This is a genomic window from Nocardia sp. NPDC051052, from assembly GCF_044456045.1.
Taxonomy (GTDB): Bacteria; Actinomycetota; Actinomycetes; order Mycobacteriales; family Mycobacteriaceae; genus Nocardia.
The window spans coordinates 1,022,793-1,078,956 of the sequence record NZ_JBITFL010000001.1 but is presented as its reverse complement, the minus strand read 5'-3'; the positions used below and the strand labels follow the sequence as shown (position 1 = coordinate 1,078,956).

55 protein-coding genes and 2 pseudogenes (2 of these 57 only partly in view) are annotated in these 56,164 nt (G+C 67.4%); 24 read left to right on the top strand and 33 right to left on the bottom strand.

What is annotated here, in order from left to right; genetic code table 11:
- On the bottom strand, positions 1-996 hold the beginning of the coding sequence (locus tag ACIBCN_RS04860) for a BTAD domain-containing putative transcriptional regulator (RefSeq protein ID WP_396990106.1). It extends 2,169 nt beyond the left edge of the window; only the first 996 of its 3,165 coding nucleotides appear in the window; the start codon lies at positions 994-996; its stop codon lies off the left edge, out of view.
- Positions 997-1,133: 137 nt separating this feature from the next.
- Between ACIBCN_RS04860 and ACIBCN_RS04855 the strand changes: the two genes are divergently transcribed.
- Together ACIBCN_RS04855 and ACIBCN_RS04850 are read left to right on the top strand one after the other, a co-directional pair.
- On the top strand, positions 1,134-2,345 hold the full coding sequence (locus tag ACIBCN_RS04855; RefSeq protein WP_396990105.1) for a cytochrome P450: 1,212 nt from the start codon (positions 1,134-1,136) through the stop codon (positions 2,343-2,345).
- On the top strand, positions 2,342-2,551 hold the full coding sequence (locus ACIBCN_RS04850; protein ID WP_396990104.1) for a ferredoxin: 210 nt from the start codon (positions 2,342-2,344) through the stop codon (positions 2,549-2,551). The genes ACIBCN_RS04855 and ACIBCN_RS04850 overlap by 4 nt, the downstream gene beginning before the upstream one ends.
- 56 nt (positions 2,552-2,607) lie before the next feature.
- Here ACIBCN_RS04850 and ACIBCN_RS04845 read toward each other — a convergent pair whose 3' ends face one another.
- Positions 2,608-3,480 carry an LLM class F420-dependent oxidoreductase gene (locus tag ACIBCN_RS04845; protein ID WP_396990103.1) on the bottom strand — a complete coding sequence of 291 codons (873 nt, stop codon included), beginning with the start codon at positions 3,478-3,480 and terminating at the stop codon, positions 2,608-2,610.
- A gap of 259 nt (positions 3,481-3,739) precedes the next feature.
- Between ACIBCN_RS04845 and ACIBCN_RS04840 the strand changes: the two genes are divergently transcribed.
- Positions 3,740-4,594 (top strand): alpha/beta fold hydrolase, encoded by an 855-nt coding sequence (locus ACIBCN_RS04840; RefSeq protein WP_396990102.1) that lies wholly within the window; start codon positions 3,740-3,742, stop codon positions 4,592-4,594.
- Between the two features lie 12 nt (positions 4,595-4,606).
- Here ACIBCN_RS04840 and ACIBCN_RS04835 read toward each other — a convergent pair whose 3' ends face one another.
- The 3 genes from ACIBCN_RS04835 to ACIBCN_RS04825 form a co-directional block, all read right to left on the bottom strand.
- On the bottom strand, positions 4,607-5,245 hold the full coding sequence (locus ACIBCN_RS04835; protein WP_396990101.1) for a hypothetical protein: 639 nt from the start codon (positions 5,243-5,245) through the stop codon (positions 4,607-4,609).
- Positions 5,246-5,398: 153 nt separating this feature from the next.
- On the bottom strand, positions 5,399-6,520 hold the full coding sequence (locus ACIBCN_RS04830; protein ID WP_396990100.1) for an epoxide hydrolase family protein: 1,122 nt from the start codon (positions 6,518-6,520) through the stop codon (positions 5,399-5,401).
- A gap of 76 nt (positions 6,521-6,596) precedes the next feature.
- Entirely contained in the window at positions 6,597-8,015 is a 1,419-nt protein-coding gene (locus tag ACIBCN_RS04825) for an MFS transporter (protein ID WP_396990099.1), read from the bottom strand.
- 79 nt (positions 8,016-8,094) lie between these two features.
- Here ACIBCN_RS04825 and ACIBCN_RS04820 point away from each other — a divergent pair, with 79 nt between their 5' ends.
- The 3 genes from ACIBCN_RS04820 (at position 8,095) to aat (ending at position 9,897) form a co-directional block, all read left to right on the top strand.
- Positions 8,095-8,691, top strand: a complete 597-nt coding sequence (locus tag ACIBCN_RS04820) for a CGNR zinc finger domain-containing protein (protein WP_396990098.1) — start codon at positions 8,095-8,097, stop codon at positions 8,689-8,691.
- A gap of 83 nt (positions 8,692-8,774) precedes the next feature.
- Positions 8,775-9,092, top strand: coding sequence for a DUF222 domain-containing protein (locus ACIBCN_RS04815; RefSeq protein ID WP_396990097.1), 318 nt, complete (start codon positions 8,775-8,777; stop codon positions 9,090-9,092).
- Between the two features lie 58 nt (positions 9,093-9,150).
- Positions 9,151-9,897, top strand: a complete 747-nt coding sequence (gene aat, locus ACIBCN_RS04810) for a leucyl/phenylalanyl-tRNA--protein transferase (RefSeq protein WP_396990096.1) — start codon at positions 9,151-9,153, stop codon at positions 9,895-9,897.
- 80 nt (positions 9,898-9,977) lie between these two features.
- On the opposite strand, the gene ACIBCN_RS04805 is transcribed toward aat, so the two are convergent.
- Positions 9,978-11,015 carry a class I SAM-dependent methyltransferase gene (locus tag ACIBCN_RS04805; protein WP_396990095.1) on the bottom strand — a complete coding sequence of 346 codons (1,038 nt, stop codon included), beginning with the start codon at positions 11,013-11,015 and terminating at the stop codon, positions 9,978-9,980.
- 123 nt (positions 11,016-11,138) lie between these two features.
- Here ACIBCN_RS04805 and ACIBCN_RS04800 point away from each other — a divergent pair, with 123 nt between their 5' ends.
- Positions 11,139-11,978, top strand: coding sequence for a DUF4184 family protein (locus ACIBCN_RS04800; protein ID WP_396990094.1), 840 nt, complete (start codon positions 11,139-11,141; stop codon positions 11,976-11,978).
- A 288-nt stretch (positions 11,979-12,266) separates the two neighbouring features.
- Here the strand turns inward: ACIBCN_RS04800 and ACIBCN_RS04795 are convergent, their stop codons facing one another.
- From ACIBCN_RS04795 to ACIBCN_RS04785, 3 genes are read right to left on the bottom strand one after another with little or no spacing between them, the layout of a single operon-like run.
- Positions 12,267-12,905 (bottom strand): hypothetical protein, encoded by a 639-nt coding sequence (locus tag ACIBCN_RS04795; protein WP_396990093.1) that lies wholly within the window; start codon positions 12,903-12,905, stop codon positions 12,267-12,269.
- Entirely contained in the window at positions 12,902-13,294 is a 393-nt protein-coding gene (locus ACIBCN_RS04790; protein ID WP_396990197.1) for a PEP-utilizing enzyme, read from the bottom strand. The genes ACIBCN_RS04795 and ACIBCN_RS04790 overlap by 4 nt, the downstream gene beginning before the upstream one ends.
- The gene (locus ACIBCN_RS04785) at positions 13,294-13,575 is read right to left on the bottom strand and encodes a hypothetical protein (RefSeq protein ID WP_396990092.1); all 282 of its coding nucleotides are present in this window, start codon (positions 13,573-13,575) and stop codon (positions 13,294-13,296) included. The genes ACIBCN_RS04790 and ACIBCN_RS04785 overlap by 1 nt, the downstream gene beginning before the upstream one ends.
- Positions 13,576-13,811: 236 nt before the next feature.
- Between ACIBCN_RS04785 and ACIBCN_RS04780 the strand changes: the two genes are divergently transcribed.
- Positions 13,812-14,891, top strand: coding sequence for an FAD-dependent monooxygenase (locus ACIBCN_RS04780; RefSeq protein WP_396990091.1), 1,080 nt, complete (start codon positions 13,812-13,814; stop codon positions 14,889-14,891).
- Positions 14,892-15,156: 265 nt separating this feature from the next.
- Entirely contained in the window at positions 15,157-15,498 is a 342-nt protein-coding gene (locus ACIBCN_RS04775; protein ID WP_396990090.1) for an EthD family reductase, read from the top strand.
- Positions 15,499-15,573: 75 nt separating this feature from the next.
- Here the strand turns inward: ACIBCN_RS04775 and ACIBCN_RS04770 are convergent, their stop codons facing one another.
- Positions 15,574-16,668 (bottom strand): lipase family protein, encoded by a 1,095-nt coding sequence (locus ACIBCN_RS04770; protein WP_396990089.1) that lies wholly within the window; start codon positions 16,666-16,668, stop codon positions 15,574-15,576.
- A gap of 659 nt (positions 16,669-17,327) precedes the next feature.
- On the opposite strand from ACIBCN_RS04770, the gene ACIBCN_RS04765 reads away from it, so the two are divergent.
- Together ACIBCN_RS04765 and ACIBCN_RS04760 are read left to right on the top strand one after the other, a co-directional pair.
- Positions 17,328-17,864 (top strand): DinB family protein, encoded by a 537-nt coding sequence (locus ACIBCN_RS04765; protein ID WP_396990088.1) that lies wholly within the window; start codon positions 17,328-17,330, stop codon positions 17,862-17,864.
- A gap of 628 nt (positions 17,865-18,492) precedes the next feature.
- The gene (locus ACIBCN_RS04760; protein ID WP_396990087.1) at positions 18,493-18,693 is read left to right on the top strand and encodes a hypothetical protein; all 201 of its coding nucleotides are present in this window, start codon (positions 18,493-18,495) and stop codon (positions 18,691-18,693) included.
- On the opposite strand, the gene ACIBCN_RS04755 is transcribed toward ACIBCN_RS04760, so the two are convergent.
- Entirely contained in the window at positions 18,644-19,405 is a 762-nt protein-coding gene (locus ACIBCN_RS04755) for an ArsR/SmtB family transcription factor (protein WP_396990086.1), read from the bottom strand. The genes ACIBCN_RS04760 and ACIBCN_RS04755 overlap by 50 nt on opposite strands.
- A gap of 64 nt (positions 19,406-19,469) precedes the next feature.
- On the opposite strand from ACIBCN_RS04755, the gene ACIBCN_RS04750 reads away from it, so the two are divergent.
- The 6 genes from ACIBCN_RS04750 (at position 19,470) to ACIBCN_RS04725 (ending at position 23,991) form a co-directional block, all read left to right on the top strand.
- Complete coding sequence (locus ACIBCN_RS04750; protein ID WP_396990085.1) at positions 19,470-20,159, top strand: hypothetical protein; 690 nt, start codon at positions 19,470-19,472, stop codon at positions 20,157-20,159.
- On the top strand, positions 20,156-20,929 hold the full coding sequence (locus tag ACIBCN_RS04745; protein WP_396990084.1) for an isocitrate lyase/phosphoenolpyruvate mutase family protein: 774 nt from the start codon (positions 20,156-20,158) through the stop codon (positions 20,927-20,929). The genes ACIBCN_RS04750 and ACIBCN_RS04745 overlap by 4 nt, the downstream gene beginning before the upstream one ends.
- 124 nt (positions 20,930-21,053) lie before the next feature.
- On the top strand, positions 21,054-21,629 hold the full coding sequence (locus ACIBCN_RS04740; protein WP_396990083.1) for a dihydrofolate reductase family protein: 576 nt from the start codon (positions 21,054-21,056) through the stop codon (positions 21,627-21,629).
- A 13-nt stretch (positions 21,630-21,642) separates the two neighbouring features.
- Complete coding sequence (locus ACIBCN_RS04735) at positions 21,643-21,984, top strand: YciI family protein (protein ID WP_396990082.1); 342 nt, start codon at positions 21,643-21,645, stop codon at positions 21,982-21,984.
- The gene (locus ACIBCN_RS04730) at positions 21,985-23,217 is read left to right on the top strand and encodes an RNA polymerase sigma factor (RefSeq protein ID WP_396990081.1); all 1,233 of its coding nucleotides are present in this window, start codon (positions 21,985-21,987) and stop codon (positions 23,215-23,217) included. It abuts the gene before it with no gap.
- A gap of 87 nt (positions 23,218-23,304) precedes the next feature.
- Positions 23,305-23,991 carry a Clp protease N-terminal domain-containing protein gene (locus tag ACIBCN_RS04725; RefSeq protein ID WP_396990080.1) on the top strand — a complete coding sequence of 229 codons (687 nt, stop codon included), beginning with the start codon at positions 23,305-23,307 and terminating at the stop codon, positions 23,989-23,991.
- Between the two features lie 107 nt (positions 23,992-24,098).
- Here ACIBCN_RS04725 and ACIBCN_RS04720 read toward each other — a convergent pair whose 3' ends face one another.
- Positions 24,099-24,590, bottom strand: coding sequence for a pyridoxamine 5'-phosphate oxidase family protein (locus ACIBCN_RS04720; RefSeq protein WP_396990079.1), 492 nt, complete (start codon positions 24,588-24,590; stop codon positions 24,099-24,101).
- A gap of 62 nt (positions 24,591-24,652) precedes the next feature.
- Here ACIBCN_RS04720 and ACIBCN_RS04715 point away from each other — a divergent pair, with 62 nt between their 5' ends.
- A complete protein-coding gene (locus ACIBCN_RS04715; RefSeq protein WP_396990078.1) occupies positions 24,653-25,687 on the top strand; it encodes a helix-turn-helix transcriptional regulator in 1,035 nt (344 codons plus the stop codon).
- A 38-nt stretch (positions 25,688-25,725) separates the two neighbouring features.
- Entirely contained in the window at positions 25,726-26,706 is a 981-nt protein-coding gene (locus tag ACIBCN_RS04710) for a helix-turn-helix transcriptional regulator (protein ID WP_396990196.1), read from the top strand.
- On the opposite strand, the gene ACIBCN_RS04705 is transcribed toward ACIBCN_RS04710, so the two are convergent.
- The 6 genes from ACIBCN_RS04705 to ACIBCN_RS04680 form a co-directional block, all read right to left on the bottom strand.
- On the bottom strand, positions 26,679-27,014 hold the full coding sequence (locus ACIBCN_RS04705; protein WP_396990077.1) for an NIPSNAP family protein: 336 nt from the start codon (positions 27,012-27,014) through the stop codon (positions 26,679-26,681). The genes ACIBCN_RS04710 and ACIBCN_RS04705 overlap by 28 nt on opposite strands.
- Positions 27,015-27,036: 22 nt before the next feature.
- Positions 27,037-28,137, bottom strand: coding sequence for an FAD-dependent monooxygenase (locus ACIBCN_RS04700; RefSeq protein ID WP_396990076.1), 1,101 nt, complete (start codon positions 28,135-28,137; stop codon positions 27,037-27,039).
- Positions 28,138-28,619: 482 nt separating this feature from the next.
- Complete coding sequence (locus tag ACIBCN_RS04695; RefSeq protein WP_396990075.1) at positions 28,620-30,083, bottom strand: GntP family permease; 1,464 nt, start codon at positions 30,081-30,083, stop codon at positions 28,620-28,622.
- Between the two features lie 10 nt (positions 30,084-30,093).
- Positions 30,094-30,717 (bottom strand): bifunctional 4-hydroxy-2-oxoglutarate aldolase/2-dehydro-3-deoxy-phosphogluconate aldolase, encoded by a 624-nt coding sequence (locus ACIBCN_RS04690; RefSeq protein WP_396990074.1) that lies wholly within the window; start codon positions 30,715-30,717, stop codon positions 30,094-30,096.
- A complete protein-coding gene (locus ACIBCN_RS04685; RefSeq protein ID WP_396990073.1) occupies positions 30,714-32,327 on the bottom strand; it encodes an amidohydrolase family protein in 1,614 nt (537 codons plus the stop codon). Before ACIBCN_RS04685 ends, ACIBCN_RS04690 begins: the two co-directional genes overlap by 4 nt.
- Before the next feature lie 13 nt (positions 32,328-32,340).
- Positions 32,341-33,675 carry an amino acid deaminase gene (locus ACIBCN_RS04680; protein ID WP_396990072.1) on the bottom strand — a complete coding sequence of 445 codons (1,335 nt, stop codon included), beginning with the start codon at positions 33,673-33,675 and terminating at the stop codon, positions 32,341-32,343.
- 105 nt (positions 33,676-33,780) lie between these two features.
- On the opposite strand from ACIBCN_RS04680, the gene ACIBCN_RS04675 reads away from it, so the two are divergent.
- The 3 genes from ACIBCN_RS04675 (at position 33,781) to ACIBCN_RS04665 (ending at position 36,111) form a co-directional block, all read left to right on the top strand.
- Entirely contained in the window at positions 33,781-34,824 is a 1,044-nt protein-coding gene (locus ACIBCN_RS04675) for a sugar kinase (protein ID WP_396990071.1), read from the top strand.
- Between the two features lie 106 nt (positions 34,825-34,930).
- Positions 34,931-35,701 (top strand): IclR family transcriptional regulator, encoded by a 771-nt coding sequence (locus ACIBCN_RS04670; RefSeq protein ID WP_396990070.1) that lies wholly within the window; start codon positions 34,931-34,933, stop codon positions 35,699-35,701.
- 2 nt (positions 35,702-35,703) lie between these two features.
- The gene (locus ACIBCN_RS04665) at positions 35,704-36,111 is read left to right on the top strand and encodes a RidA family protein (protein ID WP_396990069.1); all 408 of its coding nucleotides are present in this window, start codon (positions 35,704-35,706) and stop codon (positions 36,109-36,111) included.
- Positions 36,112-36,203: 92 nt separating this feature from the next.
- On the opposite strand, the pseudogene ACIBCN_RS04660 reads toward ACIBCN_RS04665, so the two are convergent.
- The 7 genes and pseudogenes from ACIBCN_RS04660 to ACIBCN_RS04630 all read right to left on the bottom strand — a co-directional run.
- A pseudogene (locus ACIBCN_RS04660) lies at positions 36,204-37,055 on the bottom strand (ABC transporter ATP-binding protein); the annotation flags it as partial.
- Between the two features lie 603 nt (positions 37,056-37,658).
- Positions 37,659-38,531, bottom strand: a pseudogene (locus ACIBCN_RS04655) (ABC transporter ATP-binding protein); the annotation flags it as partial.
- A gap of 11 nt (positions 38,532-38,542) precedes the next feature.
- The gene (locus ACIBCN_RS04650) at positions 38,543-39,457 is read right to left on the bottom strand and encodes an ABC transporter permease (protein WP_396990068.1); all 915 of its coding nucleotides are present in this window, start codon (positions 39,455-39,457) and stop codon (positions 38,543-38,545) included.
- The gene (locus tag ACIBCN_RS04645; RefSeq protein ID WP_396990067.1) at positions 39,454-40,398 is read right to left on the bottom strand and encodes an ABC transporter permease; all 945 of its coding nucleotides are present in this window, start codon (positions 40,396-40,398) and stop codon (positions 39,454-39,456) included. Before ACIBCN_RS04645 ends, ACIBCN_RS04650 begins: the two co-directional genes overlap by 4 nt.
- Before the next feature lie 18 nt (positions 40,399-40,416).
- On the bottom strand, positions 40,417-42,048 hold the full coding sequence (locus ACIBCN_RS04640; protein ID WP_396990066.1) for an ABC transporter substrate-binding protein: 1,632 nt from the start codon (positions 42,046-42,048) through the stop codon (positions 40,417-40,419).
- Between the two features lie 184 nt (positions 42,049-42,232).
- Positions 42,233-43,864 (bottom strand): ABC transporter substrate-binding protein, encoded by a 1,632-nt coding sequence (locus ACIBCN_RS04635; RefSeq protein ID WP_396990065.1) that lies wholly within the window; start codon positions 43,862-43,864, stop codon positions 42,233-42,235.
- Positions 43,865-44,026: 162 nt separating this feature from the next.
- Positions 44,027-45,808, bottom strand: coding sequence for a gamma-glutamyltransferase family protein (locus tag ACIBCN_RS04630; RefSeq protein ID WP_396990064.1), 1,782 nt, complete (start codon positions 45,806-45,808; stop codon positions 44,027-44,029).
- A 71-nt stretch (positions 45,809-45,879) separates the two neighbouring features.
- Between ACIBCN_RS04630 and ACIBCN_RS04625 the strand changes: the two genes are divergently transcribed.
- The gene (locus ACIBCN_RS04625; RefSeq protein ID WP_396990063.1) at positions 45,880-46,779 is read left to right on the top strand and encodes a LysR family transcriptional regulator; all 900 of its coding nucleotides are present in this window, start codon (positions 45,880-45,882) and stop codon (positions 46,777-46,779) included.
- Positions 46,780-46,787: 8 nt separating this feature from the next.
- On the opposite strand, the gene ppc is transcribed toward ACIBCN_RS04625, so the two are convergent.
- Positions 46,788-49,559, bottom strand: a complete 2,772-nt coding sequence (ppc, locus tag ACIBCN_RS04620; RefSeq protein ID WP_396990062.1) for a phosphoenolpyruvate carboxylase — start codon at positions 49,557-49,559, stop codon at positions 46,788-46,790.
- 80 nt (positions 49,560-49,639) lie between these two features.
- On the opposite strand from ppc, the gene ACIBCN_RS04615 reads away from it, so the two are divergent.
- On the top strand, positions 49,640-50,128 hold the full coding sequence (locus ACIBCN_RS04615) for a nitroreductase/quinone reductase family protein (RefSeq protein ID WP_396990061.1): 489 nt from the start codon (positions 49,640-49,642) through the stop codon (positions 50,126-50,128).
- A 40-nt stretch (positions 50,129-50,168) separates the two neighbouring features.
- Here the strand turns inward: ACIBCN_RS04615 and ACIBCN_RS04610 are convergent, their stop codons facing one another.
- The 7 genes from ACIBCN_RS04610 to ACIBCN_RS04580 all read right to left on the bottom strand — a co-directional run.
- Entirely contained in the window at positions 50,169-50,588 is a 420-nt protein-coding gene (locus tag ACIBCN_RS04610; RefSeq protein WP_396990060.1) for a VOC family protein, read from the bottom strand.
- 134 nt (positions 50,589-50,722) lie between these two features.
- The gene (locus tag ACIBCN_RS04605; protein WP_396990195.1) at positions 50,723-51,259 is read right to left on the bottom strand and encodes a sugar O-acetyltransferase; all 537 of its coding nucleotides are present in this window, start codon (positions 51,257-51,259) and stop codon (positions 50,723-50,725) included.
- A 93-nt stretch (positions 51,260-51,352) separates the two neighbouring features.
- Positions 51,353-51,895 carry a GTP-binding protein gene (locus ACIBCN_RS04600; RefSeq protein WP_396990193.1) on the bottom strand — a complete coding sequence of 181 codons (543 nt, stop codon included), beginning with the start codon at positions 51,893-51,895 and terminating at the stop codon, positions 51,353-51,355.
- 46 nt (positions 51,896-51,941) lie between these two features.
- Positions 51,942-52,340, bottom strand: a complete 399-nt coding sequence (locus ACIBCN_RS04595) for a DUF742 domain-containing protein (protein WP_223885747.1) — start codon at positions 52,338-52,340, stop codon at positions 51,942-51,944.
- Between the two features lie 44 nt (positions 52,341-52,384).
- Complete coding sequence (locus ACIBCN_RS04590; RefSeq protein ID WP_150407654.1) at positions 52,385-52,768, bottom strand: roadblock/LC7 domain-containing protein; 384 nt, start codon at positions 52,766-52,768, stop codon at positions 52,385-52,387.
- Positions 52,769-52,809: 41 nt separating this feature from the next.
- Positions 52,810-55,506 carry a nitrate- and nitrite sensing domain-containing protein gene (locus ACIBCN_RS04585; protein ID WP_396990059.1) on the bottom strand — a complete coding sequence of 899 codons (2,697 nt, stop codon included), beginning with the start codon at positions 55,504-55,506 and terminating at the stop codon, positions 52,810-52,812.
- A gap of 491 nt (positions 55,507-55,997) precedes the next feature.
- On the bottom strand, positions 55,998-56,164 hold the 3' portion of the coding sequence (locus ACIBCN_RS04580) for a hypothetical protein (RefSeq protein ID WP_396990058.1). It continues 856 nt past the right edge of the window; the window shows 167 of its 1,023 coding nt (coding positions 857-1,023); its start codon lies off the right edge, out of view; its stop codon occupies positions 55,998-56,000.

The following is a 56,164-nucleotide window of genomic DNA, read 5'->3' as shown; positions in this document are numbered from 1 at the left end:
CGCCACATTGTTCCCGCCCCACTCGCCTTCCTTGCCGCTGTCCGCGCCGATGGCCGCGAGTTCGACCACCCAGACGCCGTCCGGCAGGTCGTCGACCAGCGTGCGCGCGGTTTCGGTGGAGAGCCGGGTCTTCCCGGAGCCGCCCGGCCCGATCAGCGTGGTGAGCCGATGGTCGGCGATGAGGTCGCGGACCGCGGCGACGTCGTTGTCCTTGCCGACGTAGCTGGCCAGTTCGGCACGCAGGTTGGTCTTGCGGTTCTCCTCCCGCCGACCCAGCTCGCCGCGCAGCAGCGCGACGTGCAACGCGGACAGCTCCGGCGACGGGTCGACGCCCAGTTCGTCGGCCAGGGTTTCGCGCATCCGCTCGTACGCGAGCAGCGCCTCGGTGTCGCGACCGCTCGCGACGAGGGCCCGCATCAACGCGGCGACCAGCCGTTCCCGCACCGGATGCGCGGCAACCAGGTCGGTGAGTTCGGTGACCAGCTCGGCACCGTGGCCGAGGCTGATCTCGCCATCGAACCGCTCCTCCAGCGCGGTCAGGCGTAAACCGTCGAGCCGGGTGACCGCCGCGTCGAACGCCGCGCTCTCCAGCAGCCCGATGTCCTGCATGGCCGCGCCGCGCCACAGCGCGAGGGCCTCGCGCAGCCGCCGCACCCCCTGGTCCTCGTCGTTGCGGGCCTTGGCGATGAGGCGTTCGAACCGCACGGCGTCGACGGCGTCGGGCTCCACCCGCAACCGGTAGCCGTCCGGCTGCCCCTCGACCACCCCGTCCGGCAGCGCCTTGCGCAGCCGGGAAACCAAGCGTTGCAAGGCATTCGCCGCATCGGCGGGCGGCTGCTCACCCCAGATCCAGTCGATGAGCGTCGCCTTCGGGACCGCGTGACCTGGTTCGAGCGCCAGCGCGACCAACAGCCCGCGCAGCCGCGCGCCCGGCACGTCGGCGAAAGCGCCGTCGTCCGTGCGAATTTCGAATGGTCCAAGTATCCCGATCTGCACCTACCTGATCCTGCCATGGGCGATCGAGCGCCTGCCGGGCGCTGACGGGACGCAACACGTCACCGGTGTCAGGGCCGTGACAGCCGCGTGTCAGGGCGGTCGGCGAATGTTTTCGCAACAGCCACGAAAGGAATTTGATGACGCATACAGTGCCCATCCCGCACGGACTGCCCACCGAACGTGACGCCAGTCCGTTCGACCCGCCCAGCCAGCTCACCCGGCTGCGCGAGGCTCGCCCGGTCAGCCCGATCGTCTTCCCCGACGGTCACCAGGGCTGGATCGTCACCGGCTACGACGCGGTCCGCCAGCTCATGGCCGACACCCGGTTCAGCTCCCGCCAAGACATCGGCATCCTGCACACCCTGGAGGACATCTCCGACATGCCGCCCGTCACCGAGCCGTCACCGCAGATCCCCGGCTTGTTCATCGCCATGGACCCGCCGGACCACACCCGGCTGCGGCGCCTGCTCACCGGCACCTTCACCGTCCGGCGCATGCGGCAGCTCGAAGAACACATCATCGAGGTCACCGAGCGGCAACTGGACGAGATGGCGCGCCTGACCCCGCCGGTCGACCTGGTCAAGGAGTTCACGCTGCCGGTGCCCTCGCTGGTGATCTGCGAAATGCTCGGCGTGCCCTACGCGGACCGGGCGACCTTCCAGGTCAATTCCGCCCAGTTCCTGGTCAGGGAGCAGTCGCTCGACGAGAAGATGGCCGCCTACGGCGCGATGACCGGCTACCTCGCCGAACTCGTCACCCGCAAACGCGCCGAACCCGGCGACGACATCCTCTCCGACCTGGCCCGCAACGACGACCTCAGCATCGAAGAACTCGTCGGCATAGCCTTCCTGCTGCTGCTCGCGGGCCACGAGACCACCGCGAACATGTTGGCGCTCGGCACCTTCGCGCTGCTGGAACACCCCGAGCAGCTGGCCGAACTGCGCGCCGACCTCGCGCTGATGCCCGACGCCGTCGAGGAGCTCCTGCGCTACCTGTCGGTGGCCGACATCTTTTATCGCTATGCCACCGAAGATCTCGAACTCGGCGGCGAAACCATCGCCGAGGGATCAACCGTCGTCGTCTCCCTGCTGGCCGCCAACCACGACCCGCAGCGCTTCGACCACCCCGACACCCTGGACCTGCACCGCAAGGCCCGCGGTCACCTGTCCTTCGGCCACGGCATCCACACCTGCCTCGGCCAGCAGCTGGCCCGCATCGAAATGCGCGCCGGTTTCGCCGGACTCGTGCGTCGCTTCCCGACCCTCGCACTCGCCATCCCCGCCGACGACGTGAAGCTCCGCACCGACATGAACATCTACGGCGTCCACGAACTACCCGTCACCTGGTGACCATCGAAGGAGACAACGAGATGCGAATCTCCGCGGATCGCGAACGGTGCGTCGGCTCGGGCATGTGCGCCCTCATCGCGCCGGACATCTTCGATCAAGACGACGACGGCACAGTGCTGTTGCTCGACCCGCAACCGCGGCGGCAGCACTCGGCCGTGCGCGAGGCACTGGATTCTTGCCCGGCCAGAGCACTCGACATCGACTAGCGGTTGGCTCGACCTCGCCGGAGTCGTTCCGGCGCAGTCGAGCTCGGGATGGGCCGCTACTTCAGTAGTTCGATGACTGGCGCGAATCTCTCCAGATCCGGTTCCAGCACCGTGAAATACGTGATGCCGTAACGCTCTCGGCAGGCACGCACGTTGTCGGCGATCTCCTGTGTCGTGCCCACCATGACCGCGGGCGCGGCGCCGATCTGGTCGTCGGTGAATCCGGGCAGGGAATGGCGCACCCGGTCGCCCAGGGTGTCACGCTCTTCCGGGGTGGCCACCGCCCATATCAAGAGGTTGAGTTCGACCCGATCGCGCCGCTCACCGAGCAAGCCGCGCACGTACTCGGCGCGTTCGGCGACCTCGTCTGCGCTCGCGGCGGTCAGCAGACCGGATTTCGTTACGGCGGCTCCGGGCAGGCCCACCACATCGGCGTGCTGAGTGGCCATGCGCAGCAACCGGTTCCCCGTTCCGGCGATCAGCACCGGCGGCCCCTCCGGCCGTGCCGGCGCCGGCTGGTACTCCGGGTCGGAGTAGAGCTTGCGCAAGGTGAGCACGGTCTGCTCGACGTGATCGATGCGGGCCCCCGCGCTGGGGAACGGTATACCGGCGGCGTCGAATTCGTCCTTGACGTAACCCGCTCCCAGCCCCAGCTCGACCCTGCCGCCACTGAACTGATCCAACGCGGCAACGTCACGGGCCAGCAGCACCGGATTGTAGAACGGCGTGTTCAACACGAAGGTAGCCAACCGAATTCGCTCGGTGGCCTCCGCCGCCAGCAACAACGTCGGCAACGGGGCAGGCATCCCGAGATGATCCGGTACCGCGAGAACGTCGTAACCGAGCGTTTCCGCGCGCCGAGCCTTGTCCACCCACTCGGAACGCGGACCCGGCAACCCCATATTGACACCGAAGCGAAATTCAGCCATGCCTCATTCCTACCTGCTCCGCACGCTCTGCGCTTTGCCACCAAACGTCGGAGCAGCCAACAGTTCACACCGTGCCGGTCCGGCCGGGTCAAGCCCGGAGCAGGGCATCGATGTCATAGGTGGATGTGATGAGGGCTCGGTCGTGGGCACCCGTCAGGACCCCCATTGGCGGCAAGAGTTTCGAAAGCAGCTGACGGACAACTGATTCCTGCCCTGCGAGCGGCCCGCAGGGAACTGCAACACGTTCTAGTCTGTTGAGGTGGATGTGACATACGAGAACACTGTGCAGACTGTCCGGACCGGCAAAGGGGTGCTGCGCTATCACGAGGCGGGTGACGGGCCGCCGTTGATCCTGTTGCACGGCTCTGGAATCGGCGTGAATGGCTGGCGGAACTTCGGTGGCAACCTGTCAGGCCTAGCCGAGCATTTCCACTGCTACATCCTCGAGTTCCCTGGGTTCGGGGCGAGCGACCCGGTCCCCGGGGCGCACCCGGTACTGACTGCCGTCGATTCGGTGGTGCGGTTCATGGATGCCCTCGCCGTGGAATCCGCTGCCATGATCGGAAATTCGATGGGCGGCGTGGTCGGCGCCATGGTGGCGCTCGCTCACCCAGCTCGGGTCGGCAAGCTGGTGACCGTCGGCGGCATCGGGACGAACATCTTCAGCCCGGGGCCGAGCGAGGGGACGCGACTATTGCGGGAATTCGCCGACAATCCCAGTCGCGAGGCACTGATCCGATGGTTGAACTGCATGGTGTTCGATCCGAAGTGGGTTACCGACGACCTGATCGCGGAACGCTGGCAGGCCGCCATTCAACCCGCCGCACTGCAAACGCTCCAGGCCATGTACGGATCGCAAGCCGCTGCCCTGCAGCAACATTCGGAGGCCCAGTCGAAGGTCCCGCCCTACTGGTCGATGTTGCACAAGGTGCAGTGCCCGACATTGCTGGTCTGGGGCGCCGACGACCGCCAATGCCCGCTGGACATGGCCCAGATCCCGCTACGGCTGATCCCCGACGCCGAACTGCACGTGCTGTCGAACTGCGGGCACTGGGTATTCGTGGAAGCCAAGCAGAAATTCGAACGCATCAGCATCGAGTTCCTGCAGCGGTAGGCAATGCCGGCCTCAGCTCCACCGGAGGAGGTAGATCCCCTGGCCGCGCCGATCCAGCTGGCCGTCGGAGGGATGCAGGGTCGCGGAGTGGTAGTCCAAGCGGTTGGGATCGGGCTGCCACAGCGCCAGGTCCAGGATGTAGCGGGCGGTGTGCAAGAAGTTGCCCGCGGTGCCGAGCAAGATCAGCGTGTGCGCCTGCACTTGCTCGTGCAACCGATCCCCGGCGGGCCGCCGCCAGCGCCACTCGGCGTTGTCGCGGTGCACCTCCTCCCAGGTCAGCACGTCATCGGGGTTCCAGGTCACCGTCTGGGACCGCCCGCGATCGAGGCTGCGGCGCAGCGCTTTCCATCGACTCGGCGCGAAACCACCGTGCGAATGGCCCAGCACCAGATCGAGCTCACCACACTGGGTCGAGGAATCGGGGTCCGGTGGCTGGTTGCCGCGCAACGGAATATGCACGAGACTGCGCCGGGATCGGGCCGCCAGCAGCCACAGGCCGGTGACCTGGAAAGCCGCCTCCGCGTTCAATTCGAAGCTGTACCAGGGATTGCTGTCGGTCAGCACAGCACCCGTGACCGGGCGGGCAGGCCGGATCACCCGGTATTCGTCCCGGCCCAGCCGTGCGCGGTGGACGCTGATCTCGAGCTGCACCGGTGTGAGGCTAGACGGGCCGGTTCGATCGGGGCCAAGGGTTATCGGGCATGCCCTCGACTTTCGCACCCTGCTCGACCGCGTGGTCGATGCTGCGATTCCCGCGCCACGCCGACCACCCGAACGTCCTACCCGGGCTACGGGCAGGCTCGCTCAGCGGACGAGGCGGAAGAATCCGCGCACCTGCTCGATCAGCGACTCCGGTTGCTCCAGGGCGGCGAAGTGGCCGCCTTGCGGTAGTTCGGCGAACCAGCGCAGGTCGGTGAACCGCAGTTCGGCCTCCCGCCGTGACGGGCGGGTGATATCACGCGGGTAGATCGAGAGTCCGGAGGGCGCGGTGACCTTGTCCCGGAAGTGGGCGAAGCTCTCCCAATACAGGCGTGCCGAGGACGTGGCCGACGCGGTGAACCAGTAGACGGAGATCTCATCGAGGATCTTTCGCCGCGGCACCGCGTCCTCGGGATTGCCGTTGTGGTCCGTCCAAGCCCAGAACTTCTCGGCGATCCAGGCGGCCTGGCCCGCCGGGGAGTCGGTGAGGCCGTAACCGAGGGTCTGCGGGCGGGTGGCCTGCTGAGCCGAATACCCGCGGCCGGTGCGCGCGAACTCCTTCTCGGCCTCGAGGTTCGCCAGTTCCGCGGGCGTCGGGTCGTCGAACTTGCCCAGTGCCACGGACCCCAGGTTCAGGTGCACGCCGGCGACCCGGTCGGGCGCGACCTCGCCCAGCGCGCCGGACACCGCCGAACCCCAGTCGCCGCCCTGCGCGCCGTACCGCTGATAACCCAGCGAGACCATCAACGCGTCCCAGGCGCGCGCGATGCGAGTGACGCCCCACCCGGTCGTCGACGGTTTGTCACTCCAGCCGTACCCGGGCAGTGATGGCGCGACCACATGGAACGCGTCGGACGGGTCCCCGCCGTACGCGCGCGGGTCGGTCAGCGGGCCGATGACCTCCAGGAACTCCAGCACCGAACCGGGCCACCCGTGCGTGAGCACCAGCGGAAACGCGTCCGGCTCCGGTGAACGGATGTGCAGGAAGTGAATGCCCAGCCCATCGATTGTGTCGCGGTACTGCGGGAAAACGTTTACCCGTTGCGCGAACCCGAAGTCGTAGTCCTCGGCCCAGGAACGGCACAGTTCCTTCGCATACGCCAGCGGCACGCCTTGTGACCAGTCGTCCACCGGCTCGGGCTCGGGCCACCGCGTCCGGCGCAACCGGTCACGCAGGTCCGCGATCTCGTCATTGGTGATGCTGACCTCGAACGGCTCGGCGGCCATAGCGGGCTTCCTTTCTCTCGGCAGGATCAGAGGTGGGTCGGCGTGAAGCCGTCGACCGGCCCTCGGGTGTGGATTGTCATCGCGGGCTCGCACGCGTGTCGGCGGGTTCGGGTCGGCGACCGACGCCGGGGCGACGGATCAGGCTGAGGGCGAGTCCAGCCAGGGGCAGCGCCGCGAGCATGGCCAGGGCCACCGGCATCGACACGATGCCGGACAGGCCCGCGACGGCGGCCGGACCGATGCCGCCTCCCAGGTTGATCATGAAGTTGAGCAGACCCTGCGCGGTGTCGCGGTCCCCCGAGGCGACCAGTTCCGGCGCGAGGCCCACCAGCACGACCTGAGCGCCGGCGAACCCGCCCGCGGTCAGCGCCGCGCCGAGGATGACCGGGACCGGCCCGTGGAAGACCGCGACCACACCTACGCCCACCGTAGTAAGTGCCGCGACACCGGCCGACGCCTGCCATGCGGTGAACCGACTGGTCACCGCGCCGGCCAGCCGCCCGGCCAACACCGAGAAGGCGGCGGCCGGAACCAGCAGCGCGCCCGCTTCGAGGGGGCCACCGCCCGTGGCCTGCTCGATCAAAGATGGAGCGAGGAACAGCACTCCGTAGTACCCGGCGAAGACAGCCCCGCCGATGAGTCCGGCCGCCGGGAGGCCGCGTGCCGCGATCACCCGCCGGGGCACGAACCCGTCGGGTGTGCGCCGCACGCGCCAGCACAGTCCCACGCCGGCGAGCGCACCGGCGGCGACCACGACGAGGGTGACCGGTGCGGGCAGGCCGACCGAATGTGCTTGCAGCACCGTGATCAGCGAGCCGGCCAGTACCGACAGCGCGGCCGCGCCGATGATGTCGAGTCGCCCGGCCGAGCCGTCCCGCGCACCGCGACCGATCCGCGGAAACGTGCGCATGCCCGCCCATGCGGCCAGCAGGAGGGGCAGCGCCAGGGTCGGGATCGCGAGCACGACACGCCAGCCAAGCCACGCGGTGACCGCCCCGCCCAGCAGGGTCCCGCACGCCGACGCCGTCGCCATGGCGGCCGCGATGATTCCCAGCGCGCGGCTCCGTTCCCGCCCGGGTAGGGCGGTGGCTGCGGCGAAGACCGCGATCACGGTCGCACCCGCTCCGGCGCCACCGATCAGCCGACCGGCGATCACGACCGGCAGTGTCGGGCCGGCCGCCGCGACCGTGGAGCCCACGACGAGGAGTACAACCCCGGCGACGAGTACTCGCACCGTGCCCCACCGGGCCATCAGCCGACCCGCGACCGGCATGGCCAGCGCGGAGGTCAGCGACCATCCGGCGAGAATCCATGCCGTGGCACCGAACGGCACCGCGAGCGCGCGACCGATGGCAGGCAGCGCCACCGCCGGTGCTCCCAGTGCCGCGTACATGGGTAACACCAGCAGCCCCAGGGACAGCCCCAACCGGCGACCGTCCAGGACGGGGGCGGAGCCCGCGCCGAGAGTCCCTCCAGACGGGATCGTCTGCGCCATGGTCATCTCCACCCACTCTGATGTGACATGTAAACGGTACTATGAGTGTCACACTAAAGACGGCAAGGAGACACGTCAAATGCTTGATGCGTGTTACAGCTCATCGGCGGTCGAGGCGGCCGTCGATCTCGCCAACACCCTGCGGCCGGTCAAGGGAGAGGACACCCTCCAGACCGTGGAGCAGCTCCGGGACTTCCTGGCGAACCATTCGCCGACCGGGCGGCCCGAGCCTGGGAGTTCTACTGCCGACCGAGGAGCCGGTCGGTGGCGGCGTCTGACGCACGACGACCTCATGGAGGTCCGCGCGGTGCGCGAGACGGTGCGTGCCGTGCTCGAACGAGCGGGCACCGACCCGGTGGGAGCCGCCGCGCTGATCAACGAAGGGCTGCTCCGCAACCGCGCCACCCCGGCGCTACGCCACGATCATGATCGGTGGTGGACCGAGGTCACCTCCGACACCGACCGCTGCGCAGCACACCTGGCCGTGACCACCCTCGGCGCACTGGCCGCCGTGATCGCCACGCTCGGCCCTGCCCGTCTCGGCGTGTGCGCCGGGCCGAGATGCCGGGCCACGTTCGTAGACCTCTCTCGCAACGGCTCGAAGCAGTACTGCACCCGACCCTGCGCGCATCGGGCCAGCGTCGCGGCCTACCGGAGTCGGCACAGCACACCTTGAGCATCGGCACGTGACCCATCTGGAACGCCCAATAGGGCGAGTTAATCGAACATATGTTCTATGCGTGAGGTAGGCTCGCTCGGGTGAACATACATTCGACCGCGCTGGCGCCGGATGCTCGAACCTCAGGATGGCCGGAACTGGCCGATGCCGACTTGCTGCGCACCCTCGTCGAAACCGAACGCCGCCGGAAGCGACTGGATGCTGCCATGCGCGCGGCCGTCGCCGAAGCCGAGCGGCGTGGCCTTGCCACCGACACCGGCTATCGGGACACCGTGGAGCTATTGACCGACCTGTTGCGGATCAGTGCTCACGAAGCGCGCCGGCGAATCGAATACGCGGCTCCGCAGGTCCGCCCGCGTGCCAGAAAGATGTGGCGGGTGCTGGCTGCCGCGAGCTGACGCCGAGTCCCGTCGTCGCAGCCTGAGGCTCTTCGCTCAGATCGGTAATGTCTGTCCGGTGACCGACGCTGCCGACCTGATGCGGATGTATCTGGTCGATCCAGACCAGCCTTTCCCCTCTGTCGAGCTCGCGGATCCGTCCGGACTGGTCGCTCTCGGCGGGGATCTGTCACCAGAGCGACTGTTGAGCGCCTATTCCGCGGGCATCTTTCCCTGGTACAGCCCCGGTGAAACGATCCACTGGTACTGCCCGGACCCGCGCAGCATTCTGGTGCCGACCAACCTGCGGGTGACCAAGTCCCATCGCCGATCTGTCGCCAATGCCGACTACGTGGTGACCATGGATCGCGCCTTCGCCGATGTGATGTCGAATTGCGCTGGACCGCGCGACAAGGAGACCGGGACCTGGATCGGCTCCGACATGCAGGCGGCCTACCTGCGGCTGCACCACCTCGGTCAGGCGCACTCGGTAGAGGTATGGCGCGACGGCGACCTTGTCGGCGGCCTCTACGGCGTCGCATGCGGCCGTTCCTTCGCGGGCGAGTCCATGTTCTCCCGCGCCCGTGACACCTCCAAGGTCGCGCTGTATTGGCTCTGCGCCCAACTGGCCGCCTGGGACTTCGCCCTCATCGACTGCCAGGTCACCTCCAGCCACCTCACCTCCCTCGGGGCCATCGACCTCTCCCGTGCGGACTACCTGCACTTGCACACCAAGGCCGCCGCCCGCCCCGGCCTCTCCGGCCCCTGGCAGTTCGAAATTCCGGTCCCCAACTCCCCCAACCACTTACCGGCGCGAGAGCGATAGGTCCCCGTCGTGCACCTTTCAGTGCACGGTTGGATCGGCGGCCACGCGGGTGGGTAACGTCCGCACATGGGCCAGCGGGTTCAGGTCAGTTCGTAGAACCGGAACTTGTCGTTGTCGATCGGGTGAATCGTCACGGTGGTGAATCCTGCCTCGAGCGCGTACTTCCGTAATGTGGCCGGGCGCATTACGGCTCCGGTCGCCGCCGAGGTCTGATCACCCATGGCGCCGGGCAGGCAGACGGTCAAGCTCCACCCGTACTCCTGCTGTTCTCGCACGGAACCGGGAGCCGTGAGTTCTTCTTCCGTCCACAGATCGGCGACCAAGACAGATCCGTTCGCCGCCAACAACTTCCGGGCAGCGATCAAGGCGGCGACCGGGTGGGTCATGTCATGCAACGCCTCGATGATGGTGACGAGGTCGTACTTCTCGGTGCCGGCCAAGTCGGCGGCGTCCATCGCGGAGAAGGTCACCCGGTCGTGCACACCTGCGGCCGCGGCATTCTGCTGCGCGGCGGAAATAGCCATCGCATCCAGATCCAGGCCGTCGACGGTCAGTTCCGGATATGCCAGCGCCATCGCGATGCTCGACCAGCCGAGACCGCAGGCAATGTCGCAGGCCCTGGCCGGGCCCGACGAGAGTCGCTCGTGGATCTCCGGAATCGCGGGCAGCCATTGCCTACCAAGGAGATTGAGATAGAGCGCCCGGTTCGACTCGGCCCGGCCTTCGGGTTCCCACGGAATCGGCGGCGGCGCGTCACCGGTCCGATACGCCTGCGCGAGGTCGGCCATCCGACGGCCGACGCGGACAAGATTGATGCTGTGCTGCGTGTCGAACAGCACGCTTTCCCGGTCGGCCAGCACCGGAATATGCGAGGGCGGCAGCGTGAACCGCTGGTCGCCGTCCACCTCGAGCAACCCGGCAGTCGCGTGATGCTCGAGCCATTCACGTGTGTAGCGCTCCGCCGTTCCGGTGGCTGAGGCGAGTTCAGCGGAGGTCATCGGGCCGCCGTCGGCGAGCGCCCGGTAGTAACCGAGGCGCTCGCCCAAGTACACGGCGTACATCTCGAGTGCAGCCGTGACGTTTTGGAACAACCGCTGAGACAAGGCGTCCGTATCCATGGCGGCCAGAATGCCAGAAACTGTCGGAGACCGTCGGTCGGTTCGATCGTGCTGAACTCGTTGTCGTCGGCCTTGTCGGCGTCGGACTCGACAGACCTGTAGCCGAGACGGTGGGTTGGTTCAGTGCCGCGGATACACTTGCCCGTGCCGCTTACTTTTCCATCACATGCGTTGGCAGTGCTCCCGTTGAAAATCCGGTGGCCTCGCCATCTGGATGGTGTCGCGTTGGTGGTCGGCTCCGCGGTGCCCGACGCCTCCTATCCGGTGGCAGGGTTCTTTTCGATGCCGGAGACGCACGCACTACCGGCGTTGCTGTGGTGGTGCCTGCCCATGGGAATCATCGCAACGGCGGTGATCCGTTGGGGCGCCGCGCAGATTGCCGCCCACCTGCCACGGCTCGGAGCGTTCGATCTGCCCGCCTATGGCGTGCTCGGTGGCGTGCGATATCGGTGGTATGTCACGGTTTACTCGATACTGATCGGTGCGTTGACGCATATCTTCTGGGACGGGTTCACCCATGATCCGGCCGGCGGGCATGGCTGGGGAGTAGCCCGATTTCCCGTGCTGTTGCAGCTGGGTCCGTTCGGCAAGCCCTGGTGGTACCTACTGCAGCAGACATCCACCCTGGGCGGCGCGATACTCGTGGTCGGGTTGTTCTATTACATCGGCCGACGCGGGCTGCTGCGAGCCTGGCACGGTGATCCACCGGCCGTCCGGCGCGCACCGAGGCGGTTCTGGCTGTCGGCCGGACTGGTCACCGCGTTGATTTTGGCGTTGATTCCGCTGATGCCCTTGGCATTTCAGCCGTTCGTGCTCGGCGTTCGGCTGCTCTACGTGGCGGCGCTGGCGTTGCTGGCAGGCGCCGCGTCGACGCGCCTGGGTAATGGCGGTTCCCGCAACGCCGACGCCAGCGATTCAGACCTCGGCGTTCGCGATGCCGAAGGCGACATGCCGAGGCGCTGAGATTTCGGGACCCACTGATGCCGGTCGCCGACACGATGCGTGCCGCGACCCGCACGTTCCGAGCGGACGGTGGCCAGCCGCTGATCGGTTGGCCACCAACGCCTCCGGAACATCGATCGTCGGCAGCAACGCTGAACCTGTTGCCGCGCAGCGGTAGTCATCGCCGACACGTCGACCACGGTCCCTCCCTCGTGACCAGCCGGTGCGCGATACGTCGACCGATACCGTTGCGGGCTTCGATCGCCGGCGCCGGCGGCCCACCCGATCCGGTGGGCCGGGCAAACCGACTCAGGGGCCGAAGGTGAGTGTCCTATCGATGCCGAGCGTGGCGATCAGGTCTTCGTGCAGTTCGAACCAAACTCGGTGGGCAGAATCGTGTTCGATGCCGGCAACCATCTCGGGATGGTCCGCTGCGAGCGTGACGGCTTCGGCGAAACGGGTGTCGTAACCGGAGAATCGGGCGAGGCGTTCGGTGAGTTGTCGCGTCAACGGGACCAATTCCGCTGCGAGACTCTGTAGTTCGGCCAGGATCTGCCGGTCCCGGTGGGCGTCCCCGTGGTCGTTGTCCCGCATGCTGCCGTCGGACAGGATGGTCAGCTGCCACTCCGTGCAGACCCGGACCAGCCGCGCGTTGAGCGGGAGGAACACGCGATAGACGTCTTCCACCAACGCTTTTGCCCCCTCTCGCGATAACTCGTCGGCGAGCAGCCGCTCGTTCTCCGCACGTCCGCTCTCGGTGAGTGACCATCCCGCGTCCGTCCCGAAACGGAAGTGGCTGATCCAACCGCGCTCCCGGAAGTCCCGCACATGCGACTCGGCGAGACCGACCGGCATTCCGTACCTGTCGGCCACAGCCTTGGTGTCGGCAAACCCGCCGAGGCGGATTGCGTGCAACGTGAGCAACGAACTGCCTGAAACATGCGTCATCCGAAACGTTTCCCTTTTCTGTCGAGCAGCCATGCCTGCCAACGCCTGGTCGAGCGAACGGCATGAACCCGTCCATTGGTCCCATCGACCGAGATCGTCCGATGATTCGCCAGGGCCGCCATCGCGCCCTTGGCTGCCACCACGGCCGGAATCCCGTACTCGCGGGCGACAATTGCCGCGTGGGACAGGATTCCTCCGGTTTCGGTCACCACCGCGGCGGCATGGCCGAAAAGCACTGTCCACGATGGATCGGTCGTGCGGCAGACGATGACGTCGCCCGGCCGAACCGCACCGAAGTCGTCGACGCCGTAGACCAGCCGGACCGGACCAACGGCAACACCTCTACTGGCCGAAGATCCGGTGACAATCGGTACCTCGCGCGAAACCATCACGAATCGGCTCCGAACGTCGTAGCCACATCCCACTCTGCGACGTACGCCGAGAATCGTTGCTGCGCAGCCTGTCTGGAGACGCCGAGGTGGGGCGCGATTTCCGCCCAGGACAGGCCAGCGTGCCGGGCCTCGGCCACACAACTGTCGAGCAGCTGATCGCCCAGCCGCGACCAGTGCGCAGCGAGAATCACCGCCGCCGCCAGTTGATCCAGGCTGTCATCGGGGTAGGCGCGCTCGATTGCTGCGATCACATCGCGTAGTGGCACCGGTCGAACCATGCGTCAACCATAGGTTGACGATTGATTGATCGTCAACTACTAATTGACGGCACGGCGATAGTTCGTAGGCGACTTTCGTCGGCAACAGGTCGATCCAGGAGACGCACATGGAAGCTGTCGAGAACGCCGCGCATCAGCACGCCGAGACACCGGGCAAGCGGGTGACGGTCGTAGGCGCCGGTATCGCCGGTTTGGCCACCGCGTTGCGGTTGCATTAGCAAGGTTGGGCCGTCGTCGTGATCGAGCGCGCGCAGGCTCGTCGCAGTAGCGGTTATCTGGTGAACCTGCACGGACCCGGATATGCCGCCGCCGAACGGCTCGGGCTGGTACCGGCGCTGGCTCCGCGCGATATCGGTTTCTTCACCTCGGTCCTCGTGCACGCGGACGGCAGGGAGAAGTTCAGGATTCCGGCCGCTGTCACCGAGGCCGCTGTCGGCACTCGGGCGCTGAGCTTATTCCGCGGCGACTTGGAGTCGGCGCTATACGAGGCCGTAGCCGACCGCGTCGACATCCGTTTCGGCACCACCGTGCAGGCCGTCGTCCAGACCTCCGGGGAAGTCGTGGTCACCCTCAGTGACGGCACCCATCTGCGATCCACACTCCTCGTCGGCGCCGACGGCGTGCACTCCCGAGTCCGCGAGCTCGTATTCGGCGCCGAACCCGACTATTTCGTGGACCTGGGCCATATGGTCGGCGCATTTCCGCTGGGATCAGCTCCCGAGCACGTACCGGAAGGCCTCGGCGCCACCTTTATCGGCCCCGGGCGCACGGCCGCGGTGATGAACCTGGGACCGGAACGGTCCTCGGCGTTCTTCGCTTATCGTTGCCCCGACACCGGTGCCGAACTTGCGCTCGGCGCCGCACCCGCGCTCACCCGAGCGTTCGAGGATCTCAGAGGTGGTGTTGCCGACACCCTCCGCCAACTACAGTCGCACCCCGACACCGCCTACTTCGACTCCGTCGGCCAAATTGTGATGGACCGCTGGAGTCACGACCGAGTCGTCCTGCTCGGCGACGCAGCATGGTGCGTAACGGTATTCGCCGGTTACGGTGCCGCCCTTGCCCTCGACGGTGCCGACCGGCTCGGCGCCGCGCTAGCGGCACACGGCGCCGACATTCCCGCCGCTCTCGACACCTGGGAGACGGCGTTGCGCCCGGAAGTGCAGAAACGACAGGCGCTGGCCCGCAGGGGAATCAGCCGATTCGCCCCACCGTCACGCGCACAGGTGCTGGCCGGCGAACTGATGCTCCGCGCCATCCAGCTCCCCGGCATCCGCGGCCTGGTCCGGCGCTCCATCCAACGCGCCAACAACTAGTCGGCTCAGTACTGGAAAGAACGGGCGACCGTGCCCGAACCAATCTCGACCTCCACCCCGATTACTTCCTCGCTGCCTACATTGCTTCTGGCACATGACAACTCGATAGACATCTATGCGGAGTTCGCTGAGCTGGCTGTGACACTTCGAGGTAGCCGATTCCTTTTGGTAGCGGCCGGGGTCTACATGACGAGACGCGCGGCCCACGTGGCCAGCTCAGTCGATCTCCCTCGTGCGCACCACAAAGAAGGAAGGCTGACCACCGATGACCGCATCAGTAGACCCGACCGCCGAGCAGCGGGCGCGGTTCGTCGTAATGTACGACACTCCTTCCGACGTCCAGGCATTCGAACGTCACTACGCCGAAGTGCACGTGCCGTTGGCGAAACAGTATCCAGGCCTTCGTCGTTACACGCGCAGCGATAACCCCGCGGCTGTCATGGGCGAGCCGTGCTACATGGTCGTGATGCTGGACTGGGACGACATGCCCGCGTTAGAAGCCGCCCTCGGGTCAGAGATCGGCCGCCGCACCGCCGAGGACGCCGCAGCGAACCTGGCACGCTTCGCGACCTTCCGCGCCATGATCCTCCAACTCGACGAGGTCTGAGCGCACCCATTACGCGCATGACCGGCTCGGTCATGCGGCAGTCACCAGCCGTCCGTCCAAGTGGCGGCGGCGACCTCAGCCCAGCGTCTGGTGTAAAAAGTCGAGCGCGTCTTGTCCGGCGACCGGGACGATGGTGTTGTGGGTCGCGGTCGGGTAGATCCGCAGGTCCGCCGGTGTGCCCGCTTGGTCGAGCTGCTGGTCGAGCAGCATGGCGGCGGGCAACGGCATGATGTCGTCGAGGACGCCCTGAGCGATGCGGATCGGCGCGGGGTAGCCGGTCGCCGGGATAGTGAGGTAGTCCCGGAACGCGGCCTCGAAGGCGGGGTCCACCAACGGTTTCGCCAGCAACTCACCCGGCGGGTGCCCACGGACCATGCGCTGGACCGTGGACAGGTCACATTCCGGGGTCGTTTCGGCGGCCCGGACGGCGGCGCGGCCCTTCTCGGTGAGGAAGTCGGCGATCGGCACGTCCGGGCGCGCGTGCGCCAGACCCGCGATAGCCAGCACGCCGTTCTCCATGATCCCGTTGACCAGCGGCAGCACCGGGGTGTTCGGGCCCATCAGCTCGAGCAATCTCTCGACGTTCGACGCGGGCGAAAAGGCCAGCACACCACGCAGATTCAGGTCCGGCGCGTACTCGGTGGCCATCGATCCGGCGAACAGTGCCGCGAGCCCGCCCTGGGAAAGACCGGACGCGACGTAGGAGGCGGACAGCTCGGGCACGAGGGCACGGCCGGCTCGGACGACATCGATCACCGCATGCCCCGCAGCCCGGCCACCCAGATATTCGTGGTAGCCCGGAGCGCCGAGCCCGATGTAATCGCTTGCCGCAACGGCATATCCGGCACCCAGGAACCGAGACAGGTCGGGCGTCTGATCAACTTGCCCGATGCGACCATTGGTCCGGCTCGGCGTGCAGCCCTCGATCATCCCAGAGGTACCGTGCCCCCAGGACACAACTGGCCATCCACCCTGCGGCGGCTTCCCCTCGGGTACATAGACCACGCCCCCACTGATTTCCGGCTCCCCGCTCTGCCCGGTGGTCCGATAGACGATCCGAAAACCGCTGCCCGCGTGCGAAATCAACTCAGCACCCCGCAGCGGTGCGAAGTCGACCACGGTTCCCGGCGCCGCCGCCGGCTGAGCCGCCGCGAGCGCGGTGCCGGTCATCGGCAGCACGACCGCCACAACTGCGGCAAGAAGGATTCGTACACGGCGACAGCACATTTCGGCTGCGTTCAACGCCCCCCCCCCGTAACATTCACAAGTCATCGGCCACCGTGATCAGGTCACCCCTGCCGAAGGTATCAGAGCCCGCATCACACGACGTCCACTCATGCTGCATCGCGCGCGTTCTTCCCGGTGACGGATACACCTTGCCCGTGTCAACGACGACCGAGCGTCACGGCGCGGCATGGACCGGCTCCAGGCGCGTGTGTTTCGCGATGGCCCTATAGATCGTCAAGCCCCGACGAGTAGTTCGTCGGCCGAGGTCGCTGACTGGTCGCTACCTCTATCTGGCCTAGACGTTCGAACGTCCGCAACTGCTGAGTTGAGCGTGTTCGACTGTCGGACTATCCGTTTGAGGGTTCCGGGATGGTGAGATCGCGTATTCAACTGTCGCGGGCCGTCCACGGTTTCCAACGGCGGGTGGCCGTGTCAACCTGGCGGCGGTCGTTGATGCCGAAACCCGTCTGCGTCAACAGAAGTCGTGTCCCACAGACCTTGCCGGCGCAGACTCGATCGATGGTCCCTGGAACCAGAGGGTCACATCGGCGACGGGCGTTGTAGTTTGGTCGGTCGTCCTGCCGATCGGGTACATTTGCGTCTTGCACGCGCGTGATCTGCTGATCGAGGCCTACGACCGGCTGCCGGCTCTGGTGACCGGCACGCTTCAAGACTTGTCCCCGGAGCAACTGCGATGGGCCCCGGTGGATGGCGCGAACACTATCGGCTGGCTGGTCTGGCACCTGACACGAGTGCTGGATCATCTCAGCGAGTCCTTCGGCGAGGAGCAGCTGTGGGCTAGCGGTGATTTCGCGGAGACGTTTGGTCTCGCGCCGGATCCAGCCAACTCTGGCTTCGGACACGACGCTGCGGAAATCGCCGAGGTCCGGCCGCAGGACACCGGCGCGCTGCTCGACTACTTCACCGCCACGCACCGGCGCGCCATGGCGTGGATCGATCCGCTGACCGCAGCGGATTTGGATCGGATCGTGGACGAGCGCTGGGACCCCGCGGTTTCGCTCGGGAGCCGGCTCGTCAGCATCCTCAACGACGACATGCAGCACATCGGTCAGGCCGCCTACCTCCGCGGCCTGTTGCTCGGTGAGCGGAAACCGGCCGGTGTGCAGCAGGTTTCGTGATTGGACGGGTCCTTGGGCCCAAGACGGCCCCTGATCGGCCACGCAACCACCGGCCCGACGAGCAGGTTCGATGCAAGCTCCGCCCCACTCAATTGCCGCCGTCCGTCCGTTCCGAGTGCGGCGGCCTGGCTGTCACATACGGCGTGTTTGAGCCTTACCGAGATGCTGCTGGGATGTCGGAGGTGGCGTTTGAGGAGCGGCGGTGCGAACGACGTCGCGTAGCCAACTGTGGGATGGGTCCTCGTCGAGGCGACGATGCCAGACGGCGTAGAACTGTAGCTCGCCCAGTTCGGGCGGCACGTCGAGCACCCGAGTGCGGGCTCGGTCGGCGAAGTGGTGAGCCAGTTGAGCCGGGATCGTCAACACCAGTTGGGTGTCGGGCACGATGCTTGGTCCCAGGACGGCGTAGGGCATGCTGACCGCGACGCGACGCGACGCGTGGTGCCGAGTGCCCCGAGTGCTCGGTCGATCCATGGCTGGTCGATCTCGATGGTCATGTGCGGCCACCGCACGTATGTCGGCAGCGACACCGATTTCTGCTGAGCGAGCGGGCGTTCGGCGGCTACCACGCCAAACCTGGCGACCCGGCCGCATATCGTGGCGCAGGAGATTGCGCTATCATTAGAACATGCGTTCGAACGTAGCCTTTGAGGAGCAGGTCAGCGCCCTGGAGCGGGCGGTGGCCGGGCTGCGTGGGCTCGATGTTTCGCGGGCTACCGAGGACGAGTTGGTTGAGCTGTTGGAACGGTTGGAATCGGGGGCTCGGATGTTGGCGGGGGTCATTTCGCGGGTTGCCTATCAGCTTCGCCAGTTGCGGGATGCGGTGTAGGGGCGAGTTCGAGTGCGGCCGGTTCGATGCCGAGCAGAGTGTGCAAGCCGGATTCGCCCTTCGCGGTGACGCGGATGGCGCGGCCCGTTCCGACGCGGGCGATCCAGTCGAGTTCGTGCAGGCGGCGGCAGAGCTGTGCGCCCGCGGCACCGCCCAGGTGGGTGCGGCGCTCGGTCCAGTCCAGACAGGGGCGGGCGAGCGGGCGGCGAGTGGCCCGCAAGGAGGTCGGCTGGACGCCCAACGGTCCGGTCAACCACGCCAGCCCGGCCTCGGTGAGTGCGAATCCGCCATCCTGGTCGAGCAGGTCTCGGGCGGTCATGGCGTCGGCGATGGCCACGCCGAGACGACCCGCCAGATGGTCGTAGCAGGTGCGACCCCGCGCCAAAACCGCTGCGACAGTGGCGGTTCGGAGGCTGGTCACGACAGGGCGGGGCGGGTCGAGGTGGGTGACCATGGACTCCAGCAGCTCGGCCACGTGCGGACCCGCCAACTGGACGTAGCGATGACGGCCCTGGCGGCGTTCGACGAGCAGCCCGCCGTCGAGCAGCCGGTTGAGGTGTTCGGTGGCGGTCGACGCGGCCACGCCGGTGTGGCGGGCGAGCTCGCCCGCGGTCCACGCGCGGCCGTCGACCAGCGCGAGGCACATGTCGGCGCGAGTGCGGTCGGCGAGCAACGCGGCCAGACCTGCTAAGTCGGCTCCTCTGGATGACACGATCCCATCATGCTGCGCGATCGTTTCGGCGGCGACCGAAACATCCCGGAGTTACGGTCACGGCATGAATCGGACAGTTCCCCTGATCACCGACCCCGATCAGGTGCGCGCCACCTTGATCGGCGCACCGGTGCCCGCCGTGCCCGCGGTGGACGCGCCGGTCGGCCTCGCGTGGCTGCGCGCCCACGTGCCGCGCTTCCACACGGGAGCCGAGCACCAGCGGCTGCGCGCGTTGGTCACCGCGGACCTCGACCGGCTCTCCCCCGCCGACCTGCGCGAGCGGGCACGCGCCGCCCACGGACCGCTGCCCCATGTTCGCGCATTAGCGGAAGCCCTTGGACTACAAGACATTTCCGTCGACGCCGTAGCGCTGGTCGCCGCGCATTATCAGCCGTACGAGCCGGACAACGCCGCGGCCGACGAGGCCGTCAAAGCCTTGGTCGCGGCCTGCGGCGGTGTCGCCGACGACGCCACGGCAGCCCGAATCTGCCTGCTGGTTCAGGCTTGTGCGGCAACCGGCGCCCTCGTCGACAACGCCCGGCAGTCGACCATGTCAGGCACCGCCGAGCAGATCATCGCGCGAACCATGGACAAGAACCCGCCGCTTCGCTCGACCAGACGCGTCGTCGCGGGCGAGGTGGTCGAGCTCGACATGCGGCACCCTGGACTGGGTTTCGGCGCGGGACCGCACGTCTGCCCCGGACAAGCACACGCCATCGCCATCGCCACCGGAATCGTCGAGGGATCCGCATGAACAAGACCGAGCTCTTCCGCGAACTACATCACGGCGCTCAGCCGCTGGTCCTGCCGAACGCCTGGGACTTCGGCTCCGCGGCAGTCCTTGCGGCCGAAGGGTTTCCGGCGATCGGCACCACCAGCCTCGGCGTCGCGGTCGCGGCGGGACTGCCGGACGGCACCGGTGTGACCGCCGCGGCGACCATGACGCTGGCCCGGCTGCTCGCACGCCTGCCGGTGCCGGTGACCGTCGATATCGAGGGCGGCTTCAGCGAAAGTCCCGCCGCGGTAGGCGAATACGCGGCCGAATTGGCCGAATTGGGTATCGCCGGAATCAATCTGGAGGACGGTCGCGCGGAAGGCACACTGGCCGAACCGGATCACCAGGCCGAGCTGATCGCCGCGATCAAGGATCGAGTGCCGGAGCTGTTCCTCAATGCCAGGGTCGATACGTACTGGGTGCAGGACGATATCGACCGCACGCTGGCCCGCGCCGAGCGGTACACCGCCGCGGGCGCGGACGGCATCTTCGTACCCGGCCTGACCGATCCCGACGGCATCGCCCGGCTCGTCGACGCGATCGCGCTGCCCGTCAACATCCTGTACTCGCCGACCGGTCCGTCCATCGCGGAACTCGGCGCACTCGGTGTCCGCCGGGTCAGCACGGGCTCGCTGTTGTATCGCACGGCGTTGGCCGTGGCCGTCGATACCGCCCGCGCGGTCCGCGAGGACACCCCGGTCCCGCACGCCGCACCGCCCTACACCGAAATCCAGGCCCTCACCGACTGATCGGACATGGTCACCCGCAGTCGATGTGCCGGCAGAAAGTTTTCGCGGAGGTGTCGATTCGGTGGTCAGGCGTTCGTGTAGTTGGTGAAGCCGGTACTGGACCGGCCTTACCGAAGGAGCGAACATGGGCAGGATCACCGCGGTCGAGCACATGACGTTGGACGGCGTCATGCAGTCCCCCGGCCGGGCCGACGAGGACACCAGGGGCGGATTCGGGCTCGGAGGCTGGGCACAGCCGTTCAGCGATCCGGTGCAGGCCGAGGCGATGGGCGAGCATCTGGCGGGCGCACCCGGGGCGCTGCTGCTCGGCAGGCGCACTTACCAGGATTTCGCCGGATACTGGCCGCATCAGACCGGCAATCCGTTTACCGAGGTGCTCGACAAAACCCAGAAGTACGTGGCCTCAGGCACTCTCACCGAGCCGTTGCCGTGGCAGAACTCCACGCTGCTGCCCGTCGACGCTATCTCCGCCATCGCCGAGCTGCGGCGCGACCTCGATCTGGTAGTGCTCGGCAGCGGCGATCTGCTGCGATCGCTGATGCGACACGATCTGGTGGACGAGTATCTGTTGCTGATCAACCCGACCGTCGTCGGCACCGGCCGCCGCCTGTTCGACGGCGTCGAGCTCGGCGATCTGCGGCTCGTCGCGAGCACCCCGACCACCACCGGTGTCATCATCGCCACCTACCAGCCCGGATGAGGAGGACAAAACGATGAAGCAATACCTGCTCAGCATCTACCAGCCCGACGGCGAGGGCGTCCCCGACAATATCGACGAGATCATCCGTGACCTCGACGCGGTCAACGCCGACCTGAAGGCCGCCGGGGCATGGGTGTTCGCGGCCGGCCTGCACGCCCCGAGCACCGCGACCGTATTGCACGCCAAGGGCGATGACGTGCTGATCACCGACGGCCCCTACGTCGAAGGCAAGGAACATATCGGCGGGTTCACCATCATCCGGGCCGCCGATCTCGATGAGGCCCTCGAGTGGGGTCGCAGGCTGGCCGCGGCGATCACGCTGCCGATCGAGGTCCGGCCGCTGCGGGACAGTTAGATGGGCGCACCCGTGACCACCGCGGTCATCGAGGCAGTGTTCACCGAACACTACGGCCGTGCGGTCGCCGCCCTGATCCGCGTCTTCGGCGATATCGGTGTCGCCGAGGACGCGGTGCAGGACGCGTTCACCACGGCCGTGCAGCGCTGGCCGTCGGACGGGCTGCCGCCGAGCCCGCCCGGCTGGATCATTACGACCGCACGCAACCGGGCCATCGATCGGCTGCGCCGGGAAGCCTCCCGCGCGGACCGCCACGCACAGGCCGTGTTGCTGCACGCCGACGACGAACCGGCAGCGGAGGAGGGCGCGGTGCGCGACGACCGCCTACGGCTCATCTTCACCTGCTGCCATCCCGCGCTCGCCCGCACCGCACAGGTGGCGCTCACCTTGCGACTGCTCGGCGGGCTGACCACCCCCGAAATCGCCCGTGCCTTCCTGACCTCGGAAACGACTATGGCGCAACGGATTGTCCGCGCCAAGGGCAAGATCCGCGACGCCCGCATTCCCTACCGGGTGCCCGCTGACGCCGACCTCCCGGCCCGGCTGCACGCCGTCCTCGCGGTCATCTATCTGATCTTCACCGAGGGGCACACGGCGACCTCCGGCGACCGGCTCGTCCGGGCCGACCTGTGCGCCGAGGCGATCCGGCTCGGCAGGCTGCTCACCGAACTCATGCCGGACGAGCCGGAAGCCGCCGGGCTGCTGGCCCTGATGCTGTTGACCGAGGCCCGCCGCCCGGCCCGCACCGCCGCGGACGGATCGCTGGTGCCGCTGCCGGAACAAGACCGAGGCCGGTGGGACGGTGAGCGCATCCGCGAGGGCCACGCCATCGTGCGAGAGTGCTTGCGCCGCAACCAACCTGGTCTGTACCAGCTGCAAGCCGCGATCAACGCCGTGCACACGGACGCGCCGATCGCGGCGGCCACCGATTGGCCGCAGATCGTCCGGCTCTACGACCAGCTGACGGCGCTGACACCGAGCCCGATCGTGGCGCTCAACCGGGCCGTCGCGGTCGCCGAGGTCGACGGCCCCGACATCGCGCTCGACCTGCTCGACGCTCTGGATCTCGAAAAGTACTACCTGTACCACGCGATTCGAGCCGACCTGCTCGAACGCCTCGGCCGCACAACGGAAGCCGCGGCCGCCTTCGACGCGGCGATCGCCCGCACCGAGAATGCCGCCGAACAAGCCTTTCTCACTCGCCGCCGCGAATCGTTGACCGACCGCCGCTGAATGCCGACTCGACACCGCATATCGACCAGCCGTTCGGCAATGTTGACTACCATCGAACCAGCGGCCAACGGCCGAAAGGGGGTCGCTATGTTCGAGAGATTCTCCGATCAAGCTCGCCGGGTCATCGTGCTGACCCAAGAAGAGGCGCGCGAGCGCGGCCACGACTATATCGGCGCGGAACACATGCTGCTCGCCATCCTGCGCGCCTGCGAGATCGGATCCGCGGCGACCACCGCACGCGCACTGGCCGAGCTGGGAATCGAACCGGCCGCGGCACGGGCGCAGATCGCGCTCACGCCGGGGACCGCGGAGCACGGCCTGTCAGGGCACATCCCCTTCACCAAACAGGCGCGAAAGGCGCTGGAGAACAGCCTGCGCGAAGCCCAGCGGCTCGAACACGTGCACATCGAGCCGAGCGACATCCTGCTCGCGCTCACCAGCACCGCCGACGACGACCCGGAAACGCCTGTCGGCACCGCCGTCACCACCCTCGGCCTCACGCACGAGAAGCTGCGGCGAGCACTGCGTGCCGCCTCGACTTATCGAGCCGCCACCATCGTCACCCCGCATTTCACGACGCGAGCGCAGCAAGCGTTGGCGCGCGCCGACGTCGAAGCCCGTAAATCCAATAGCGACAGAGTCGATGTCGGGCACTTGTTGCTCGGGCTCCTCGCGCCGGACGACGAGGTCGTGCGGTCCGCGCTGCAGGCACTCGGCATCGAGCCGGAACAACTCGCTACCGAGGTACGCAACCGGCTGCCACGCGAGGAGTAACCGCCTCGCCGATTGTCCTGCGCCGCACAAATTTGCCCGCCGCGCACGAATCAGCCAGCAATTTCGTGCGCAGCGGCATGGAATGTGCGCACTGTGCCCGCTCCCACTCAGTGCTTACGCACCACCCGTTCACCCTGACCGGGCTTCCAGATCGTGATGTCCAGATGGTCGTCGATCACCTCGACCGTCGAGGCGCTGCTCAACTCCGCGATGTAGAAGTGGTCGAACTCCTGACCTCGAATGTCGAATCCGATGTCATCGAAGAGTTGCTGTGCGAATCGAACATGGACCTCCTTGTCGGGAAGGTCGACGACGGTGCCGAACAGTTTCGCGTCGCCGTCGCTGACCTTCGTGTCGACGGTCGCGGTGTGCAGGCAGAAGCGCGGGTCGCGGGCCAGGTCGCGGAACTTCGTCGTACCCGGCATGCCCGCGATCACCAGCATGTCCTCGAAGATCCGCGGTTCCACCGGGCTGATCCGCGGGAACCCGTCCGAGCGGAGGGTGCCGAGCATGCACAGGTAGCCGGTGGCGGTGTACCTGCGCACGAAGAGCTCGGAGATGTGCGGCGCCTCTGCGGTGAATTCGCTCCAAGTGGTCATGTTCTCGACAGTACGAGCAATCCTTGACATCTTGTGTCAAGGTTTCTGGCTAATCTCGACTCATGCGCGCGAGTCGACTGTTGCAGTTGCTGCTGATCCTGCAGACGCGCGGGCGGTGCACGGCCGGCGAGCTCGCCGAGGAGCTCGAGGTGTCGGTGCGCACCGTGTACCGGGATGTCGAGGCGCTGTCCGCGGCGGGCGTGCCGGTGTACAGCGAGCCGGGCCGCGCGGGCGGCGTGCAACTAGTCGACGGCTACCGCACCAGGCTGACCGGCCTGACCACCGAGGAGGCCGACGCCGTACTGCTCGCCGGATTGCCCGGCGCCGCAGCCGATCTCGGCCTCGGCACCGTGCTCGCCACCGCCCAGCTCAAGGTCCTCGCCGCACTCCCACCCGAATTACGTGGCCGCGCAACCCGAATCGCCGAGCGGGTGCACATCGACGCACCCGGCTGGTTCCGCCCACCGGACGAGACGCCCACCCTGAATATCGTCGCCGACGCGCTCTGGCACGACCGGCGGTTGCGGGTTCGGTACGGCCGCAAAGACAAGGTCGTCGACCGCCGCCTCGACCCACTCGGACTGGTGATGAAGGCGGGCACTTGGTATCTGGTGGCCCAAGACGGCGCGGCAGTCCGTTCCTACCGAGTCAGCAGAATCATCTCCGCCGAACCGACCGGCGAATCATTCACCCGCCCCACCGATTTCGACCTCAGCGCGCATTGGTCCACGGCGGCCGACGATTTCGCAGTGTCCATGCTTCGCGTCCGCGCTCGGTGCCGAATGCCCGTCACCCATCTGCGCATGCTGCGGTTGTGGCACGGGCCGGTCGCGGTCGCCGAGGCGCTGGCTTCTGCTACCGAGCCCGACTCGGAGGGGTGGGTCGAACTGACCCTCCCGTCGGAGTCGTACGAGGTCCTCGCCCACGCCATCCTCCCGTTAGGCGAGCACTGCGAGGTACTCGAGCCGCCGGAGTTGCGTGCCCGCATGGCGGAGACCGCAGGACGGATGCACGCGCGCTACAACAGCCGCACACCTCCTGATTTTCCGCACACCGACTCGCCGCACTGTGCGGATGTATCCGGGGATCGCACTTAGGACTGTTGCGTTCCTAAGGACCTGCCATGCTGGGAAACATGTTGGAGACCTCGGCGCGCCTGCTCCAACTGCTCGCCCTGCTGCAGACACATCGTGACTGGACCGGCGCCGAGCTCGCCGAACGGCTGCGGGTCACCGGTAGGACGGTGCGTCGCGATGTCGACCGGCTGCGCGAACTCGGCTATCCCGTGCATGCCACCCAGGGCACCGGCGGCTACCGACTCGGTGCTGGCGCGGCGCTTCCCCCGCTGCTGCTCGACGACGACGAGGCCGTCGCGGTGGCGGTGGGTCTGCGCAGCGCGTCCGACGGAACCGTGGCGGGCATCGAGGAATCCTCGCTACGCGCACTGACCAAACTGGAGCAGGTGCTGCCCTCGAGACTCCGCCACCGCGTCCGCACCTTGCGCGGCGCCACCATCCGAGTCGGTACTCCCGGCGCCGCGGTGGAACCGGACACCCTGATGGCCGTCGCCGAAGCCTGCCAACGCCACGAACGCCTCCGCTTCGACTACCGCGCCCACAGCGGTGCCGCAACCATCCGCACGGTCGAACCGCACACCCTCGTCCACTTCAGCCGCCACTGGTATCTCGTCGCCTGGGACGTCGACCGCACCGACTGGCGCACCTTCCGCGCCGACCGCATCACCCCGCGCACCCCCACCGGTCCCCGCTTCGACCCGCGCGAACCACCGGAAGGTGATGTCGCAACCTATCTTTCACACCAACTCTCCACCCGCGCCTGGCCGTACCGGGCCACCGTCCTCCTACACGCCTCCGCCGAAACCGCCACCCCCAACGTCTGGCCCGGCATGGGTACCCTGGAACCCATCGACGCCAACACCTGCCACCTCCAGGTAGGCGCCGACACCCCCGACGCCCTCGTCTGGATGATCACCGCGATAGACCTAGACTTCACCCTCCTGACCGGCCCCCCAGAACTAGTAACCGCCCTCCGATCCCAAGCCACCCGCTGCCACCGCGCCCTAACCAATTACCCACCGCCATCTGACGATTCATAGGCATCGCCGCCAGCCAACCCTTCCGGTGCCGCCCGCATGAACACCTCTTCCCGCGTGGTGAACAGCGGAGGAAGCGTCCGTCGAGCCTCCTGCGCTCGCCGCGTCGCCGGGTCCGCTGCAACTGCGGCTTGGATCCGCTGATACGCCTCCTTATCGTCGTACTCCCACACGGCGACAACCCGCCCATCCTGCGTCTCCCACCGACCAACCAGCCGCGCCCCGTGCCGCAGTTGCACCGGCAGCAGGTGAGTTCGGAAGAAGTCATGGAAGACCGCGAGATTCTCCTCGACGGCCCGATAGATCCGCATTCGGTAGATCACGATGCCGCTGTCAGCAGGTCCAGTCGAGAACTGGCGCAAGGGAATTGGCTTGGACTGATGCGGGGATCAGGCGTAATGCCGCGTTGCGCAAGGCGACAAGCGGGGGCGACGATAGCTGGGCCATGGTGCCGATGCGGCGGGATCGGGTGACGAGCATTTGGGTGCGGGGTCTGCGCTCCTGGTCATATCTGGTCAGGTCGGTGTCTTCGGTGGCGACTCGGGCGAGGATTACGGCGTCTTCCAAGGCTTGACAGGCGCCCTGGCCGAGGTTGGGGGTCATCGCGTGGGCAGCGTCGCCGATGAGGGCAATGCGTTCGGCGACATAGGTTTTCAGAGGCGGTAGGTCGTACAGGTCGTGTTTGAGGACGGCCGATTCTTCGGCGGACGCGAGTAAGGACGGGATGGGGTCGTGCCATGTGCCGAAGCGCCGGCGTAGTTCCGCCAGGCCGCCGCTGGGGGTGCGCTCGGGCATAGTGGCGGCGGCGAAGCAGTAGACGCGACCGTCGGACAATGACACGAAGCCGAACCGTTCACCGCGGCCCCAGGATTCGCCGAGTTCAGTGATCGGCTGCGCGGGCGCGACCACCAGCCGCCAGGCGGAGTAGCCACGGTAGCGAGGTGTGATGTCGCCGCAGACCGCACGGCGCACCACGCTGCGGAGGCCGTCGGCACCGACAACCAGGTCGCCCGTGGACGTCCCGGCGGAGTGGATGACGGTTCCGTCGGTTCGCGCCTCGCTCACCGAAATGCCGGTGCGCAGTGCCTCTTCCGGAAGCGCCGCGTGCAAGATATCCAGCAGATCGGCACGATGCATCACGATCGGATTGCCGAACCGCGCACGGATGGTCTCAGTATCGACGCGAGAAATCCACCGCCCCTTACTATCCCGGATACCCGCCGCCCCGTCGTCGACAGCCCGAGCCCGCACCTGATCACCGACACCAAGCGCGTCCAGCGCGCGAAGCGCATTCGACCACAAGGAAATCCCCGCCCCCACCTCCTCGATCCTGGCCGCCCGCTCCAGCACCTCCACCTCCCACCCGCACCGAATCAACCCGATAGCAGTGGCCAACCCGCCAATTCCACCGCCGACAACGACCGCCTTGGACATCCCGCGACCCCTCACTCTCAGATAGTCACGAGCGTAAAGCCGCAACCAGGTCCGCGAGTATGACGCCCGTCTCGTGCCAACCCCCCACGCGCCTCACCCCGCCCACCCTCTCGGCTGGTCGGTACCCGAGTACTCGTTGGACACTGTTCTCCGAGACACAGCGCTACGCCTCCCACCTCGAGCAGCGCGACTCGTACGCAGAACCCGCCGAAGCCGAACGACTCAAGCGCGACCTTGCCAGTGAGACACCCCCGGTCAGTATCAGAGATGTCCTGTCACCGTTGCGAGAACCTGAACGGCCCAAATCTGCCCGCATCGAGCGGCGCCGATCCGGGATCAGAACCCGCACACCCACAGTGTGAGCCACACACTCAGTACACGCCGTGTGCGGCTCACACAATCGGTGTGCGGCCCTTGCCCACCCCGCTGGAACGTCACCGGCCCCGAGTCACTGCACAGGTGCAGTGACTGGGGGCGCACAGTCAGCTGACGATGGCGAAGAGGATTGCCGCTACCGCGAAACTTACTATGGAGAGGATGGTTTCGAGGACGGTCCAGGTTTGCAGGGTTTGTTTGACGGACATGTTGAAGAACTTCGCGATGATCCAGAAGCCGCCGTCGTTGACGTGGCTGAGGATGATCGAGCCCGCGGCGATGGCCATGGCGATCAGGGCGATCGACATTTGGGAATAGCCGCCGGTGGCTACCAGGGGGGCGACGATGCCGCCGGTGGTGACGATGGCGACGGTGGCCGAGCCCTGGGCGATGCGCAGACCGCAGCTGATGATGTAGGCCAGGACTATTACGGGAAGGCCTGCCGCGGACATGGTGTCGGCGAGGGCGGTGCCGATGCCGGTGGCGGAGATGACCTTTCCGAAGAAGGCGCCGGCGCCGACCACCAGCAGCAGCATGCCGACCGGCCGCAGTGATTCCGCGGTGAGCTGGCTGAGTTCCTGCACGGTGGACCCGCGGCGCACGCCGAGCACGTAGAAGGCGACGAGCACCGCGATGAGCAGCGCCACCGCCGGCGTGCCGAAGAACGTCAGCACCTGTAGCAGCTGAGAGTTCTTGTCCAGCAGCTGAGTACCGAAGGTGGCACCGAGGATCAGCACCAGCGGGATGGCGATGATCGCGCCGATCAGCCCGACCGACGGGGGTGCCGTTGTCACCGGCCGCTTCGTGGCGACGCCACCCGAACCGTCGGAACCCCGCTCCCCCTCATCGGGAGCGGGCTCCTTATCCTCGTCCTTGCTGACGAGAAACTCGTCGGGCACCTCGATCTGGATGCGCTTGCCGATGTAGCTACCCCAGACGATGCCCGCGGCCACGAATCCCGGTATACCGCAGACGAATCCCATCAGGATCAGCCAGCCGAGGCTGACCCCGAGCAGGCCGCCCAGCGCGACCGGGCCCGGGTGCGGCGGCAGGAACGCGTGCGTCATGGACAACCCGGCCAGCATCGGCAGGGCGTACAGCACCAGCGAACGCCCACCGCGCTTGGCGGCTACGTAGATCAGCGGTGCGAGCACGAAGATGCCGATGTCGAAGAACACCGGGATGCCGAAGATGAGCCCGAGCAGACCCATCGCGACCGGAGCGCCGCGCTCGCCGAACAGGTTCAGCAGCTTGCCGGTCAAAACGTCGGCGCCACCTGACCGTTCGAGGATCGCGCCGAGCACCGTGCCGAGCCCGATGATCACCGCGATGTGCCCGAGGATGCCACCGAAGCCGGTCTCCAGGATGGAATCACCGGACTTGATCGCCGTGCCGACGATCTTCGACACCGGTAGCCCGGCGGCGAGCGCCAGCGCTAGTCCGGTGAGCAGCAGCGCGATGAACGGCTCCAGCTTGACCTTGATAATGGCGAACAGCAACACGGCGATCGCGAGCCCACAGAGCACCAAAAGCCCCGGGGTAGTGGTGCGCAGCCAATCAACGGCGCCCATGGTGGACCTCTCAATTCATGGATCGAACGAACGATGCCGCACGCGAAGCGATTTCGGACCAGCGGCCCGCCGCGACATCGGAAGGGGCAACAACGTCGGTTCCGGCCGTGACGGCAACCGCGCCCGCGGCCAGGAATTCGGCGGCATTGCCCGCGTTGACGCCACCCGAAGGGATGAGCGCCACGTCAGGGAACGGACCACGCAGGTCCTTCAGATAGCCAGGGCCGAGCGCCCTGGCGGGGAAGATCTTCACCGCGGCCGCGCCGAGATCCAGCGCGGTCAGCACCTCGCTCGGCGTGAAAGCGCCCATCACGACCGGAATGTCGTGCTGCGCGGCGACTTCCGCCACCTCGGCACGCAGCCCCGGGGTCACCAGGAACTGTGCGCCACTGTCGATGGCTGCCTTGGCTTGTTCGCCGGTGAGTACGGTGCCGACACCGAGCACGGCCCCCTCGGCGGCGCTGGCCGCGGCGAGATAGCCGAGCACTCCCGGTGTGGTGAAGGTGAGCTCCAACGCCCGGATACCGGACGACGCAAGCGCTTCGGCGAGCGCGACCGGATCGGGGATCTCGGGGGCACGCACCACGCTCAGCACGCGATCAGCGCGGATCACCTGCAGGGCCGAGGTACTCAATATGTCTCCTTCCGCGAAGCGTCCATGCGCAGCGCACGTCCGGCGAGAGTCCCGGTCGGCGCGCCGTTTTCGATGGCGAACTCGCCGTTGACGAGCACATGCCGGATGCCGCGCGCCTGCTGTTTCGGGTTGTCGAAGGTCGCGGTGTCCACGACGGTTTCCGGATCGAACACCACCAGATCGGCGGCGTACCCGGTGAATACGAGCCCGCGGTCGCGCAGCCGCAACCGATCGGCGGGCCGGCCGGTCAGGTGATGCACGCAGTCTTCGAGTTCGAGCACACCGAGCTCGCGAACGTAGTGCCCGAGATAACGCGGGAACGTGCCCCAGGCGCGCGGGTGCGGCCGAGCCGGTGCGAGCAGCGCGTCGCTGCCGCCCATGTGCCCGGGGTGCACCATGATCGCGCGGACGTTCTCCTCGTGCCCGACGTGCTGCAGAATGCTGGTCGCGAGCTGATCGCGGCGCAGCAGATCGAAGAACACCTCGACCGGCGCCATGCCACGCTCGGCGGCGATCTCGTCGACCCGCTTGCCGACGTATCCGTCGAGCTCGGTGTTGGCCACGCCGCTGATCTGAATGGTCTCCCATTCGACGGTCACCCCGTGGCACCCGTCGGACCCGTTCACGTTCACATCCGCGGCAATTCGCGCCCGCGTCTCGGCATCGTCGAGACGAGCCAGCGCGGCGTCCGGCCCACCGGACATCGCCCAGCTCGGCAGCAGCGCCGAAAGTGTGGTCGCGCCAGGCAGATACGGGTAGGTGTCCAAGGTGATATCGCAGCCCTCGGCCCGCGCGGCATCGATCAGCGCCAGGAATTCCGGTGCGCGTCCACGATTCACCTGAAAGTTCATGGTGGCGTGGGTGAGGTGCAGTGCGCATCCGGTGGAGCGAGCCAGTTCGATCATTTCCGCGTACGCCTCGAGCGCGCCCGCGCCATAGGACCGGGTGTGCGGCGCGTAGAACCCGCCGAACTCGGCGACCACCTGACACAGCGCCGCCAATTCACCGGTGTCGGCATACATTCCAGGTGTATAGGTGAGCCCGCTGGACATGCCGACCGCACCTTCGCGCAAGCCCTGCGCGAGCAACTCCTGCATGCGGCGGATCTCGTCCACCGTCGCAGGACGCTGCTCCGCGCCGACGACGAGCAACCGCAGCGTGCCCTGCGGCACGAGATAGGCCGCGTTGGGCGTGATCCCGCGATCGAGCCGATCCAGGTACTCACCGACGCTGCGCCAGGAGAAGTCGAGATCGCCGGGATTGCCGTTCCAGCCGGCGATCTGGCGTCGCACCACCGCGAGGGTGGCGTCGTCGATCGGCGCGTAGGACAGCCCGTCCTGCCCGATCAGCTCGGTGGTGATGCCCTGGCTGATCTTCGGGAAGTGGCCCGGCTCGGTGAGCAGGTGCAGGTCCGAGTGGGCGTGCATGTCGATGAAGCCGGGGCACAGCACCGCGCCTGGTCCCGCGTCGATGATCCGGTCGGCCCCGGCGATACTGCCCGGCTCGGCGATCCGCGCGATGCGACCCCGCTCGACGAGCACGTCGCCGCGGAAGCTCGGCGCACCGGTGCCGTCGATGATGTCGATGTCGCGAAAGAGTAACTCCGTCATGGTCATCGGCTCGTCAGAAGAACGTGTGCAGGAAGTCGACGACCCGCGGCGACGACGCGTCGGCGTCATCGATCACCGGGATGAGCCGCCATTTGTCGAAGGCGGTGCACGGGTGCGACAGGCCGAGTCGCACCACCGCGCCGACCGCCAACTCGGTGCCCTCGGGCAGGCGAAGGAAGGTGTGCTGATCGTTGAGCGCCGATACCGTCGCCGCCGGGTCCAGCGCCGAACCTTCGGGTCCCGCAACGCATTGCGGCACCGGCAGCCCCTCGTCGAACGGCAGATCCCGCCGACCCGCGTCCAGCAGCGCCAATTCCGGCTCCGGGCGAGAAATCGCACGGGCCCAGCCGTGCATGGCCGAACGTAGCGGCTTCTCACTGCGCGACGCGGCGAATGGGGAGATGCCCGCGTAGAAGCCGTCGTCGTGGATGATGTACGCCCCGGAGCGCAACACCACCGAGGTCGGAACTCCCTGCGCGCCTTGCTCATCGGCGAGGCTCGCCAGACGTTCGACGACCAGGTCCGGATAGGCGCTGCCACCGGCGGTCACGATCGCGCCGTCCGGATACTGTCCGGCGGCGGCGAGTTCGCGATGCAGGCGGGCGAGTTCGTCGAGGTAATGCCGCACCGTGTCGGTGGCCCCGGCCGTGCGGTCGTGCGCGAGTGCGCCCTCATAGCCGCCCACCCCGGCGAGGGTCAGTCGCTGCGCGCCGGTGACCGCGGCCGCGACGGCGTGCGCCTGCTCGACGGTGCGGGCGCCGGTACGACCGTGGGGCCCACCGAGTTCGACGAGCACCCGCACCTTGGCCGAGCCCGGCGCGGACCGCAGGTGCGCGTCCATCAGCTCGATCGTCTCGACGCTGTCCGCCCAGCAGACGAACTCGAAGGCCGGATCGTTCGCCAATTCCGCGGCCACCCAGTGCAATCCGACCGGATCGACGAGCGCGTTGGCCAGCAGCACTCGGCTGACGCCGAAGGAACGCGCGACCTGCACCTGCCAGATGGTCGCCAGGGTGATGCCCCAGCACCCCGCGGCCAGCTGTTGCGCCCACAGCTGCGGTGACATGGTGGTCTTGCCGTGTGGCGCGAGCTGTACACCCGCGGCATTCGCCCAATCGGCCATGACGGCGACGTTCGCCTCGACGGCGGACCGGTCGATGGTCAGCAGTGGCGTCTCGAACTGATCGAGACTCGGTGCGGTGGCGAGGAATTCGCGCACGGTGCGACCCCAGGCGGCGGGCGGCAGCCCTTTGTGCTCGGGACCGATCGTCCGGTCTCCGAGTGCTGCTACGACGTCTTCGTCGATCGCCACGGCATTCCTTCCCAGCGAATTCACCTCATTATGCATAGCGTATTGCTATTGCATATTTTGCAATGCTTGTTGCGCATCGTGTTTCGTGTGGTTATTCTGCACGGGATGGCCGGTGGCCGCAAGCACAGGAGGGAGATCGGTGTGACGTGGCCTACGTCGACCCGCTCACGGGCGGTAACTGTCGGCGAGGGACTCGCGGTGCTGGTGGCGCAGCCGGGACCGCTGGAGGAGTCGGAGAGCTTCGAACGGACCGCGGGCGGCGCGGAGGCGAACGTGGCCACCGTGCTGCGCCAGCTCGGCGTCGACACCGCGTGGTTGTCCCGCGTCGGCGACGACGGGTTCGGCCGCTATCTGGTCGCGCACCTGGCGGCCCGCGGCGTCGACGTGTCGGCGGTGGTGACCGATCCCGCCCGGCCGACCGCGGTGTACGTGAAGGAGCGCGGCAGCGGATCGGGCAAGGCCACCGATCTGGCCGACCGGGCAAGCCGCATGCTCTATTACCGGACCGGCTCGGCGGCCAGCGCGCTGTCCCCGGCCGATCTCGCGGCGACCGCGGCGGCCGAGTTGCTCGCGCAATGCCGCCTGATCCACTTCACCGGGATCACCACCGCGCTGTCGGCGTCGGCGACCGGGCTCACCGAGGCGCTGCTCGCCCTCCCCCGCGACGACAGGCTGGTGAGCTTCGACCTGAACTTCCGGCCCGCGCTGTGGGCCGGACGCCGCGAACTGGCCGCCGAGGTGCTCGCGCGCCACGTCCGCGGCAGCGATGTGGTGTTCCTGGGCGCCGACGAGGCCGGTGCGGTCTTCGGCACCGACGACGCCGACGAGCTGCGCGCGCTGTTCCCGCAACCCGCGCAGCTGATCGTCAAGAACGACGCGCACACGGTCACCGGATTTGCCGGTACCCAGCGCGTCGAGGTACCCGCGCTCGGCCTGGAGATCACCGAGCGGATCGGCGCGGGCGACGCGTTCGCCGGCGGCTATCTGGCGGCGCTGCTGCACGGACGACCGCTCGTGCAGCGGTTGCGTTTCGGGCATCTCTGCGCGGCGGCGGCATTGACCGGAACCGGGGACGGCGCGGTACTGCCCGCCCCGGCGATACTGGAGCGATTGGTCAGCGTGGACGAAAATGCTTGGGCCGAGCTGCATTACAACGACAGTGTCATTCAGGATGTGGCCTCATGAGTGAGCGTAAGCGAACGAATCAACAACACAGTGCGCTGGCGCACGACGGAGCTGAGCGCCAGCGAGGCGGAGTCGGGCGTCACCTTAGAGTCAGCGAGTCGAAGTCATGAGTCAGAGTTTGTCGCGTGCGTTGACCATTCTCGTTGCGCTCGGCGAGGATTCGCGGTCGCTGGATCAGCTGGCGACCCAGCTCGGCGTGCACAAGTCGACGGTGTTGCGGCTGCTGCAGACGATGGAGGCGCAGCGCTTCGTCACCCACGACAGCCAGCACCGGTACGTGCTCGGGTCGCGGCTGTTCGAGCTGGCCAACCGCACGCTGGAGCAGCGCGATGTGCGCACCCTCGCGCGACCGCACCTCAGCGCCTTGAACGCCGACACCAAACAGACCATCCACCTGGCCACCTACGAGTCCGGCGATGTCATCTACATCGACAAGCTCGACGCCACCCAGAGCGTGCGGATGTACTCGCGGGTCGGCCGCCCGGCGCCGCTGCACTGCACCGCCGTCGGCAAGGTGCTCATCTCGGCGCTGCCGCGATCGGAATGGCGGATCATCGCCGAGAAGATCGACTTCCACCCGTTCACCGAACGGACCATCCGCACCCCCGAGCGCTACCTGATCGAGCTGGAGAAGGTTGCCGCACTGGGCTATGCGGAAGACCACGAGGAACACGAGAGCTTCGTCAACTGCATCGGTGTCCCGGTGCGCAACGGCACCGGCGCGGTGGTCGCCGCGGTCTCCATGTCGGTGCCGGACATGCTGCTCGACCACGATCAGGTACTGGCCGAACTGCCGCGGGTTCGCGCGGCGGCCGACGCCATCTCCGCCGAGCTCGGCTGGACCCCCGGCCGCGCGACCACCCCCACGAAAGGCTGACCATGAGCGAGAAGATCGCCGTCCGCACCACCGACGCGCCCGCACCCGCGCACACGTTCTCCCAGGGCGTGCGCAAGGGACCGTTCGTGCAGGTCTCTGGACAGGGTCCGGTGGACCCGGTCACCAACGAGTACCTGTACCCGGGCGACGTTGCGGCACAGACCATCCGCACGCTGCAGAACGTGAAGGCGATCGTCGACGCGAGCGGGGCGACGTTCGACGATGTGGTGATGCTGCGCGTCTACCTGACCACCCGCGACGACTTCGGCGCGATGAACGAGGCCTACGGCGAGTTCGTCGATGCCAACACCACCGGTGACGTATTGCCCAGCCGCACCACCGTTTTCACGGGACTGCCGCGCGCGGAAATGCTCGTCGAGATCGACGCCGTCGCGATCGTCTCCGAGTAGTACAAAGCAGCCGCCCCGACCGAGTGGGTCGGGGCGGCTGGACCGCGCCGCGTAGTCAGCCGCGACGCGGGGCCTGGGTTCGGCTGCGACCCTTAGACTTTCGCAGCCAATTCACTATCGACCGAGGCCGCCACGTCATCGTCGCCTGCTTCGTCGTCATCCTCCGGCACGCCGCCACCGACGACACCCCTGCCGGGGATCGCGTCCAGCAGTTGGCGGGTGTACGGATCGGCGGGCGCGGTCAGGACATCCTCGACCGGACCCTGTTCCACCACCCTGCCGTCCCGCATCACGACGACCTCGTGCGCCAGCGCGCGAACCACGGCCAGGTCGTGCGAGATGAACAGATAACTGACGCCGAGCCGCTCCTGCAATGAGGCCAGCAGCGTCAGAATCTGGTCCTGCACAAGAACATCCAGCGCCGACACCGCCTCGTCGCACACGACGAGCTGCGGCTCGATGGCCAGTGCCCTGGCGATCGCGACCCGCTGCCGCTGCCCACCGGACAGTTCGTTCGGGTACCGGTGCGCCATCGCGGCGGGCAGCGCCACCTGCTCCAGCAGTTCGGCCACCCGCTTACGGCGGGCCACCTTGTCGCCGATACCGAAGGCGCGCAACGGTTCCGCGATCAGCCGCTCGACCGTCCACATGGGATCGAGCGATGCGTACGGGTCCTGGAACACCGGCTGCATCGAGAGCCGCGCGGCGCGCAACGGCGCACCGCTCAGCCCGACCATGTCGACACCATTCAACTTGATGGTGCCGGAGGTGGCGGTCACCAGGCCGAGCACCATCCGCGCGGTCGTGGTCTTGCCCGAACCGGACTCGCCGACGATCGCCGTGGTGCGGCCGCGGGTGATCGTGAACGACACGTTGTCGACCGCGCGCAGCACGCCACCGCGACCGCGGATCCGGTATTCCTTGCTGATGCCGGAAACCTCGAGGATCGCGGAATCGTTGGCGGGCACCGCATTTGCCGGTTTGTCGGCAGCGGCTTCGTCGGCGGACACCTTCGCCTCGGCAGCCCCGTCGTCAGCGCTGTTCGTGGCGGCGTCCTCGCCGTCAGTCGCCTTCTCGTCGGCCGCTTTCTCGTCGGATGCCTTCGCATCAGCTGCCTTCTGGTCGGCGGCGTCGACAACACCCTCTGCGGCGGTGGACTTGTCGTCCGACTTCTCGGCAACCGTCTTCTCGTTAACAACGTCGCCAACAACGTCCGCGTCGGCCGACTCGACGTCGTCAGACTTCCCGGCAGCGACCTTCTCGTCGGCACCCTTGTCGCCAGCAGACTTGTCAGCAGTGGCCTCGGCCTCGACCTCGTCGGCGACTACCTTCTCGGTAACCACCTTGCCGTTACCCTTGGCCGCCTTCTTGACAGCGACCTTCCCATCGACAGCCTTCTCGTCGATGGCCTTCTCGTCGGCAGCGTTGTCCTCCGCCGCAGTCTTGTCCTCGACCAGCTTCGCGGCGGAATCCGTACCGTCAGTATCCGTTTCGTCAGCTACCTGCTCAGCGACGACCTTGTCGTCCGCGACCTCGGCAGTGACCGCGTCGTCGACAACCTCGTCGGCAGACCCGTTCTCGCCGACCGCGGCCTGCTCCTCGAGCACCTCATCGACCACAACCGGATCAGCCCGCCGCGGCGCGATCAGCGCCGGTGCCGCGGCAACCAACCGCCGCGTGTACTCCTCCTGCGGGTCCGTCAGCACCTGCCGGGCGGGCCCGGACTCGACGATCCGCCCGTCGGACATCACCACCACCCGGTCCGCCCGCTCGGCCGCCAGCCCCAGGTCGTGGGTCACCAGCAACAGCGCGGTGCCGAGCTCTTGGGTCAGCTTCTCCAGGTGATCCAGGATCTGCCGCTGCACAGTCACATCCAGCGCCGAGGTCGGCTCGTCGGCGATGAGCAGAGCCGGACGGCAGGCCAGGCCGATCGCGATCAGCGCGCGCTGCCGCATGCCGCCGGAGAACTCGTGCGGGTACTGCCGCGCCCGCCGTGCCGGCTCGGGCAACCCGGCCTGCCCGAGCAGCTCGATGGCGCGCTCTTTCGCCTCGGCGCGGGTGCAGACCTTGTGCGCCAGCAGGGTTTCCGACACCTGACGACCCACCCGGGACACCGGGTTCAGGTTCGACATCGGATCCTGCGGCACCAGCCCGATCTCTTTGCCGCGCAACGCGCGCAGCCGCTTTTCCTCGGCGTGCGTGATGTCCTCGCCACGCCACTTGACGCTGCCGCCGGTCACCCGGCCGGAGCCGGGCAGCAGGCCCATGATCGAGTGTGCCAGTGTCGATTTGCCGGATCCGGAGGCGCCGACCACCGCGACCCGCTCCCCCGGCTGGATGACCAGGTCCGCGCCGTGCACGGCGGTCACCGCGCCGAAGGACACCCGCAGATCACTGATCTCCAAGAGTGGTTCTGTCATTGCGGGCTCCTTCAGCGCCGTGTCTTCGGGTCGAGCGCGTCCCGCAGGGCGTCGCCGAAGAGGTTGAATCCCAAGCAGATGATCGCGAGTGCCACACCGGGGAAGATGCCCGGCCACGGCGTGCGGAGCAGGTACTGCTGTGCGTCGGACAGCATGATGCCGAGGCTCGGCGCGGGCGGCTTGATGCCGAGCCCGAGGAACGACAGGATCGCCTCGGCGATCACCGCTGTCGGCATGATCACCGTGGCCTGCACGATGATCGGCGCCAGCGAGTTGGGCAGGATGTGTTCACCGAGGATGCGCCAGGACGGCACGTCCATGGTGTTCGCGGCGAGCACGAAGTCCGTTTCCTTGAGCCGCAACGTTTCCGCGCGCACCACCCGCATCATGATCGGTACCTGCGCGATGCCGATCGCGATCGCGGCGTCGGCCAGCCCGCCGCCGTTGATCGCGGTCAGCCCGACCGCGAGGATGATGAAGGGGAACGCGAGCAGCACGTCGGACAGCCGCGACAGGATCATGTCCAGTGTCCGCCAGTACCCGGCCAGCAGGCCGAGCGGCACACCGATGAGCACCGCGCACAGCACCGAAAGCACGCCGACCTCGAGCGAGGCGCGCGTGCCGTACAGCACCCTGGAGAGGATGTCGCGTCCCAGATCGTCTGTGCCCAAAAGGAATCCGACGGTACCGGGGTGCTGGAACGGGGTCGAGAAGTGCACCTCGCTCGGCGAGTACGGGGCGAGCAGCGGCGCGAACACGCCGACGAAGATCACGATCAGCAGCAGTACCGCGCCGACCATGCCGAGCGGGTTGTGCCACAGCTGGCGCAGCAGGCGGCCGCGCACGGCGGCCAGCGGCGGGGTCTCCAGGGGCTTGTTCTCGACGCCGGGAGTTGTTTCGACGGCCGGGGTATCGGTGATAGTCACTGCGCCCTCCCGGACACTCGCACGCGGGGGTCGATGACCGTGTACAGCACATCGACCAGCAGGTTGATCACGATGTAGGACGCGGCGATCACCAGGATGACCGCCTGGATCACCGGGTAGTCGCGGGTGAACACCGAATCGAGGGTCAGCTTGCCCATGCCGGGCAGGCTGAAGATGCGCTCGGTGACCACCGCGCCCGCGATGAGCCCGCCGAGCTGCAGCCCGACGATCGTGGTGACCACGATCAGGCTGTTGCGCAGGCCGAATCGGAAGATCACCGCGCCGCGGCCGAGGCCCTTGGCCCGTGCCGTGCGAACGAAGTCGGCGGTCAGCGTCTCCACCATCGACGACCTGGTCTGGCGCTGCACCACCGCCGCGTGCGCGAGGCCGAGGATGATCGCGGGCAGCGTCAGGAAGTAGAGGCCGCGCAGCGGCTGCTCGAACGGCGACACGTACCCCGAGGCGGGGAACCAGTTGAGCTGCACCGACAGATACAGCACCGCGAGGATGCCGACCCAGAAGGTCGGCACCGACAGCGCGGCCAGCGAGAAGCCATTGGCGACCCACTCCGGCCAGCGACCGCGATACACCGCCGCGATCACACCGCCGATCACCCCGGCCAGCACCGCGACGATCATCGCGTACACCGCGAGCTGCACGGTTACCGGCAGCGTGGTGCCTATCATGTCGATCACCGGCGTTCCGGTGCGGATGGACCGCCCGAAGTCACCGGTCAGCGCGTGCCAGACGAATTCGAAGTACTGCACCGGCAACGACCGGTCCAGCCCGAGATCGGCGCGCACCGCGGCGATGGCCGCCGGGTCGGCCTGCTCGCCCGCCATCACCGTCGCGGGGTCACCAGGGAGCGCGCGCACCCCGATGAAGATCACGATCGAAGCGAGCACCAACGTGACAGCGGACTGCCACAGACGGTGAAACACATACTGCAACATGGATTTTCAGCCCTTCCGATCCGCGACGAACGCGGCCTTGCCGAGCCGCACAGCGCCGTCGGCGTACACCTCGATGCCCGTCACCCATGTCGAGTGCACGGTCAAGTTACGCAGACGGTAGGTGTAGATAAACGGGTTTTCCCGCGCGATGAATCGCACCGCCTGCTCATATAGCGCACCGCGTTGCGCGGCGCTCGTACTGTGTGCGGCCCAGCCGAGGATGTCGTCCAGGGCGGGTGAGTTGTATCCGCTGTAGTTACCGCTCGAGCCGGTGGTCATGAACCGTGCGGTGTTACCGTCGGGGTCGATGCGGCCCGACCAGCCGAGCAACAGTGCCTCGTAGGTGCCCTTCTTCTGCGCGTCCAACATGGCCGAGTATTCGGTCGGCACGATCCGCAGGTCGAACCCGCCCTGCGCGACGCTGTCCCGCAACGCTTCGGCGTATTGGAGATAGTCCTGGGTGTTGGTGACCTGCATCGTGACCGGGTACGGCAGTTGCACACCCGCCTCCTCGAGCAGCTCTTTCGATCGTTTCGGATCGAAGAGCGGGCAGGCGGTACTGGCCTGCGTCGCGTACGAGGTACGTGGCGCGATCGGCGTGCAGGCGATGTCGTACCAGTTGTTGAACACCTTCTTGACCAGCGACTCACGATCTGTGGCCAGCGAGAACGCCAGCCTTACCCGGGGATCGCGCGCGATGGCGGTGTTGATCGGCTTGACCGGTTTGCCCGCGCCGTCGACGTTGCCGATATTCAGATACAGGCCCTGGAAACCGAACGAGCCCGACTGCAGCACGCGTAGCTGCGGCAACTTGGCCAGCCCGTCGATCTCCGTCGGGGACATCGTGTCGCCGACCTGAATGTCACCGGAGCGCAGATTCGCCGCCCTGGCCTTCGCGTCGGGCATGATCCGATAGGTGATCGAATCGAAGTGCACGTTCTTCGCGTCGTAGTACAGCGGGTCACGGGCCACCGCGATCGAGGTGTTCGCGACCCGCTTGACGAACTTGAACGGGCCGACGCACACGGGGTGATCGCCGAAGTTCTTATCCGTCTCCTTCAGCGCGGCCGGCGACATGATCATTCCGGCGCGGTCCGCGAGCGCGGCGGTGAGCGGCGCGAACGGTTCCTTGTATTTGATCACCACGTGGGTGGAGTCGGCGGCCTCGATCTCGTCGACCGGCCCTATCTCGCCGGTGCGCTGGGAGCCTTCCATCTTCCAGTGCCGCCGCAAGCTGGTCTCGACCGCGTCGGCGTTGAACTGGGTGCCGTCGGCGAACTGGATCCCGCTGCGAACGGGGATGGTGACGGTGAGCCCGTCCGACGAAATGTCCGGCAGCGCGGTGGCCAACTGTGGCACCAGGTTTCCGGAGGCATCGTTGTCGTAGAGCTTCTCGCAGATCGTGCTCATGACGTAGCGCATGTAGAGCGAGCTGGAAGTGGTCGGATCGAGCTTGTCGGGTTCGTTCGACAGGCCCATCACCAGATCACCGCCCTCACGCACCGGCTGCGTGCCTATGGGCGTGCCGTAATCGTCGACGTGCGTTGCGGTCTCGGTGGCGTGTTGCGTCGGTGCGCAGGCAGCGAGGACGGCGGCGACGACACCGAGGACCGCCATCCGAGTGGAGCGAACGAGCATGCGCTACAACATACTTCAACACGCTGCATTTTTCGCCACCACCGTTTCTTTTTGTACATTGTTCTCTTAGCTGCCACCATACGAAATGAAGCGGGTCTGAAATCGATACGAAAAATAGCGGTCCGGCGAATCCGGACCGCTATTCCTGTTCGATGTTCAGCTACTGCGCCGGGCGGCGCCTTTTTCAGTTCTTCGGATCCGTGAAGGCGGCCTTACCGAGCCGGACGACACCGTCTGCGTAGAGCTCGATGCCGGTTACCCGGGTGGTGTGCACGGTGAGCAGGCGCATCCGGTAGGTGTAGAGGTACGGGTTCTCCTCTTGGATGATCTTCGTCGACTGCCCGTACAGATCGGCACGCTGCGCGGTGTCGTTGACGCGAGCGGCCTTGGCCAGCAGATCGTCCAACTTGGGCGAGCTGAACCCGCCGTAGTTGCCGCCCGAGCCGGTGGTCACGAACCGGGTGATATTGGCGTCCGGGTCCAAGCGGCCCGACCAGCCGAGCAGCAAGGCCTCATAGGTGCCGCGTTTCTGCACGTCCAACAGCGTCGAGTATTCGGTGGGCACGATCTTCAGATCGAATCCGCCTTCGGCGACGTTGGCCTGCATTGCCTGCGCGTACCGAAGATAGTCCTGCGAGTTGCTCACTTGCAGGGTGATCGGGTACGGCAGCTGCACACCGGCCTCGGCCAGCAATTGCTTCGAGCGCTGCGGATCATAAGCAGGGCAGGCAATTCCAGCAGGTGTCGCGAAGGTGCTCTTCGGCACGATCCCCGAGCAGGCGGGCTCGAACCAGTTGTTGAACACGGTATCGACCAGCGCCTGCCGATTGATGCTCAACGAGAAAGCGAGGCGGACCCGCGGATCCTTCGCGAGCGGGGAGTCGATCGGCTTGGCGGGCTTGCCGACGCCGTCGACGTTGCCGACATTGAGGTAGATGCCCTGGTAGCCGAGCGATCCCGTTTGCAGCAGGTGCAGGTCCGGATCCTTGACCAACGCGTCGACGTCCTGCGGCGAGATCGTGTCGGCGACCTGAACGTCACCGGAGCGCAGGTTCGAGGCGCGAATGTTCGCGTCCGTCATGATCCGGTAGGTGACCTTGTCGAGGTGCACGTTCTTCGCGTCGTAGTACAGCGGATCGCGTTCGACGATGATCGAGGTCTGCGGGATCCGCTTGACGAACTTGAACGGCCCGACGCACACCGGGTGATCGGCGAAATTCTTGCCCTCGTCCTTGGCGAGTTCCACCGGGGACATGATCATCCCGGCCCGGTCGGCGAGGGCGGCGGTGATCGGCGCGAAGGGCTTTTTGTAGCGAATCACAACGTGCGTCGGATCCGCCGTCTCGATGGCGGCGACCGGACCCATTTCACTGGTCCGCTGCGAGGTCTTCATGCTGAAGTGCCGTTGCAGGCTGGTCTGCACCGCGGCGGCGTCGAACGGGGCGCCGTCGGCGAACTTGATGCCGTCGCGGACCGGAATGGTGACGGTCAGCCCGTCCTCGGAGACGGTGGGCAGCGCGGTTGCCAACTGCGGCACCAGGTTTCCGGACGCGTCGTTGTCGTAGAGCTTCTCGCAGATCGAGTTCATGACGTAACGCGTGTACAGCGAGCTGGAGGTGGTCGGGTCGAGCTTGTCGGGTTCGGCGGAAAGGCCCATCACCAGGTCGCCGCCCTCACGTACCGGCTGCGATCCCACGGGTGTGCCGTAATCATCTGTGTGCGTTGCCGTTCCAGCGGGGTGCTGTACCGGTGCGCAGGAGGCGATGGCGACGGCGGTCACGCCGAGCACCAGCATCCGTGTGAAGCGAGCGAGCATGCGCTACAAGATACTTCAACGTTTCGCACTTTTCTCGCCGGGTATTCCTTTTCGTAAAATGTTCTTGTTCACGTCATCGGATGAATCGGCGCGAACTCATAAATGACACGACAAATAGCGGTCCGGCGTATCCGGACCGCTATTCTCCATTCAAGCGTTCAGTTATCGTCCCGCGGCGTAGCCCTGCATGCCCCGGGGATTGGCTCCAGCTGAAAGTACACCGTTCTCCCGGTCGCGAGCCACCGCGCACAACCGGCCTTCCGACCACGGCGGGCCCACCGTCACGCGATGACCGCGTCGTTCCAGGTCGGAGATCACCTCGGTGCCGATCCGCGATTCGACGATCACCGCACCGGGGCTCATCGCCCGCGGATAGAACGAGCCCGGGAAACTTTCCTGATGCCAGTTCGGTGCGTCGATGGCACCTTGCAGATCGAGGCCGCCACGTACTTTCTCGCGCAGGGCAACGGCGAGGAAGAAATGCAGGCTCCATTGATCCTGTTGATCGCCACCCGGCGTACCGAACGCCATCACCGCCTCGCCATCACGCAGCGCCAGCGAGGGGCTGAGCGTGGTGCGCGGGCGGCGGCCCGGTGCGAGCGAGTTGGGCAGGCCCGGCTCCAGCCAGGCCATCTGTAGTCGGGTGCCGAGCGGGAAGCCGAGTTCGGGCACCACCGGATTGGACTGCAGCCAGCCACCACTCGGTGTCGCCGCGATCATATTGCCCCAGCGGTCCACGATATCGAGCTGACAGGTGTCGCCGCGGGTGGCGCCGGAGGTGGCCACCGTCGGCTCCCCCGCACCCAGCGGAACGTCAACGGCGTCAATGGAATTGGTCTGTACGTAGCCGCTGAGGCGCGGACGCTGGCCGTCCGGGCTGCCCGGCCGCAGGTCGAAGGAGGCCTGCGGGCCGATCAGCGCGCTGCGCTGCGCGTTGTACCAGGGGGAAAGCAGCGTCGCGAGCGAGACCTGGGTGCTGTCGCCGTACCAGGCCTCGCGGTCGGCCATCGCGAGCTTCGAGCCCTCGATCAGCGTGTGGTAGTACTCCGGGGTGCCGTACTCCAGCCGTTCCGGCAGCAGCGCGAGCTGTTGCAGCAGGACCGGGCCCTGGCTCCACAGTCCCGGCTTCGCGACGGTCCAGCCGTTCCAGGTGTAGGTGACCGGATTCTCGTATGTCGCACTGAAATTCGCGAGGTCGTCACCGGTCAGCGTGCCGACGTGGCGCTCGCCTGAGGTGTCCATGGTCGGGCGCGCGGCGGCGGCGACCAGCGCCTCGGCGATGAAACCCTCGCGCCAGATGCGGCGCGCGGCCTCGATCTGGGCGTCCCGGTCCGAGCTGGCGGCCTCGGCCTCGGCGATCAGCCTGCGCCAGGTCGCGGCCAGTGTCGGATTCCGCAGCAAAGCGCCCGCGGCGGGGGCCTTTCCGTCGCGCAGGTACACCTCCGCGGAGCTGGTCCACTCGTTCTCGAACAGTTCGGTCACCGTCTCGACGGTCTCGCCGATCCGATCGACCGCGGGATGGCCGCGCTCGGCATTGCCGATCGCGTACGACAGCACCTCGGCGAGGCGCTTGGTGCCGTGATCGCGCAGCAGCACCATCCAGGCGTCGAACGCGCCGGGCACCGCGGCGGCCAGCGGGCCGGTGCCGGGCACCAGGTCCAGGCCGAGCGCGTTGTAGCGCGCGATGGTGGCCCCGGCCGGCGCCGGACCCTGGCCGCACAGCACACGGGGGGGCAGCCCCGCGGGCGCCAGGATGATCGGCACTTCGCCGGCCGGGCCGTTCAGGTGTGGCTCGACCACGTGCAACACGAACCCCGCGGCGACCGCCGCGTCGAACGCGTTACCGTCGTTCTCCAGCACCGCCATCGCGGCGGCCGAGGCGAGCCAGTGGGTTGACGACACCATCCCGAAGGTGCCCTGCAAGGTAGGACGCGTGGTGAACACCTGCTGAGTATCTCTCGCTAACGGTACGTACGTCCAAGACATCTATGGCACCAAACCGATAGCCTATGGTTATGGAACGCAGGCAGCTGGAGTACTTTGTCGCCATCGTCGAGCACGGCGGGTTCACCCACGCCGCGCGGGCCCTGCGGGTAGCCCAGCCGTCGCTGTCGCGCGCGATCGGCAAGCTGGAGCGCGAGCTCGGGGTGGCGCTGTTCCACCGGGTCGGCCGCAATGCCGTGCTCAGCAATGCCGGGGAATTCATGGCCGACCGGGCCCGCCAGGTGCTGCGCGACCTGGATGCGCTGCGGGCCGCCGCGCAGGCCGTCGGTGCGGGCGTGGTCGGCCGGGTGGATGTGGCGGCCACCTCGTCCTCCACGCTGGAGCCGGTGATCAGCACCATCGCCGAACTGCGCGAGCATCACCCCGGCCTGACGGTCGGCACCTGGTCGGCGCTGTCGGCGGCGGAGGTGGTCGCCATGGTGTTGCGTGGACGCTGCGAGGCGGGGGTCTGCGGCAGCGCGGAGCGGCCCGCCGGCCGCGGTTTGGTGGCGCACCACCTGCGCGACGAACAGTTCCTGCTCGTCGCGCCGCCCGGCACGAAGATCGGCATCGATGGCACAGTTACGCCAGAAGACCTGCGCGGCATGAGCTTTGTCATCACCCAGCCCGCCACCGCCGTCCGGGCCCGCTTCGACCGGCTCGCCGCCACCGTCGGCGATCTGCACATCGCCGCCGAGGTCGGCGATCGCAGCGTGGTGCTGCCGATGGTGCTGCGCGGCATCGGTTCGGGCCTGATGCCGGACGGCTGGTACGACCTGGCCGTGCGCGCCGGGGCCGAGGTCTATCGGTTCGATCCGCCGGAGAAGCTGCCGCAGTGGCTGGTGCACCGCGGCGGTCCGCTGACCGCCGCCGCGCAGGCGTTCGTCGACACCACCCTCGCCCAGGCCACACGGGCCCGCTCGGCGGCCTGACGCGCGCTTTAGCCCGAGTTGCGCAGCGCGGTGGCCAGACCGTTCATCGTGAGCAGGATGCCGCGCTTGACGAGCTCCGAGTCGTCGCCCGCGCGCAGCCTGCGCAACAGCGCCACCTGCATCTGGTTCAGCGGCTCCAGGTACGGGAAGCGGTTGTGGATCGACTCGGCCAGGGACGGGTTGTCGGCCAGCAGGTGATCGTTGCCGGTGATCGCGGCGTGCATCCGGATGGTCCTGGCGTGCTCGTCGCGGATCATCCCGAAGATCTGCTCCCGCAACGCCACATCCTCGACCAGCTCGGCGTAGCGGGCGGCGATGTCGAGGTCGCTCTTGGCCATCACCTGCGCCAGGTTCGACAGCACGGTGCGCAGGAACGGCCAGCGCCGGTACAGATCGGTCAGTGTCGCAAGGCGTTCGGGATCGCCGCCGATCCACTCCTCCAGCGCGGTGCCGGTGCCGTACCAGCCGGGCAGCATCACCCTGGCCTGGCTCCAGGACATCACCCACGGGATGGCGCGCAGGTCCGACACCGAGTTCGTCGGCTTGCGCGAGGCGGGCCTGCTGCCGATGTTCAGGTCGCCGACCTCGGCCACCGGGGTGGACTGGCGGAAATACTCGACGAATCCCGGCGTTTCGTGCACCAGCCGGGCATACGCCGCGCGGGCCCGCTCGGCCAGTTCGTCCATCAGCTCGTAGGACGGCTCCGCGTCCGCCCCGAGACCCTCAACGTCGAGCAGCGTGGATTCCAGCGTGCCCGCGATGAGCGACTCCAGATTGCGGTGGGCCGCACCGGGTTCCGCGTACTTGGCGGCGATCACCTCGCCCTGCTCGGTCAGCCGCAGCGAGCCGCGCACCGCACCGGCGGGCTGGGCGAGGATGGCGTCGTAGCTGCGACCGCCGCCGCGACCGACGGTGCCACCGCGACCATGGAAGAGCCGCAACCGAATTCCGGCTTTGCGCGCCACCTCGACGAGATCGAGTTCGGCGCGGTAGAGCGCCCAGTTCGCGGCCAGGTACCCGCCGTCCTTGTTGGAATCGGAGTACCCGAGCATCACCTCCTGCCGCATGCCGCGCGCCGCGACCAGGTCGCGATACACCGGAACATCCAGTGCGGCAGCCAGTGTGGCCGCGCCCGCGCCGAGGTCCTCGATCGTCTCGAACAGCGGGACAATGCCCACCGAGCAGTGCGGCGGCCCGTCCGGCTCGCCGGGATCGAGCAAGCCGCCCTCCTTGAGCAGCAGCGCCGCCTCCAGCATGTCGCTGACCGAGGTGCACATGCTGATGATGTAGTTGGGCACCGCCTCGATGCCGAAGGTGTCCACCACATCGCGTGCGGCACAGACGATGTCGACCTCTTTGCGGGCCAGCTCGCTCAGCCGGGCGTGTGGGCCGAGCAACGGACGTCGCGTGCGCAGTTCCCCGGCGAGCAGGTCGACGCGCTGCTGTTCGGGCAGGCTCGCGTAGTCCGAATGCACACCGGCCCAGGCCAGTAGCTCGGCGACGACCTGTTCGTGCACCTCCGAGTTCTGCCGCATGTCCAGGCCCTGCAGGTGGAAGCCGAAGGTCTCGATCGCGTGGCGCAGTGCGGCGAGGCGATCGTCGGCGAGCAGGTCGTCGCCGCTGCCGCGCAGCGAGGCGTCCACCGCGTCCAGATCGTCGAGCACCGCCTGCGGGGTCGGGTACGGCTCGGCGCCGGCCTCGAGACCGTTCGGCGGGACCGCACCCAGCGCGCGCCGCGCGGTCGCCGTCAGTCGGCCCCGGATGGTGTGCAGCGCACGGCGATACGGTTCGTCGGCGTGAGTCGCGGGATCGGGGTATCCGGCCGCGGCGAGGGCGGCGACCTCGGGCGTCACGGTGACCAGGCGCGCCGACAGCGCAAGCACCTTTTCCAGCTCCACCAGCTCACGCAGGTACCGCGAGAAGGCGACCGTCGCCGCCTGATGTCCGGCCTGGCGCACGACATCCGCTGTCACGTAAGGGTTTCCGTCGCGGTCGCCGCCGATCCACGAGCCGGGCCGCAGGATCGGCCGCGGCAACAGTTCCGCGCCCGGCCACCGGGAGCGCAGCGCGGCCCGTACCTCGGCGTTGATCGCCGGGATCACGTCGAACAGGGTGATGTCGTAGTAGCGCAGGCCCACCGAGATCTCGTCCTGGATCCGCAAGCGCTGCAACCGGATCAGCGCGGTGCGCCACAGGCTCAGCACCTGGCGGCGGATCTGCTGCTCGAAGTCGACGCGTTCGCGCTCGGTGTCGGTGAAGCGCTGGCGCAGCCGCATCAGCTCGGTGATCCGGGTCTGGCCGTCGAAGACCGTGCGGCGGCGGGTCTCGGTGGGATGGGCGGTGATCACCGGCGATACCAGCGCGTCGGCCAGCAGGTCGGCGACCTCGGCGCCGTCCAGCGCCGCCGCGTCGAGCTTGCGATAGGTGGCGGCCAGCGACGAATCCTGCGGCGGCTCACCGGCCGCCTCGTGCGCGTGACGACGGCGATCACGCTGGATGTCCTCGGCCAGGTTGGCCAGCAGCACGAAATAGCTGAACGCGCGGATCAGCGGCAGCGCCACCCCGATCTCCACGCCGTCCAGCATCTCGGCGACCGCGCTGCGCTCGACCTCAGCGCGCCGCACCCGGAACGCCTCGATGCGCACCCGCTCGATGAGGTCGAATACCTCCGGGCCCTCGTGGTCGCGAATGGTGTCCCCGAGCACGCCACCGAGAAATCGGATGTCGTCGCGCAGTGGCCGGATGGCGTCGTGTTGCGTCTCGCTCGTCGATTCACCCATGATCAGACAGTATTGCCGTCCGGCCCGCGTTGGTATGCGACGCCGCCCACACCGTGTCGCCGCGGGCGGTACCGTAAGCCATGGTCGAGAACAAACCAGGCTCGCTCACGTTCAGCGGCCGATTCGCGCATTTCGGCAGCACGCACCTGACCACGATCAGTCGCTGGCAGGGCCGCCTGCACAACACGCTGTACCAGCGCTTCAGCGGCGGCGTGCTCGGAAAGTGGATGGGCCGCCCGGTATTCCAGCTGATCGTGCCCGGCCGCAAGTCGGGTGAGCCGCGCCCGGTGATCCTGATGCTGGTCCGCGACGGCGACGATGTGCTGGTCACCGGATCGTTCGGCGGTAACCCGAAACCGCCGAACTGGTGGGGCAATCTGGTGGCCGCCGGTGGCGGCGAGGTGCGGGTGGGCCGGGAGAGCTGGCCGGTGACCGCCAGGGTGATCACCGATCCCGCCGAATACTCCGCGTACTGGCGCATCATGGTCGCCCAGTACCCGGACTACGCGACCTATCAGGCACTCACCTCGCGCAAGTTGCCGATCGCGGTGTTGACCCGCGCCAGCTGATCCCCCGGATGCCCAGGGGGGTCAACGAGTTCCGGCGGGGTCAGCCGAGCACCTCGGAGAAGCGCAGGTGGTTGCCCCACGGGTCGCGGAAGGCGCAGTCGCGCATGCCATACGGCTGCGAGATCGGCTCCTGGCTGACCTCGGCACCCGCGTCACGCAGCCGGGCGAAGGTGTCGTCGGCCGATTCGGTGGTGAAGATCAGCGTGCCTGCCGCGCCGTTCTTCAGCCGCGCCTGTGCCGCCTCGCGCGCCTCCGCGGTGGGGTTCATCTCCGGGACCTCGAGGATGAATTCGATGCCGGGCTGGCCGGCCGGTCCCACGGTCAGCCAGCGGCCGCCCGGGAACGGCATGTCCTGGCGGACCTCGAGGCCGAGCACGTCGCGATAGAACTCGAGCGCCCTGTCCTGGTCGCCGACCAGCATGGCGACGTGGCTGAGGGCGAGGTCTTTGCCGTTGCTCATGGTTATGCTCCTTCAGTAAGACGGGACACCACTACTGACGGCGGAGCCGAGCCGAATTCATCGGCGCGCGCGATGTCCGTCGTCACAACTGAGCAGTATCGTCGGGCCGAACCTCGACAGTGGCATTTCGGCGGCTACAACTGGCGAATCACCTTGGCGGGATTACCGGCAGCGAACACCCGCGGCGGCAGGTCCCTGGTAACCACACTCCCCGCTCCGACCACGGAGTTGTCCCCGACGGTGACCCCTGGACACACGATCACCCCACCCCCAAACCACACGTTGTCGCCGATCCGGATCGGCGCGGCCGTCTCCCAGCGCTGCCTGCGCAGCTCGTGGTCTGCCATCGGATGCAGCGCCGTCAGCAGCTGGCATCGTGGCCCGATGGACACGTCGTCGCCGATGCTGATCGGCGCGCAATCCAGCAGGATCGCATCGTAATTGAGGAAGCTGTTCGTGCCGATTTCGATGAGATACCCGTAGTCGCACTGGAATCGGGGCATGACCCACGACCCATCCCCCAGCTTCCCCAGCAACGCCCGCAAGACCGCGTCCCGACGCTCGGTTTCCTCAGGCCCACTTCGATTGAACTGATCACAGAGCTCTTGCGCCCGCCGCCGCTCTGCCACCAACTCCACATCATTGTCCCGGTACAGCTCCCCGCGGAGCATCCGCTCCTTCATCTCACCCACCCCGCCACCCTAGACGCCGAACGGGACGTGACCCGGCCGCCGCCGTGGTCACGTCCCGTTCGATGGAGATCGTCAGGCAGGCAGGCCCTGCACCGATAGTCGGTGGAACAGGACCTGCTCGAGCAGGGCGACGAGGACGTCCTTGACCGATTCACGGTCGCGCGCATCGCATTCCAGCACCGGGATCCAGTCGTCGAGCTCCAGCGCCTCGCGGACCTCGGCGAGGTCGAAATGCACCCCGTTGTCGAAGCGGTTGACCACCACCACGAATGGCGTCTGCTTCTCCTCGAAGTAGTCCAGCACGGGGTAGCAGTCGCCGACCCGGCTGGTGTCCACCATGATCACCGCGCCGAGCGCGCCGTCGACCAGGTCGTCCCACAGGAAGACGAACCGGTCCTGGCCCGGAGTGCCGAACAGGTACAGAATCAGCGAGCGGTCCAACGTGATTCGGCCGAAGTCGAGCGCGACCGTGGTCTGCGTCTTCTCCGCGCGCCGGCCCGGATCGTCGATGCCGATCGCCACCTCGGTCATCGCGGCCTCGGTGACCAACGGCTCGATCTCGGAGATCGCGCCGATGAATGTTGTTTTGCCGACGCCGAATCCGCCGCTGATCACGATCTTCACCGAGGACGGCATCGTCGGTGGTGGCGCGGCGTTCATGTCAGAGTGCCCGTACAAGGTCCCTGATCCTCTCGATGGCAGCGGTAGACAGTTGATCGGCCTCACGCACGGTCGCGTACCCTCCGGCGACGAGGTCGCTCACGACGACCTTCGCGACACCGACCGGAACGCGCAGCGCGGTACCGATTTCGGCGATGGAATGGGGCTGCTGGCACAGCTGCACCACGGTGCGCTGTTCGAATTGCAGCGGTGCGGAAAGCGCCGAGGGCGGCGCCTGCACCAGGGTTTCGATGCGCAAACCGTCCATCAACGGCGTAGTGCGCCCCGCGGTGACGACAAAGGGACGCACAAACTGTTCATCACTGTCGACAAGCTCTTCGGCCGGCGGTTGTTGCTGGCCTGGGCGGTCCGGATCGAACCACCCGAACATCTGATTCATCGGGATCATCCGCGGGTCCGGCAGCCTCGGCCGGTCAGGATCTCTCATCTTCGCAACGTCTCTCGCAACTCGGATATCAACGTCGGGTCAAGGAGCGACCCGGCGCGTTCGGCCAGCACGGCCATTTCGTAGCCGACAAGGCCGACATCGCAACTGCCGTCGGCGATTACGCCGAGGCAGCTGCCGTCACCCATGGCCGAGACGAGCAAGAAGCCACGCTTCATCTCGATCATGATCAGTTTGAGTCCGTCGAAGGAGTAACTGCGTGACGCACTCTTGGCGAGGCTGGCCAGCCCCGACACCATGGCCGAGAGCCGGTCCGCTGAGGTGCGGTCCAGGCCGTCCGACATCGCGATGAGCAACCCGTCCGAGGACACCGCGACGGTGTCGCGGACACCGTCGGTTTCCCGGACGAAGTTGGCGAGCATCCAGTTGAACGTGTGCGGGTCGGCGCTCGGCAAGTGAGTGGTCACCGGTTCTCCTCTGCGATGGTCTGAGCCTGGTCGTCGGCGCGGGCGTCGTGGTCGCGGGCCCCGACGTAGGGACGGTTAGTCGACGGCGGCGGCGGGGCGCCGCGATCGTGTCCGGCCCGGAACGACGAAAGCATGCTACGGGTTTCCTCCGGCGAACGTTCCGGAATCGGTGCCCGATCCGGTCGCTCCGCCGTGCCGTTGGTCTGCCGCCGCGGATCGGTATTGGGCGCCGTGCCCGCGGAGCGAGACTTCTTGTTGCGCTTGACAAGTCCGTTACGCGTGGTGCGCGGTGCTGGTGCCCCGGGCGCCGATCCATTGACACCGTAGTGGCTTTCGGTGACTCCGTGCGGGCCTTCCGGCGAATCGGGCAACCGCCACGTTCCGGTGTCGGTCAGCAATCGATCCGCGGGGTCCGGCGGCGGGGATACCGGCGGCGGCGTGGAAACCGTTGGCGGGGACACGAACTGGGAGTACGCGGAGGGCGCGGGGCCGCTCGGCGCGGCATGCTGCGGACCCGTGTACTCGTCGTTGCGCGGTACCGCCCGCTGCGCAGCGGTCCACGGCCCCTCGGCCCGGCGCTCCGCACCGTTCAGTTCGTGCGACGAGATCGCCGGCGCCGCATGGGCGGGACCGCGCGGACTCGGCGGGATCGGCTCGGGCGCGTTGCCGCGAATCACGGCCGGAGAAGTCATGGCGCCGTTGGTATTCGGGCCCGACTCCAGTTCGGGCACGCTGTTCGTCTCCGAATCCGCGCCCCACGACCGCTCCAGCCCGGTGCCGGAGATCTTGGCCTGCACGGCGGCGGGCCGCCGATCCTGTTCCTGGACAATGATTTCCAAGGGCAACGACATCCGCGCGACGATGCCGCTGACCGGCGAGACGTTGAGCTCGACGTCGATGCCGAGCCGTTCGGCCAGCCGGCCGACCACGTAGTGGCCGAGGTAGCGGGTGGGCGCGACGATGAAGTCCTGTTCGCCGCGCAGCCTGGCGTTCGACTGGACCAACTGGTCCATCGGCATGCCGACACCGTGGTCGACGACGGCGAGCAGATACCCGTGCGGCACCCGGCGGCCGTAGATCTCGACCTCCAGATCCGGTGGGGAGAAGGCGAGTCCGTTCTCGATGAGCTCGGCGAGCATGTGCGCGAGCTCGCTGACCACCGCGCCGGTGACCATCACGTCATCCACCCGGCGCAGCACGACCCGGCGGTAGTCGTCGACCTCGGACAGACCCGCGCGGATGACGTCGCTGAGCGCGATCGGCTGGGCCCAGCGCCGCGGGCTCGCCTCACCGACGAGCACCAGCAGGCTTTCGGCGTTGCGCCGCATGCGGGTGGCCAGGTGGTCGAGCTCGAACAGGTTGGACAGACCCTTGGGATCGAGTTCCTCGCGCTCGAACTCGCTGATCAGGCCGAGCTGGCGGCGGACAAGGTTCTGGTTGCGCCTGGCCAGGTTGGCCATCGACTCCGTGGTGTTGCGGCGCACCAGCGCCTGCTGCGAGGCGAGCTCGAAGGCGGTGGTCTGCACGCGGTCCAGCGCGCTTGCCATGGCGGCGATTTCGGTACTGGCACCCGCAGGTGTGAGCACTGGCATCGGCGCCTCGGGTCGACTGTCGTCCGCACGCGACCAGGCCTCGATGACCTGGGGCAGGCGGCGCGTCGCCACGTCGTCGGCCTCGCCGGCCAGCGCGGCGAGTGGACGCACGATGGCGCGCACCGAGGTGATCACCAGCACGATCATCGCGGCGATGGCGATCCCCGAGGCGACGAGGAAGAAGATCAACTTGGTCAACGCGGCGGCGCGCAGGCTATCCGCGCGGGCCTGCACGTCGTCGCCGACGGCCTGCTGCACGGTGCGCTGTTCGTCGAGGACGCTGGACATCTGGGTCCACCACGTCATCGGGTCGACCTCACGGACCAGCGGCCCGTCGCTCGACGCGATCGCGATGGTCTCCGATTGGTCTGCCTTGGTGGCGTTCTCGCTCAACATCGCGGCGTCCAGCTTGGCCTGCTGGGCCTTGGTTGCGTAGCGGGAGAACGCGGTGAAGCCCGCGAGCTTGGTGGAGCGGATCTCCATGAACTGCACGTACTCGCCGCCGTTGAAGCGGCCCGCGGTGAAGACGCCGTTGAGGAAGCCTCGCTCCTTGTCGACCTCCTCCTTGGCCCCACCCAGCGCGTACAACGCCTGCAGCCCGCGCTGGATCTGCGGGTCGCGCGCCTGGTCGAGGCCGAGCGCGAGACGGTTCAGCGCGGTGACGCCGTCGGTGTAGAACTGGAAGACGACCTGCCTGCTGACGCGGCGCGTGTCAATCTGCGTGCGGGTGTTGGCCAGCAGATTCAGCTGGCCGAGCGCCGCGCGCACCTGATCGGCGCCGGGGGCGTTCCCGGCTGCGGCGCTGGTGATGGTGCCGAGCGCGCTGTCGACCTTGCCGCGCTGGTCGAGCAGTGGCTGCTGCAGGCGGTTGTCGCCGCCGAGCAGGCCGTTGCTCAGACCGAGTTCACGCTGGATCTGGTTGGTGAGGTCCTGCACGCTCAGTGCCAGCGACACGGCCTTCACCGTGTCGTTGGACTCTCGGTAGTCCGAGAGTTCGCGATAGACAGTCACTCCCAGCAACGCGAGCACCAAAATCAGTGCGAGCGCCAGAATTCGGGTCAGCTGACCGCCGATGGTTCTCGGCCGGATGACGGCCGTCATTCGACCGCTCGGCTTCCCAGCGGGAACCGCAATTGTGAGATCCGGTGTGTCCCCGGGCTTTGGTTGCCGTAGACGTGAACGCACCAACCTGCTACTCCTCCGAAAAGCCGGCCGTGACAGCTCCACGACGAGCGCACGGAAAGTCTCCGAGCAAAATCCCATATGCCCGGTCCGGCGTCAACTCGAGAACCCCAGATAGGGAACTTTGTTCATACTTTTCAACCAGTACTGCCACCTGTTGCTACCCACTGTCCAGTTTGAGACAGAAAGGTGGTGCAAGGTTGAAGCAGAACTTAATGCCCACCGAAGTCAGGTAGGACATGCGGACGATCAGTCGGCATCCGGGCGCCGGCCCGAAATGCCCTCGGATAGTAGCCGAGTCGCGGCCTTGCGCGCACCTCGAGCGGCGGCGGCTCCCCCGCCGCCGCGGCACCGTGCGCGCTGGTGAGCCGCCATCGATCGGCAACCCACCAGCAATCCGAGGAGGGCGGTTACTCGCCGCCGAGAATCGCGAGTACCTTTTCGGAGGTGTAGAACGGCTCGAGCCGTTCCCGAATCAACTTGGTGAGCACGCCGTTTCGCTTGGCGCCCTCGATGACCGCGGGGCCGTAGCGCAGGATTTCGGCGGCAATGTCATCGGCGGACAAGCCGAGTTCTG

Excerpts from the sequence above, each read along its gene's own strand:
- ACIBCN_RS04855 (WP_396990105.1), top strand. The coding sequence starts at position 1,134 with ATGACGCATACAGTGCCCATCCCGCACGGACTGCCCACCGAACGTGAC.
- ACIBCN_RS04845 (WP_396990103.1), bottom strand. The coding sequence starts at position 3,480 with ATGGCTGAATTTCGCTTCGGTGTCAATATGGGGTTGCCGGGTCCGCGT.
- ACIBCN_RS04830 (WP_396990100.1), bottom strand. The coding sequence starts at position 6,520 with ATGGCCGCCGAGCCGTTCGAGGTCAGCATCACCAATGACGAGATCGCG.
- ACIBCN_RS04825 (WP_396990099.1), bottom strand. The coding sequence starts at position 8,015 with ATGGCGCAGACGATCCCGTCTGGAGGGACTCTCGGCGCGGGCTCCGCC.
- ACIBCN_RS04820 (WP_396990098.1), top strand. The coding sequence starts at position 8,095 with ATGCTTGATGCGTGTTACAGCTCATCGGCGGTCGAGGCGGCCGTCGAT.
- ACIBCN_RS04805 (WP_396990095.1), bottom strand. The coding sequence starts at position 11,015 with ATGGATACGGACGCCTTGTCTCAGCGGTTGTTCCAAAACGTCACGGCT.
- ACIBCN_RS04795 (WP_396990093.1), bottom strand. The coding sequence starts at position 12,905 with ATGACGCATGTTTCAGGCAGTTCGTTGCTCACGTTGCACGCAATCCGC.
- ACIBCN_RS04790 (WP_396990197.1), bottom strand. The coding sequence starts at position 13,294 with ATGGTTTCGCGCGAGGTACCGATTGTCACCGGATCTTCGGCCAGTAGA.
- ACIBCN_RS04785 (WP_396990092.1), bottom strand. The coding sequence starts at position 13,575 with ATGGTTCGACCGGTGCCACTACGCGATGTGATCGCAGCAATCGAGCGC.
- ACIBCN_RS04775 (WP_396990090.1), top strand. The coding sequence starts at position 15,157 with ATGACCGCATCAGTAGACCCGACCGCCGAGCAGCGGGCGCGGTTCGTC.
- ACIBCN_RS04770 (WP_396990089.1), bottom strand. The coding sequence starts at position 16,668 with ATGACCGGCACCGCGCTCGCGGCGGCTCAGCCGGCGGCGGCGCCGGGA.
- ACIBCN_RS04760 (WP_396990087.1), top strand. The coding sequence starts at position 18,493 with ATGCGTTCGAACGTAGCCTTTGAGGAGCAGGTCAGCGCCCTGGAGCGG.
- ACIBCN_RS04750 (WP_396990085.1), top strand. The coding sequence starts at position 19,470 with ATGAATCGGACAGTTCCCCTGATCACCGACCCCGATCAGGTGCGCGCC.
- ACIBCN_RS04745 (WP_396990084.1), top strand. The coding sequence starts at position 20,156 with ATGAACAAGACCGAGCTCTTCCGCGAACTACATCACGGCGCTCAGCCG.
- ACIBCN_RS04740 (WP_396990083.1), top strand. The coding sequence starts at position 21,054 with ATGGGCAGGATCACCGCGGTCGAGCACATGACGTTGGACGGCGTCATG.
- ACIBCN_RS04735 (WP_396990082.1), top strand. The coding sequence starts at position 21,643 with ATGAAGCAATACCTGCTCAGCATCTACCAGCCCGACGGCGAGGGCGTC.
- ACIBCN_RS04730 (WP_396990081.1), top strand. The coding sequence starts at position 21,985 with ATGGGCGCACCCGTGACCACCGCGGTCATCGAGGCAGTGTTCACCGAA.
- ACIBCN_RS04725 (WP_396990080.1), top strand. The coding sequence starts at position 23,305 with ATGTTCGAGAGATTCTCCGATCAAGCTCGCCGGGTCATCGTGCTGACC.
- ACIBCN_RS04720 (WP_396990079.1), bottom strand. The coding sequence starts at position 24,590 with ATGACCACTTGGAGCGAATTCACCGCAGAGGCGCCGCACATCTCCGAG.
- ACIBCN_RS04715 (WP_396990078.1), top strand. The coding sequence starts at position 24,653 with ATGCGCGCGAGTCGACTGTTGCAGTTGCTGCTGATCCTGCAGACGCGC.
- ACIBCN_RS04710 (WP_396990196.1), top strand. The coding sequence starts at position 25,726 with ATGTTGGAGACCTCGGCGCGCCTGCTCCAACTGCTCGCCCTGCTGCAG.
- ACIBCN_RS04705 (WP_396990077.1), bottom strand. The coding sequence starts at position 27,014 with ATGCGGATCTATCGGGCCGTCGAGGAGAATCTCGCGGTCTTCCATGAC.
- ACIBCN_RS04700 (WP_396990076.1), bottom strand. The coding sequence starts at position 28,137 with ATGTCCAAGGCGGTCGTTGTCGGCGGTGGAATTGGCGGGTTGGCCACT.
- ACIBCN_RS04695 (WP_396990075.1), bottom strand. The coding sequence starts at position 30,083 with ATGGGCGCCGTTGATTGGCTGCGCACCACTACCCCGGGGCTTTTGGTG.
- ACIBCN_RS04685 (WP_396990073.1), bottom strand. The coding sequence starts at position 32,327 with ATGACGGAGTTACTCTTTCGCGACATCGACATCATCGACGGCACCGGT.
- ACIBCN_RS04680 (WP_396990072.1), bottom strand. The coding sequence starts at position 33,675 with ATGCATAATGAGGTGAATTCGCTGGGAAGGAATGCCGTGGCGATCGAC.
- ACIBCN_RS04670 (WP_396990070.1), top strand. The coding sequence starts at position 34,931 with ATGAGTCAGAGTTTGTCGCGTGCGTTGACCATTCTCGTTGCGCTCGGC.
- ACIBCN_RS04665 (WP_396990069.1), top strand. The coding sequence starts at position 35,704 with ATGAGCGAGAAGATCGCCGTCCGCACCACCGACGCGCCCGCACCCGCG.
- ACIBCN_RS04640 (WP_396990066.1), bottom strand. The coding sequence starts at position 42,048 with ATGCTCGTTCGCTCCACTCGGATGGCGGTCCTCGGTGTCGTCGCCGCC.
- ACIBCN_RS04635 (WP_396990065.1), bottom strand. The coding sequence starts at position 43,864 with ATGCTCGCTCGCTTCACACGGATGCTGGTGCTCGGCGTGACCGCCGTC.
- ACIBCN_RS04625 (WP_396990063.1), top strand. The coding sequence starts at position 45,880 with ATGGAACGCAGGCAGCTGGAGTACTTTGTCGCCATCGTCGAGCACGGC.
- ppc (WP_396990062.1), bottom strand. The coding sequence starts at position 49,559 with ATGGGTGAATCGACGAGCGAGACGCAACACGACGCCATCCGGCCACTG.
- ACIBCN_RS04615 (WP_396990061.1), top strand. The coding sequence starts at position 49,640 with ATGGTCGAGAACAAACCAGGCTCGCTCACGTTCAGCGGCCGATTCGCG.
- ACIBCN_RS04610 (WP_396990060.1), bottom strand. The coding sequence starts at position 50,588 with ATGAGCAACGGCAAAGACCTCGCCCTCAGCCACGTCGCCATGCTGGTC.
- ACIBCN_RS04605 (WP_396990195.1), bottom strand. The coding sequence starts at position 51,259 with ATGCTCCGCGGGGAGCTGTACCGGGACAATGATGTGGAGTTGGTGGCA.
- ACIBCN_RS04595 (WP_223885747.1), bottom strand. The coding sequence starts at position 52,340 with ATGAATCAGATGTTCGGGTGGTTCGATCCGGACCGCCCAGGCCAGCAA.
- ACIBCN_RS04590 (WP_150407654.1), bottom strand. The coding sequence starts at position 52,768 with ATGCTCGCCAACTTCGTCCGGGAAACCGACGGTGTCCGCGACACCGTC.
- ACIBCN_RS04585 (WP_396990059.1), bottom strand. The coding sequence starts at position 55,506 with ATGACGGCCGTCATCCGGCCGAGAACCATCGGCGGTCAGCTGACCCGA.